The sequence below is a fragment of the Mesorhizobium sp. P2_B11 genome, assembly GCF_056404855.1.
Genome location: NZ_JBFUDF010000001.1, coordinates 741487 through 796369, shown reverse-complemented (window position 1 = coordinate 796369; position 54883 = coordinate 741487). Strand labels below are relative to the sequence as shown.

Below are 54883 nucleotides of genomic sequence, written 5' to 3'. Positions count from 1 at the left end.
ACACGCCGAGCTGGTCAAGGCCGTGCCGCAGGCCCATGTCGACTTCCTTCGGTCGCTGACGTTCTCGATAAGCTTCGGTGATTTCTTCTTCTGCCATGCCGGCATCAGGCCGGATGTGCCGCTGGACAGCCAGAACCCGCAGGACCTGATCTGGATTCGCGACGTCTTCCACAATCACCCGGGTCTTTACCCAAAGGTGATCGTGCACGGCCACACCCCCGTGCCGGAGGCCGAGGTGATGCCCAACCGCGTCAATGTCGACACGCTGGCCTGGCAGTCAGGCATGCTCACCGCGCTCGCCGTAGACGGCGCGGACAAGCGTATCCTGACGGGGCAGGGAAAAGCGTTTTAACGGAGCGCGGCGGTGACGCCGTAGCCGTCGACGGCCTGATGGTTGTTGGCTGCATCGGCGGAATAAATGCCGAGACCGCACAGGACGATGGCAGAGAGCATGACAAAGGATAGAAGCGCTGCTTTCACGGACGTCATCTCTAGTTGAGCTTCCTGCATCTGGGCACGAGGCGGTTACCAATGCGTTGAAACGGAGAATTCGTCTCAAAGTTTCGACGATTTCGCGCTTGTAGTTCGATTCTGTATCGGCGGTGTGTCGCGCGGAGCACACAGAAGGTTCATCGCGGTTGCATTGCCGATGCAGAGCGCGCGCCTTGTAGGATAGCGTTCGGCCACAAACCAAGGATGAAAGACGTTGTCCCCGGCGGTTTCCCCGCCGCGTGCCAATTATGCAACGGCTGGGCCGTTAGCTCAGATCGTCGCCACCCAGGCGCGGGCAATGGCGAGGCCGGCGGCATCGGCGTCCGCGCCGTTTCGGGCCATTTCGCCGTCGAGCCGATCGTGCCAGTCGGGATGGCGCTCGGCAATGAGCGGTGCGAAGGACGTGCTCCAATCCTTCACCATCGGCCGGTCGGCTTCGAAGTGGAACTGGAAGCCGTAGACCGCGCGGCCGATGCGGAACGCCTGGTTCTCGGCAATTTCGCTGCCGGCAAGCCGCACCGCATTTGCAGGCAGAGCGAAGGTGTCGTCGTGCCATTCGAAGGTCGGGAAATCCTGCGGGAGTGCGCCAAGCACCGGATCGGCCTTGGCCTCCGGCGTCAGCGACACCTTGTGCCAACCGAATTCCGAGGCGCCGCCGACCTGGTTCTTTCCACCGAAAGTTCGGGCAACCAGTTGGCCGCCGAGGCAAATGCCGAGCACGGACCGATCTTTTTGCGCGAAATCGCGGGTCAATTCCAGCAGTGCGGGGAAATAGGGGTAGTCATCGTCGGCCAGCGCGTTCTGGCCGCCGCCGAGCATCACCATGGCATCATGCCCGCTCGCGTCGTCAGGCAGCGGATCGCCCTTGTAGGGCCGGCGCAGGTCGAGATCGGCGCCGGCTTCGGCAAGGGCTGCGCCGACCTGGCCGAGGCCGGTATTGTCGTAGTTCTGGACCACCAGCACCCGCATCGAAAAACCCTGCTGACATGAAATGACGAGCCGAGCGATATCATGTCGCCCGTATTGCCGCCAAGATGCGCATTCGGGAGAGAGCTATGCCACTGCAAAACCGGGTTGATCCGTACGGCGCCATCCATGCCGTATCAGAGCGCGGCATGTTCACCGGCAATCGCGGCATTATCCACGATCCGGAAACCAGGACGCTGCTGAAGAAGCGCTGGGCCTTGCCGGCCTGGATCATCTGCGTGTGCAAGTTTCGCAATGTGCGGCGCGAGCCGATGGGCAGGAACAGGCCGGGCGGCAAGGCAGGCTGGACCGAGCTGTTCTTCCTCGACGAGGTGACGGCGCTGGCGGCCGGGCACCGGCCCTGTTTCTACTGCCGGCGCGAACGGGCCACGGATTTTGTCGGCCGCTTTGGCAAAGCCTTCGGCGTAACCGAGCCGCGCGCACCGATGGTCGACAAGCGGCTGCACAAGGAGCGACTGGCTTCGGGCGGGCAACCACCGGCGATCAAGGCGGAAGATTTGGCCGGATTGCCGGACGGAGCGATGATCGCCGATGGCGACGCCACTTATGCGCTGCGCGGCGGCAAGGCACTGCCCTGGTCGTTCGCCGGTTATGGCGATCCGGCGGGGCTGGCAGGCTTTGCCGACCGGCAGGTTCGCCTGCTGACGCCGGCGACCTCCCTTTCGGTGCTGCGACAGGGCTACCTTCCGGTGTGGCATCCTTCCGCCGAGGCTTGACGCCGGGAACAGCCTAGCCCATTCCTCGGCGATGCGCGCCAATTACAAGATGCAACGGCTGTTCGTGCCGGACGATCTCGCAGCAGGCATCGAATTCGATGCCGGCCAGCAGCAGAGCCATTATTTGATGCACGTGCTGCGCCTAGGCGAAGGCGCCGAAATCCTTGTCTTCAACGGCCGCGACGGCGAGTGGTCGGCGGCGATCGCCGCCAAGTCCAAGAAGGCGGTGCGGCTGAAAGTGCTGGTGCTGCAGCGGCCGCAGCCGCCGCTGCCCGACCTCGTCTACTGCTTCGCGCCGCTGAAGCAGGGGCGCCTCGATTATCTCGTGCAGAAGGCGGTCGAGATGGGCGCCGGCATCCTGCAGCCTGTAATCACCCAGCACACGCAGGTGGCAAAACCCTCCATCGACCGGCTTCGCGCCAATGTCGTCGAGGCGGCTGAACAATGCGGCATTCTGGCGGTGCCTGAGGTGCGCGAGGCCGAAAAGTTCGAGCGTATGCTCTCCGGCTGGGACAAGGAACGGCGGCTGATCTTCTGTGACGAGGACGCCTCGACCAACAACCCGCTGCCGGCGCTGCAAGGGTTGAAGGAGAAGCGACTGGCGCTGCTGGTCGGGCCGGAAGGCGGCTTCTCCGATGAGGAGCGCAGGATGCTGCGGGCGCTCCCCTTCGTCACTGCCATTCCGCTCGGGCCGCGCATTCTGCGCGCCGACACGGCGGCGGTCGCCGCGCTTGCTGTGATGCAAGCAACCGTCGGAGACTGGTGAGACGTCGCCTATTGCAAGGGACGGCAGGGCGGTAACGTTCAATTCCTGTTGACCTGTGGCTCAGGATTTTTTGCTTGATCGACTACTGACATTTCGTCCATCTAGCGCCGGCGGTCTTTCGAGAACCGCAGAGGGGGCCCCAAATGGCGCGCGACACAACCGATTTCCGGCCGATCGAAGGCATCGACGAACTCGTCGAGCATCTGGCTGAAGGCAACAAGCCGCGCGACAAGTGGCGGATCGGCACCGAGCACGAGAAGTTCCCGTTCTATGTCGACGGCAACGCGCCGGTGCCCTATGGCGGCGAGCGCGGCATCCGCGCCATCCTCGAAGGCATGCAGCACAAGCTCGGCTGGGATCCAATCATCGATGACGGCCGCATCATCGGTCTGGTCGAGCCGACCGGACAGGGCGCCATCTCGTTGGAGCCGGGCGGCCAGTTCGAGCTCTCCGGCGCGCCGCTGGAGTCCATCCACCAGACCTGCCGCGAGGGCAATGCGCATCTGGCGCAGGTGCGCGAGATCGCCGAGCCGATGGGCATCCGCTTCCTCGGCCTTGGCGGCAGCCCGAAATGGTCGCTGGCCGAGACGCCGAAAATGCCGAAATCGCGCTACGAGATCATGACCCGCTACATGCCCAAGGTCGGCACCAAGGGTCTCGACATGATGTACCGCACCTGCACCATCCAGGTGAACCTCGACTTCGAGAGCGAAGCCGACATGCGCCGCAAGATGCAGGTGTCGTTGAAGCTGCAGCCGCTGTCGACGGCGCTGTTTGCCAACTCGCCCTTCACCGACAGCCGGCCGAACGGGCTGCAGAGCTGGCGCGGCGACATCTGGCGCGATACCGACAACCAGCGTTCGGGTCTGCTCGAATTCTGCTTCTCGCCCAAATTCGGCTTTGCCGACTATGTCGAATGGGCGCTCGACGTGCCGATGTATTTCGTCATCCGCGACGGCCACTATCACGACATGACGCACATCACCTTCCGCCAGTTCATGGCCGGCGCTGCCCGCAATGAGGTGCCCGACGGGCTGCCGACGATGGGCGACTGGGCAAACCATCTGTCGACCTTGTTCCCCGATGTGCGGCTGAAGCGCTTCCTCGAAATGCGCGGCGCCGACGGTGGCCCATGGCGGCGCATCTGCGCGCTGCCGGCCTTCTGGGTCGGACTGCTCTATGACGAGGTCGCTCTCGATGCCGCCGAAGCGCTGACGTCGAGCTGGACCTATGAAGAAACGCTGGCGATGCGCAATGCGGTGCCGGAACAAGGCATTTCGGCGCCCTTCCGCAACACGACGCTGCGCGACATCGCCCGCGACGTGCTGGTCATTTCGCGTATGGGCCTGAAGAACCGCGGCAAGAAAAACCGCGACGGCTATGACGAGACCTCGTTCCTCAACACGCTCGACGAAGTGGTGGCGCGCGGCACGACCAGTGCCGAGGAAATGCTGTCGGCCTACCACACGCGCTGGGGTGGTTCGATCGAACCGGTGTTCATGGAATATGCGTATTAACGCCGCGACTTGAGCAGCGGCAAAAGCCGCTTCAATCGAACATCGAAACGAACTAGGCTCTCCCTCGAGGATTTCCCGGAGGAGAACCCTATGCCCACCTTGTTCGACATATTGGCGCAGGCCCAGAACGGCAATGGCATGCAGGCGCTGGCCCAGCAATACGGGCTCTCGATGCAGCAGACGCAAGCCGCGGTCGCCGCATTGCTCCCCGCTTTCTCGCAAGGGCTGCAGCGCAGCACCGCCGACCCCTATGGGCTCGGCGCTTTCATGACGGCGATGGCGAGCGGCCAGCACGCCAAATATTTCGAGGACGCGACCAGGGCCTTCTCGCCGCAAGGCGTCAATGAAGGCAATGGCATTCTGGGTCAATTGTTCGGCTCCAAAGAGCTGTCGCGCGCCGTGGCCAGCCAGGCCGCGCAGGCAACGGGCGTCAGCCAGCAGATCCTGCAGCAAATGCTGCCGGCCATCGCCTCGATGGTGATGGGCGGGCTGTTCAAGCAGACCACGAACCAGATGCAGGCTGCCGGCGGCTTTGGCGGCGGCAGCAATCCGCTTGGCGAGATCATCGAACAGATGATGCGGCAGGCCGGCGGCGGTGCGCAGCCGGCGCCGCAGCAGGCACCCAACCCTTATGGCGACAACCCGCTGGGCAAGGTGCTGCAGGACATGTTCGGCGGCGGCGCGCAACAGCCGCAAAGCCAGCCACAGCAGGCGCCAAACCCCTATGGCGACAATCCACTCGGCAAGGTGCTGCAGGATATGTTCGGCGGCGGCGCGGCGCAACAGCCGCAGGGCCGGGCGCAGCAGCCACAACAGACGCAGAGCCCTTACGGCGACAATCCGCTGGGCAAGATTTTCGAAGAGATGCTGCGGCAAGGTGGCGGCGGCTTCGGCTTGCCCGGTGGGCAGCCGGCGCCACAGCAGCCGCAAGCACCTCAGCCGCGGCAGCCGCCGCAACAGCGCCAGGCGCCGCAACCGCAGACCAATCCGAGCGGCAGGCCACGCAACCCGTTCGACGATATTTTTGGCAAGATGTTCGAGACCGGCGCCCAGCAGCGCGACGAATATCAGAAGGGCGTGGAAACGATCTTCGATCAATTCAAGCGGGATATGGACCGGCGGTAGGGCCTGGCGCTGATCCTTGGGTCTTCGCGTCGCTACGCCGAAGGATGACGACGGAGCCCTAAAAGAAAAGCCCGGTCCTGGAGGAGGACCGGGCCAATGTGCAGGCTGGCCGGCGGGGAACCGGCAGGGAGTGGGGAGCCTGCGATAGTCCTTGGTTGCCGCGAGCCGCAGAAAGGTTCACGGCAACCGAAACAAAGTGCCTGATATCAAGCTACCTGGCGGGCCATATCTTCGATCGTGTCGGCGCGGTCGCTGGTGATCGCACGCAGCTTCACGGTCGGGTCGCCGCCGAACGGCACATCGATGGCGACATGGAGATCGGCGCGCGTCAGGCCGATATCGGCGAGCTCGGCGTCCGACATCTCGCCAAGGCGATAGAAGGCGCGGCGATTTTTCCAGGCCTGGAAGGCGTTGAGAAGAGCGTTGGCCACGCGCGTCGCAACGGCCGGACGCGAGGTGATGCGCGAGGTCTCGGTGGCGAAATCATACGTGGTCATGTCAGTCTCCTTCAGAGTCGAGCGGATGAAGCCGGCCAAACGATGCCTGGGCGGGCGCCGTTCCGGTTCCAATTCACTTCAAGTGATGCATGTCGTTCCCCCAAAACCGGGAACCCACTTTTGGGCGACATGCAGTGCGTTCATGTGGACAGTCATAATTTGACACGCGGTAATTGATTAATCCAACGAATGTTTCTAATCTTTAGCATCAACAACGATGATGGATTGGACCGATGAAAGCGCCGCTCGATCTCGACCAGTTGCAGACCTTCATCTCGATTGCCGATACCGGCAGCTTCACCCGCGCCGCCGAAGAGGTGCTTCGAACCCAGTCGGCGGTGTCGATGCAGATGCGCCGGCTGGAAGAGAGAATCGGCAAGCCGCTGTTCGAAAAGGACGGCCGCACCAACAGGCTGACCGAGGAAGGCGACAAGCTGCTCTCCTATGCGCGGCGCCTGCTTTATCTCAACCGCGAGACGCTGGCCGCCTTCGATGACCGGCGGCTCGAAGGCACCATCCGCATCGGCACGCCCGACGACTATGCCGACCGCTTCCTGCCCGAGATCATGGCGCGCTTCACGCGCTCCAACCCGCGCGTCGAGCTCACCGTCATCTGCGAGCCGACGCCGGGGCTGGTCGAGCATATCAAGCGCGGCAATCTCGATCTGGCGCTGGTGACGCACAACGACACGCGCGGCCAGTCGGAAGTGGTGCGGCGCGAACCGCTTCTGTGGGTGACGTCGGCCAACCATGCCACGCATGAACAGGAAGTGCTGCCAATGGCCTTCGGCCGGCCGAACTGCATCTGGCGGCGCGCCGCCGTCGATGTGCTCGACCGGCAGAACCGCGACTATCGCATCCTGTTCACCAGCTTCTCGGCCACCGTCATCACCGCCGCGGTGCTGTCGGGCCTGGCGATCTCGGTGCTGCCTGAATGCGCGCTGCGGCCCGGCATGCGGGTGCTGGGCGAGGCCGACGGCTTCGGTGCCCTGCCCGACTGCCGCATCGGCATCATGCGCGGCCAGACCTCGCGGCCCGAAATCGTCGATGCGCTGGCACGGCATATTTCGGAAAGCCTGGACAACATTTCGGTGCCGCTCGGCGAAGAGACGGGAAGCTTCGATTTCGCAGCACTCGCTTTCGCCAAGATGAAGCGGAGCAAGCCGAACCAGATCCTGCCGGGCTGGTGAGGGATCAGGCCGACGCGGCCGCCTCTGTCGTTGCGTTGGCCAACGACAGGCCGGGCAGTGCCAGCAATTGCGCCGGCTCAAGCGGCGGCGACAGGAGATAACCCTGCAGCTGCTGGCAGCCCATGGCGACCAGCAGCGCCTTTTGCGCTTCGGTCTCGACACCTTCGGCGGTGACCTCGACCTCGAGCGCGCCGGCAAGATCGATCAGCGCCTTGACGATGGCGCACGAATTGCCGTCGCCATCGAGAAGCCGCACGAAGGAGCGATCGATCTTGAGCTTGTCGATGGCATGGCGGCGCAGATAGCTCAGAGACGAATAGCCGGTGCCGAAATCGTCGAGCACGATGCCGACGCCCGACCGGCGCAGGTTGGCGAGCGTCGTTCTGGCCGCGTCGCTATTTTCCAAAAGCACGTTTTCGGTGATCTCGAGCTGCAGGCGCTCCGGCGCCAGCCCGGTCTCGGCGAGGATCGAGGCAACCTCTTCGGCAAAGCCGGCGTCACGCAATTGCAACGGCGAGATGTTGACGGCGAGCCAGGGCAATTCGGTGCGGACGGCGAAGCGGCAGGCTTCGAGCAATACCCATGCGCCGAGCTGTCCGATCATGCCACGTTCCTCGGCGATGGCGATAAACTGCGCCGCCGGCAACGCGCCATGGACGTCGTGTGCCCAGCGGATCAGCGCCTCGGCGCCGACAATGGTCTTGCCGTTGCTGGCAAAGACCGGCTGGTAGGCGAGCTTGATGCCGGTGCCGCCGTTCAGCGCATTGCGCAGCTCGCTCTCGACCTTGCGCTTGCGCAGCAAAAGGTCGTCCATGTCGCCGGCGAAGACCTGGTAACGGCCGCGGCCATTCCTCTTGGCTTCGTAAAGCGCGATGTCGGCCTTGCGCAGCAGGTCGTCGGCATCGGCATCCGGCCCCGTCGACAAGGCAATGCCGATGCTGGCGCCGACAAAGACCTGGTCGTCCATCAGTTTGAACGGCTCCTGCAATTTCTGCAGGACCCTCTCCGAAATGTCCTCTGCGCTCCTGATGTCGCGAACATCGAGCAGGATCACCGCGAATTCGTCACCACCCAGCCTTGCCACCGTGTCGACGTCGCGAACCGTATGCTGCAGCCTGGCGGCGGTCTGGCGAACGAGCTCGTCGCCGGCCGGATGGCCAAGCGTGTCGTTGACATGCTTGAAGCGATCGAGGTCGAGGTAAAGCAGCGCCACCTTGCCGGCGTCGGTGCCGGAGCTGAGCAAGGCACGCCGCAGCCTGTCCTCGAACAGGGCCCGGTTGGGCAGGCCGGTGAGCATGTCGTGGAAAGCAAGATACTGCGCCTGGTCCTGGCTGGCCTGCAGCGCCAATGATGCGCGGCGCAGACGCCGGAGCAGGAAAACGAGCACGCTTGCCGCGAGCAGCGTGGCCAGAGCCAGGGCGGGGCTGGCCTTGCGCACCAGCGTCAGGCCGGGCCGTTCCTGGTCCCAGCCGATGTAGCCGAGGATGACGCCGCGTGAATCGACGAGCGGAATGGCGGCAGAGCCGGTCGGTTGTGACAGCGTCAGCAGATGGGCGCCGTCCAGCAGGTATTTTTCGGCAATCTTGGCGATAACCGCATCGTTGAGGAACTCGGCCGATACATGCAGATATTCGCTGCCTCGCGCCTGGTTGACGCGGTCTGAACTCGGCACCAAGGGCATGACGCTGAGGATAGCGGGCTTGCCACCCAGCGACACCAGATCCTCGGCGGCCATCTTCGCCGGCGCCCCGGAAGCATCAGCCTTCGGCGGCTGGCTGATCATGCCGCGCAGCTTTTCGATGGTGGGCTGCATCGCGGGCTCGTCCTCGCCGTAGACGGACGGGTCAAGCACCTTGCCCTCCCGCATGGCGTGGACGGGATGGTTCGCGGCGTCGAGTATGTAGACGCGGTTGTGACCGTAGTAGGAGTACATCCAGACGCTGAGATTTTCCTCTATCCAGGTCTGATTGCCGGCCTTGGTATTGATCACGGAATCGTCCCAGACGGTAACGCTTTCCTGCTCGCGCGCGACCGCCGCGATCTGATCCTTCAGGCCATTGGCGAGGAAGATCTTCTGCCGTTCGAGCGAGACGTGATCGGCCTGGGCGGTCGCGTATATGCCAAAGCCGACGACCATGGCCAGCGCAAAAACGGCAAGCGTCAGCACCGTCAGGGTGACCTGGAACGTCAACGGGCTGCGGTTTGCGCGGGCGCTCATGCTTCCTCCTTTGCCCCAAACTCAATCAAGCCGAGCTTAAGATCAAGTTATGGAATCTTGACGCGGGGCGACAACAGCCGCTCAATCGGCCGATGAGCGACGCAGCATCCGAATCACGCACCAATGCCACCGAATACACGGTGAGTGAGATTTCCGGCGCGCTGAAGCGCACGGTCGAGGATGTCTTCGGCCATGTCAGGGTGCGCGGCGAAATCTCGGGCTATCGCGGGCCGCACTCTTCCGGCCATGCCTATTTCACGCTGAAGGACGACCGTGCGCGGCTCGATGCCGTGGTCTGGAAGGGCACGATGGGCCGGCTGAAATTCCGTCCCGAAGAGGGGATGGAGGTGATCGCCACCGGCAAACTCACCACCTATCCCGGCAAATCCAATTACCAGATCGTCATCGACAATCTCGAGCCGGCCGGCGCCGGCGCGCTGATGGCGCTTTTGGAAGAGCGCAAGCGGCGGCTGCAGGCCGAAGGGCTGTTCGACGCCGGCCGCAAGCGGCGGCTGCCGTTCATGCCGCGCACCATCGGCGTCGTCACCTCGCCGACCGGATCGGTGATCCGCGACATCATCCACCGCATCAAGGACCGCTTTCCGCTGCATGTGCTGGTCTGGCCGGTGCGAGTCCAGGGCGACACGGCCGGAGCCGAAGTGACCGCCGCCGTCAACGGCTTCAACGCGCTGGCCTGGGATGGCGCCATTGCCCAGCCCGATCTTCTGATCGTGGCGCGCGGCGGCGGCAGCCTCGAGGATCTCTGGGGGTTCAACGATGAAGGCCTGGCGCGCGCCGTCGCCGCCTCGCGCATCCCGGTGATTTCGGCCGTCGGCCACGAGACCGACTGGACCTTGATCGATCTGGTCGCCGACATGCGGGCGCCGACGCCGACGGGTGCAGCCGAGATCGCGGTGCCGGTGAAGGCGGACCTCGAAGCAACGCTTGCCAGTCTCGGTGCGCGGCTCAAGGCGGCGGTCTTGCGCAATTTCGAACGCAAGCGGCAGGCCTCGCGTGCCGCCGCGCGCGCGCTCCCCTCGCCCGACCAGCTGCTGGCGCTGCCGCGCCGGCGCCTGGACGAGGCGACCAGCCGGCTCGGCCGGGCGCTGTCGGTGAGCATCGAGCGCAAGCGGACCAAGCTGCAGGGCCAGCGGCTGACGCCGGCCACGCTGTCGCGACGCATCAACGAGGCCCGCACGCTGACCGGCCGCGACCTGGCACGGGCCCAAGCGGCTTTTTTCGGCATTGTGCGCGAACGGCGCACCCGGTTTTCGCGCACCGCAAAGCGGCTATCGCCGGCGCCGATTGTCAGGCGGCAGAAATTGCAGGCGGACGCGCTGGCAGCACTGACGCGCCGTCAGGACCACGCCGTGTCGCGACGGCTCGACCGGCTGCGCGGACAATTGACCCAGGCCGACCGGCTGCTGGCGACGCTGTCGCACAAGGCGGTGCTGGCGCGCGGCTTCGCGCTGGTCAAGGACGCCGAAGGCGCGGTGATCAAGCTGGCGGCGGATGTGACGCCGGGCGCAACGTTGCTGCTCGAGTTCGCCGACGGCACAGCGGATGCGGTTGCGACTGGCGGGACCGAGCGGCCGGAGGCAGCTGCCAAGCCCGCTGCGGCTTCACTCTCCGCCAAGCCTACCGCCCCGAAGCCCGCCAGCAAGCCCAAAGAACCGGGCAATCAGGGCTCGCTTTTCTAGAGGAACCACATGACCAGCCACGACCCGCACCGTCAGACGCCGGCCGGCAAGCCGCGCGTGCGTGCCTTCGGCATTCCGTTCGACGGCACGCCGGGCCGCTTCAATGCCATCTCCGATGTGCCCGGCGTGAGCGTTGGCTATGCGACGCTGATTTCCGGCGACGGGCCGCTCGATGTCGGCACAGGACCGGTGCGCACCGGCGTCACCGCCATCCTGCCGCGACCGTTGGCTGAGCTCGCCACCCCGGTGTTTGCCGGCGTGTTCAGCCAGAACGGCAATGGCGAACTGACAGGCTCGCATATCATCGAGGAGGTCGGCGCCTTCAACCTGCCGGTCACTATCACCAACACGCATTCCTGCGGCGTCACCCGCGACGGCACGCTACGCTGGATGCAACGCGTGCTGCCGGCGGCACTCGACAGCGGCTGGGGGCTGCCGGTGGCGGCGGAAACCTTTGACGGCTTCCTCAACGACATCAACGGTCACCATGTCGGCTTCGAGCATGTCGAAGCCGCGCTCGACGGGGCTGCGGGCGGAGCGATCGAGGAAGGCAGCGTCGGCGGCGGCACCGGCATGATCGCCTTCGGCTTCAAGGCCGGCTCCGGCACGGCCTCGCGCCTCGTCGAATGGCAAGGCGTCAGGTATACGTGTTCGTGCAGGCGAATTTCGGCAAGCGGCGCAATTTCACGTTGCGTGGCGCGCGCGTCGGGTCCGACCTGGTGGAGCCGGCGATCCGCGAAGGCACGCAACGCGCCGAGAAGGGTTCGATCATCGCCATCGTCGCCACCGATGCGCCCTTCCTGCCGCACCAGATGAAGCGGCTGGCAAGGCGTGTGCCGCTCGGCATCGCCATGACCGGCGGCTTCGGCTACCACAGTTCGGGTGACATTTTTCTCGCCTTCTCGACCGCCAATCCGCAGGCCGCACTTGCGTTATCAGGACAAAAGGCAAACGCCGATTTCATCCCGGACGTCGATATCGACCCGTTCTTCGATGCGGTGGTGCAGGGTGTGGAAGAGGCGATCCTCAATGCGATGGTCGCCAATGAGGATATGAGCGGGCGCGATGGCAATTTCGTGCCGGCGCTGCCGAAAGCATGGCTGAAGGATCGGTTTGGATAGACCAATTCCAGGAAAAGTGTGAACGGTTTTCCGTCCGGAAATTGCGCAAACAAAGAGGGAGCGCCCGGCTCTTGCGGCCGGGCCTGACATTTATTCGGCAGGCTTGCCCGGATTCGCGTTGCCTTGGTCGGCCTCGGCCGCCTCTTCGAGCCGCGAGGCGATCAGCTCCTGGATGTCGCCGACCTCTTCCTGGATATCTTCCAGCGGGATGCCGACCTCGGCGGCCTTGGCGGCGCATTCCTTGGCCAGGGTCTCGGCCTGCTTCTCGATCTTTACCGGCGAGTGCTGGCAGTGGACCTTTTCGCCGATCCACCCGCGCAAAAACTCGATCGCATGTTCACTCATACTGCTTTTCCCTGGCGGCTATGCCGGTTGGTAATCGTAAACGTCCGCACCCGGTAAAGGATGCATGCTGCCATTCGAACCGAGTCGGCTTCGCCCGGCAAGGTGAACTTGTCCGAGGTCCGAAGAGCCGAATGAAGGGGAGGGTTCAAGGAGCACGTTCTGATTGTTTGATAGAGTGGTACCGTTGGCTGGGATCGCAATGCCGATAATGCCGTTGTTTTTGTTTGTTTTTTTCTATTCTCACAGCGAATTTGTATCACAATAGGTAGCACAATTTGTATCACAACGTTTGACCGTAGATGCCGCAGCCCTACCGAGGCTGGCTATATAGTGACATCCTCATTCAATGTCGACTGGCCTCGGCATCCTGCTTCCTTCAGCCGCGCCTGGGTGTCGAGGCACGCCGTGGCGGGACGATCGACAACCGGGTCATATTGATGTTTTGGTGGGCCCGGAAGGCGTATGAAGGACGTTGATTTCATTGGATTTTTCGTGGGCCGGAATGGAAATCCTTCCCGCATCGTTCCGCAGGCTACCGTGACGCCATACAGTCCTTACAAAAGTTCGGCATGCTTCAGAACGGCCGCATTGCCTAACCCGCAAATCCGGACGCGCGATCCTGGAGCGTACGCATGATCGCTTCATAGACGCTTGCGATCTCTTGATCGATCTCCTGGTGCGTTATGCCTTGGGCCTCTGCAGCTCGCACAGCGTCCGCCGCGATGGTGGTTACGACAAGGGCCGGGTCGTCAATTCGTGAGGGCACATGGTCGAGAATCCATTTGCGTAGAAAGTCGGCGGCGCGCCTGCTCATATTCGTTCTGCTTCAAGCCGAGTCAAAATCAGCGAGTTCCTCGGCCGCCTCCTGGATGCCCTGCGCGGCGGCCCGCTCGAGCCAAAGGCGGCCGGCCATCGAGTTGCGCTCTCCGGCAAGACCTCTGGAGAGATACCGGCCCAGCATGAGTTGGGCCTGTCCGTGCCCGCATTCGGCGGCAGCAGCGAACCATTTCTGCGCCGCCACTTGGTCCATGGGCAGGCCCTCGCCGGCGCTGTGCAGTGCCCCAAGCGCAAACATTGCCCCAGCATGACCGTCGGCGGCGGCCCGTTCGAACAGCTTCACGGCGGCCTCCGGCAAGCGCTTGCCGCCGTCCCCGTTGAGCAACATCTCCGCAAGTGCCACTTGCGCGTCGAGCACGCCACCTTCGGCTGCCTCGGCAAACCAGGCGCGGGCGTGATGCGCGTTGGCAGCCACGCCACGCCCCTCCCTGAGGATGCGCCCATACATGTATTGGGCCTCGGCCACGCCTTCGGCAGCGCGTCTTAGCCATTGCGCAGCCTGGCCTTCGTCCTGGCGTACACCGACACCTTTGGTGAAACAGAGCCCTAGATTGAACGCAGCGTTCAGGTCGCCCGACAATGCGGCAGCCTCGAACCATCTGGCTACACTTGCAGTATCTGCCGGCTCGCCAGCCCCTCGAAGCACAAGGTTGGCCAGGTCTACTTGTGCTGCCTGGTTCCCGCTGTTTGCGGCAGTACGCAGCCAGCGTGTCCCCTCTTTCTCATCCTTGGCAACACCGTTGCCCGTCAAGTAGAGAGAGGCCAGTGCGCGCGCCGCAGCCTGGTGACCCGCCTCGGCGGCCCGTCGATACCATGTTGCGGCTTCTGCAAAATCCGGTGGCCGGCTCTTGGCGTTACGATCGCCCAGGAAGTAGGCTGCCTCGACGTTGCCGGCCAGCGCGGCACGCCGCGTCCACGCCTCCCCGGCCACGGGATCCCGGTCGACGAGGCTCCCGTCGATCAGCGCCAGCCCTAACCGGAATTGGGCCGAGGGAAGGCCTTTCTCCGCAGCTTGTTGATAAAGCCGCGCGGCGGCAGCAAGGTCGCTCGTGACTCCGAACCCATGCTCGGTGAGGACCGCGAGAAGGTAGGTTGCAGTCGGCAGGTCGGCATCTGCCGCCCGCCGTACCTCGTCGGCAATCCTGCTCCGTTGTTCGGGCCTGCCGCGCCGGGCCAGCGAGAGGGCAAGGCCGAGACTTCCTTCGGCGCAGCCGGCTGCGGCAGACCTTTCGTACCAGCGCTGCGCGGCATCCGCGTCCCGCATCGGCTCTGGGCCGCTGGCCAGAATGTAGCCGAGGATCGCCTGTCCCGTTGCCGAACCTGCCTCGGCCGCCTTCGTGGCAAAGCCGAGCGCAGCAGCGAAGTCAGGTTCGCCAGTGCAATCTCGTTTGAAAAGGCTCTCGGATCCGGCACCCTGGCCGTCAGCATCCGCGGCCACCAGCCCAGCGACATAGAGGGCAGCCAGGAGCGCCTGCGCATCAGCGTTCCCATGGTTCGCTGCCCGCAGCAGCCATCGCGTACCTTCCGTACGGCTCGCCGGCACGCCTGAACCTTCGAGATAGCAACGGGCGACCCGATACTCAGCATCGACGAGTCCCGCGCGTGCCGCGACCGCCAAGTGCGGAAAGGCTTCTGCGGGTCTCTCGCTGAGCTGGATTGCCCGGCGCAACGCCGCTGCCGGGAAGGCGCGAGCAGTCAGCCGATTCAGGATTGTCATCGATGCGACCCTCCGTAGTCCAACCGCCCTAGGGTTCCCGCATCGCTTCCTGGCCGACAGGGAGCATCACTCCGAGAATGTATTTGAGCACGGTCCGCTGGCCGACCTTCACATCTGCAGTCACCGGCATGCCGGGGCTGACCACGAACCCGGCGGGCACGTCGTGCAGCGCGACCTGGTCGATGGAAATCCGCGTGCGATAGAACGGCTCAGCATCCGAGGGCAGCATGGCGAGGGAGCTGTTCGGATCGCGCGCTTGGTCTCGCGCCGAGAAAGAATCAGGGCTGAGCGCTCGCACGGAGCCGTGGGCAAGGCCGTATTGGGAATAGGGAAAGGTGTCGAACTTGATGACCACCGGATCGCCGACATGAACGAAGCCGCTGCTCCGGCCGACGATGTTTGTCTCTATCTCGAGCGGCGCGTTGGCCGGCACCAGAGTGATCAAGCGCTCGCCAGACTGCAGAACCGAGCCAACCGAGACCTTCGCCACCGACTGGACGATGGCGTCGACTTCGCTCTTCAGTTCGACCAACTGTTTGCGCAGCTTCGCCTTGTTAAAGAGTTCGCGGGCGTCGGACAATCGCGAGCTCGCCTCCGACAGGCTTTGCGAGACTTCCGCTCGCCAGCTCTGAATGTAGCCATTGCGGTCGGCAGCTGCGCCCGCCTGCTGGCGTTTGGCAGCTTCTGTTGTCTGCTCGGCATTGGTGAGCGAGCGGGACATTTCCGCCCAGTTGTCCTCGGCTAGGAGCGTATTGAGGCGACTTCCCACCTGTCTTGCTTCCAGCTGCTTGCGCATCTGTTCGATCGACGCCGCGACTTTGAGCCGCTGGCGGTAGCCATCGGCATCAGATTGTGAGCGCGAGATCACAGAGCTCAGTTCGTCAAGCTGCCGATCAAAACTCTCAAGCTTGGCGTCATAGACCGCCTTACGGCGCTCGAAGATGGACGCCTGCAGGGTCCAGCTCGGATCGAGACCGTCATAGTTGAAGGCTTGCCCGTCGGCCTCTGCCTTCAACCGAGCCACTTCGGCGTCAAGGGTCGAGACCTGCATTGCCAGCGACTGGAGGTCGGCTGAGGCGAAGGTAGCGTCGAGGCGGGCAAGCAATTGACCGGCTCGTACATGCTGTCCTTCGCGCACGTCGATCGAGCGAACGATCGCCGTCTCCAGTGGCTGCACGATGATGTTCGGCGATTGTGAGACCACTAGCCCTCTGGTCGTTACCACCTGGTCGACCGGGATCAGCCCTGCCAAGGCAATCAACGCGATCACCAAACTCGAAATGACCCATACTATGCCCCGGGCCGCCCGCGGAATTGGCGCATTGGCGATCGCCGTCGACGGCCACTGGAATTCAAGGATGGCCGGTGTCGTTGGATCGTTCGTTTTGGTCCGGTGCCAGCGGGCGGGGCGGATGGCGAGCGAGGTGCTGCTGCTCATGGCTTGCTATCCCATTCCAGCGTTTGGCATACCGCCACGCACTTCGGCGGCAGATTGGATCGCCGATATGCGGGCAATCCTCGCGCTCAATCGATCGCAGCGTGACATCGTCAATCCAACCGCGACGGTACGGCCACCGGGCGGCCGACGCGGCCGTCGAGGTGCCGATTCTGCTGCGACCACAGTTGCCTGTAGAGGGGGCATCGTTCGAGCAGGGTCGCGTGCGGTGCCACGTCGAGTACCCTCCCCTGCTCCATTACCAGGATCTGGTCACACTCCGTGAGAGAGGAGAGCCGGTGCGAAACGATGATCATCGTGCGCCCGCTGGCGATGCGCATCAGGTTGTTGCTGACGACCGCTTCGCTCTCCGGGTCGAGTGCACTGGTCGCTTCGTCGAGGATGAGGATGGTCGGATTGTGGATGAGGGCGCGCGCGATCGCCAGCCGCTGCTTTTGACCGCCCGACAGATTGGGCGATCCTTCCTCAATGTAGGTGTCGTAGCCATTGGGCATTCGTTCGATAAACTCTTCGGCGCCGGCCAGATGCGCGGCTCGCATGGCGTCGGAAAGCGTCAGGCCTGTGCGCCCGGCAATGATGTTGTCGCGGATCGACCCGCGGAACAGGAAATTGTCCTGGAGCACCACGCCGAGCCCCTGGCGCAGGTGTCGCAGGTTGAATTCCTTGAGGTCGACACCGTCCAGCTTGAGGAATCCGCCATAATCGCGATTGATCCCCTGCAGGAGACGCGCGATCGTCGATTTTCCCGACCCGCTGCGCCCGACAATGCCGAACATGGTCCCTGCCGGAATGTTGAAGCTGACCCGGTCGAGCGCGGGCGTCTTGGTGCCGACATAGCTGAAGGTCAGATCGCTGAACGTGATCTCGCCGACGAGCCTTGGTCTCAAGCCGAGGGAATTCGAACTGCTCTCCAGCGGCCGGTTCAGGACAGACGCCGCCTCGCCGATCGCTGCCCCGACCTCCTCGTAGTCTTCGATCAGTCGTGCCATCCCGACGAGAGGTTGTGCGACGCGCTGGGAGATCATCATGAAGGCGAACAGGCCGCCTACCATATATCCCGAACTGTCGTTCATCGCGAAATAGGCGCCGATCAGCATAGTGCCAAGCACCATGGCACGTTCGATCGGCGTAACCAGGGTCTGCGGCCAGCTGGCGAACTGGCCGAAGGCCAGGCGCGCCCTTCCCGACTCCGCCACCTGCTCGTCCCAAAGCGCCTTGCGTTGCGGCTCGAGACCAAGTGCCTTCACGGTCTTTATCCCGACAACAGTTTCGCCGAGTGCCGCCGATTTCCATGTCTCGGCTTCGATCACCCGAAGATACCTGCGGCGCAGGGGCTTGAGGAAAGCGAGAATGATCAGCACGATCGCGCCTGCGCAGGCTATCACGATCCAGGCGAGCTTGGCGTTGATGTAGAACATCACCGGTATCAGCACGCACAATGTAATCAGATCGAGCAACGTGCTGAGGAGTTTGCCGGTCAGGAACTCGCGGATGCGATAGACCTGGGCGAGACGGTACATCGTCTCGCCGGCTGGATGACGCTCGAAATAGTCCAGCGGCAGGCGCAGGAGTCGACTGAAAACGTGCAGCTGCAGTTTGGTGTCCAGACGTGCGCCCACGACGTTGATGATCAATCGCCGCGCGTGGCCCAAGAGTGTCTCGTAGGCGAAGACGACGGCGATTATGGCCGATAAGAGCACCAGGGTAGAGACGCTGTTGAACTGTAGCACCTTGTTGACGACCGTCATGACGATGAGCGGCGGCAGGATGGTAAGCACGCTGAGCGTGAACGAGGCGATGGCGACGTCGCGCAGGGGTCGGCTTTCAAGCCGCACCAGTTCGACGAGCCAGCCGAGAGTGAAAGGCGCATCTGCCGCAACATAGGATCGCGCCTGTCGCAGCAGCACCGCCTCGCCCGTCCACACCTGCGACAGCCGCAACTCGTCGATCGCCGTGGCTTGACCATCATCAGGCGCGTCCGCGCTTTTGAGGAAGACAAGGTTGCGCTCGGCACTCGCCCCCGTGAGGAGCCCCGCGCCCCCATCGTTGAACAGGAGAACGACCGGTCCCGTGTCCTGAAAGCGCAAGAGGTGAGACCAGCGAACGCGGACGGCGCGAGACCACATACCGCCGTTCCGCGCCCATTCAGACAGATCAGTGGAGGCTGGAAAAGAGCTTGCACTTGCAGCCCTGAACTCCTTCGGGTCGAGTTCGACCCCGTAATAGCGGGCGACTGCGAGCATCGCCTTGAGGCGCGGCCCGACCTGGTCAAACTCGGCGGGACCACCAGGAGTCCGCCCCACTGCGCTCTCGCCGCCGGACTTGCCGGCCACGTAGGCTTCGGTGCCGGTGCGGATCTGGCCCGGCTGGGTTTCGGCGTTCAAAGGCATGCTCACCATGGACTTACCTTCCGGCACGCAAGCGAAGGCGCAGTCGTGCCCAGGGCAAACCATCCCTTGCCCATTCGGAAATGGTGAACGCGCAGGCCTTGCTGTCTCGCAAAGCCCGCGCGGCCATTTCTTACCCTTGGACCGGCTTCTATCGTGGTTTGTCCGGTCACCATTCCTGCTCACTCATGCGGCTTCAGAATATCCTTCAGAGCCTTCTTCACTGTGTCGTCGGTGTTGGCGTAGCCGGCGCCTTGCTTGGTCTTGTCCGAGATCAGGTCGGTGCTCGCACCCAACGGCTTGTTCTGGTTCTGACCAAATCCCCTGATCGTGTTGAGGACATTCAGGAGGTCGGTCGTCACCGAACTGGCCGCCAGACCGACAAGCTGCCGGAACGACGCGTGGCTGACGGCACCACTGTCGGTCGAGCCGGACTGCAGGAACTGCGTCGAGTCCTTGAGGCCGAGCGTATTGGTCGTGACGTTGGCTTTGTGACCAGGGCCGTTTTCGGCATTGTTATGGTTCCCGGAATTACCAGGTGCATCCTGATCTCCATTGCCAAAACCGTTATTGCCATGGTTGTGGTCACCAGTCTCACCGCCCGGGCCGGTCGCTCCGGTCGCACCCGTCGATCCGGCTGAGCCAGTCGCTCCGGTCGAGCCGGTGGCGCCAGTCGAGCCGGTTGCTCCGGTCGAGCCCGTCGCTCCGGTAGAGCCCGTCGCACCAGTCGAGCCGGTCGCACCAGTCGAGCCCGTCGCCCCTGTGTCACCGGTTGCACCAGTCGAGCCTGTCGCTCCCGTCGCTCCAGTGGAGCCAGTCGCCCCGGTATCACCGGTTGCTCCGGTCGAGCCTGTGGCACCGGTAGCACCAGTTGCTCCAGTCGAGCCAGTCGCACCAGTAGAGCCGGTTGCCCCGGTCGCTCCAGTGGAGCCAGTCGCCCCGGTATCACCGGTTGCTCCGGTCGAGCCTGTGGCACCAGTCGCACCGGTAGCACCAGTTGCTCCAGTCGAGCCAGTCGCACCAGTAGAGCCGGTTGCCCCGGTCGAGCCAGTCGCTCCGGTCGAGCCGGTGGCGCCAGTSGAGCCGGTTGCCCCGGTCGAGCCGGTTGCTCCAGTCGAGCCTGTTGCTCCGGTAGCACCAGTTGCTCCAGTCGAGCCAGTCGCACCAGTAGAGCCGGTTGCCCCGGTCGAGCCAGTCGCTCCGGTCGAGCCGGTGGCGCCAGTCGAGCCGGTTGCCCCGGTCGAGCCGGTTGCTCCAGTCGAGCCAGTCGCCCCGGTCGAGCCTGTGGTACCGGTCGAGCCTGTGGCGCCGGTCGAGCCTGTGGCGCCGGTCGAGCCCGTCGCTCCAGTGGAGCCAGTCGCCCCTGTATCACCGGTTGCTCCGGTCGAACCAGTCGCACCGGTTGCCCCGGTCGAGCCAGTCGCTCCGGTCGAGCCGGTAGCTCCGGTCGAGCCGGTAGCTCCGGTCGAGCCCGTTGCTCCGGTTGAGCCTGTGGCACCGGTCGAGCCTGTGGTACCGGTCGAGCCGGTTGCTCCAGTCGAGCCCGTCGCTCCAGTGGAGCCAGTCGCCCCGGTCGAGCCGGTTGCTCCGGTTGAGCCGGTGGCGCCAGTCGAGCCGGTTGCTCCGGTCGAGCCCGTCGCTCCGGTAGAGCCAGTCGCCCCGGTCGAGCCGGTTGCTCCAGTCGAGCCTGTTGCTCCAGTGGAGCCAGTCGCCCCTGTATCACCGGTTGCTCCGGTTGCCCCGGTCGAGCCAGTCGCTCCGGTCCAGCCGGTGGCGCCAGTGGAGCCAGTCGCCCCGGTCGAGCCCGTTGCTCCGGTCGAGCCTGTGGCGCCGGTCGAGCCTGTCGCTCCGGTCGAGCCGGTCGCCCCTGTGTCACCGGTTGCACCAGTCGAGCCTGTCGCTCCCGTCGCTCCAGTGGAGCCAGTCGCCCCGGTATCACCGGTTGCTCCGGTCGAGCCTGTGGCACCAGTCGCACCGGTAGCACCAGTTGCTCCAGTCGAGCCAGTCGCACCAGTAGAGCCGGTTGCCCCGGTCGAGCCAGTCGCTCCGGTCGAGCCAGTCGCACCTGTCGAGCCGGTTGCACCTGTCGAGCCGGTTGCACCAGTCGAGCCAGTCGCTCCCGTCGAGCCTGTTGCTCCGGTTGAGCCTGTGGCACCGGTCGAGCCTGTGGCACCGGTCGAACCTGTCGCTCCGGTCGAGCCTGTGGCTCCCGTATCGCCGGTCGCACCTGTGGCTCCGGTTGCACCAGTTGAACCGGTCGAGCCAGTCGCACCTGTCGAGCCGGTTGCACCTGTCGAGCCGGTTGCTCCAGTAGAGCCCGTCGCTCCGGTCGAGCCGGTGGCACCAGTCGAGCCAGTCGCTCCGGTCGAGCCTGTGGCTCCCGTATCGCCGGTCGCACCTGTGGCTCCGGTCGAGCCAGCCGCACCTGTCGAGCCGGTTGCACCTGTCGAGCCTGTTGCTCCAGTCGAGCCAGTAGAACCTGTGGCTCCCGTATCGCCGGTCGCACCTGTGGCTCCGGTTGCACCAGTTGAACCTGTCGCCCCTGTCGAGCCGGTTGCACCTGTCGAGCCGGTTGCTCCAGTCGAGCCCGTCGCTCCGGTCGAGCCAGTCGCTCCGGTCGAGCCAGTTGCTCCAGTCGAGCCTGTGGCACCGGTCGAGCCTGTCGCTCCGGTCGAACCAGTCGCACCTGAAGCGCCCGTGGCGCCTGTAGCACCAGTTGCGCCGGTGGCGCCAGTCGCACCGGTCCCACCTGAAGCACCCGTGGCGCCTGTTGCACCGGTCCCGCCCGAAGCACCCGTGGCTCCGGTCGCACCTGTAGCTCCCGTCGCTCCCGTCGCACCTGCTCCGGTCGCACCCGTGGCGCCGGTTGCGCCCGTAGCACCTGCGCCGGTCGCGCCTGTGGCTCCAGTCGGACCGGTGGGGCCGGCCGGGCCTGTCGCGCCTTGGCTCGTAACGGCTAGGTTACCGCCAACAAATGTGTCACCGTTTTTGCCGTTGTTGCCAGAATCGGGGCCGAATGCGAACGCAGTTCCGCCAGGGTTGTGTAGCAGCGTTCCATAGATGTTAAAGCCGCTGTCATATATTGCATAGTCATGCAAAGTATCTGGGATCGAAATCGTTATAGCAAAATTTGGGGCAACAGTATTAGCGGAGGATGGAAGAACGAAGCTGCCGACAACGGTGTTGGTTGTTGTATCGATTATGTAAAATGTATTGATGCTCTTACTACTTCCTGATGCGACAGTACCAGTGAGCGTCAAATTGCCCCCTGCAAGGACCCCCGTGTAGGCCGCCACGCCAACCGATGTCATCGGCGGCAAGCACGAGCCGGCCGTGTTTTCGGGCATCTCCCATGAGCCACCCAGCGTGGCCGCGCCAACCAGCGATCTCGATGCGCAGACGTCCGCGCCGATGGCCTCTTCCAGCGCCGCCACGAAGGTCTCGCCAGCATTCCCTAAAGCCGTCTCGCAGCTCCACAGTCGCAGTTCACCGTCCGCGGCAAGCGCCCTGCCGATTGCGGCAAGATCCTCAGCCGCTTCCTTCACTGTGGCGACCGACCACTCTCCTGCGGCAAAGCTGACCCGCCCGGGGGCGCCATGCGCGATGATGTGGACCGCGTCGAGCCCTTCGTGTCCCGCGAGCAGCGCAGCGATCTGCGCCGCCGCCGGCCGGTGGCCATCGAGCACGAAGGCCTGAACTTCGGGGCGCACGTTGCAGAGAACCGTCTGCAGGTCGGAGACTGAGGGGTCGACAAAAAGAATTTCAAAGGCGCGGGCCATGACTGGCTCCTGTTGGCTTCGAATTCGATTCAAGGGAAAACCGCCCACCGGCTTGGCCGGCGAGCGGTCAGGAGAAGGAGCTTGGGCGCGGTCATCTTCCTGACGGGCCGACGGCGCCGTCGGGACGTTCGACAGCGGGGCTCTCTACGCGGAGGAAGGCGCAGGCCTGGAAAGTCCCGCCATCGTCAAATGTGCCAATCTCAAGTGAGCCGGCTGCGGCCGGAACCTTGACGGTGACAGCGACGGAGAGGCTTCGCTTGACGGCCTTGGGAAGAATGACCTGACCGACGATGGCGCTCTTGGCCGTGTCCAGGATAAGATAAGGCACATTTTCGGTCGTGTCGCCGATGGGCAAGACGCCTCTAACGGCAACTTCCATGACCGCAAACCCTGCTATGTAGCTCATCATTTCCTCCTCGGTCGGCGGCGGCTGTGCCGCTGTGTGTCTTGGTTCGTGTCTAGGTTTCTATCGCTGACGAGCCCCACGCTCTGAAGCCGGTCGCAGCTTCTATCGGCGTTCGAGCCGCGGGCATGGAGCAGCCTGCAACTCCGTGAACCAAGCGGCGACGCGCGGGACGACGAGACGGGCGCGCAAGGCTTGACGGCCTCTTCGTGCCGCTCGATCGAGCGGCGTCCCACTTGTTTTCACTGAGGGTGTGGAACTCGCAGGCGGGCGGTCCACAGGGCGCCGAGGAATACCCGTCTAGCGCGGGGCAATCCTTGCTGCTGAGAAGGTGCGGACAATTGAAGGGTTGATCGAAGCAGAAACCTGCGTGGCGAGCGCATCGTTTCGCACTTGGTATCACACCAACCACAGCCAACTCCCAACACGCAACGTTCGAGGGAATCGACTACGTGCGAGGGAACATCAGGTTGGGAAAACGCTGGCCTTGAGTTCAAGGCAGTGAGACGTCTTCTTCAGCACGCCACCAGTCACCTTCTGCGCCCTCACGCACGAAGAGGCTTGCTCCTGGATACTCTCCTGGCTTCGCAGACTGCACGGACTCGCAGCCCTTCGGCCCGGTCCACGGCTACCCTCCCAGACATATTAGACATTAGTAAATTATAAAATTAGCAACTTGTAAATAACCTGTTTACAATTTGTTAACTTCCCAACCAAGACGGACTAGCTTGGCAAACATCGAAATGGCGCGCATGGGACCAAATGCATCGAAAAATCCGTGGTTTAAAGGTGCTCCACCTTCGTTGGCGCCTAACCCCTGACATCGCGGCGGGGTTTGTGCGTAGTGATCGACCCTTCGGAGGGACGTCGGTTCGCAAACCCTCACCCAAGGTGACTGCGAGACCTTGCTGCCTCGGAAGGTGCTGGCTAACAATAGATTGCGCTGAGGTAGCATCTTGATGGTCGAGGCACGGGAAAATGTGCATGGGCATGAAGGCCGGATAAATCCGCGTTGGAACGGATCGCTTTCCCAGATGGAACCATGGCACGAAAGTAACCGCTTCAGCCCGCAGTCATGGAGGCCGATAGTCAGCATATGACAAGCGGCAAGCGCCTCTGCCTCAACATGATCGTCAAGAACGAGATGGCGAACCTTCAGCGCTGTCTCGGGGCGGTTGTCGACCACATCGACTGCTGGGTCATAGGCGACACTGGCTCGACCGACGGGACCCAGGATTTCGTCAAATCGTTCTTCGCCGCCCGCAACATGCCTGGCGAGCTGCACGAATTTCCCTTCCACAATTTCGAGCAGGCGCGCAACGCCGCGCTCGATCACGCCTATGCCTCGCCGCTCGCCTATGACTATTTGTTGTTTGACGACGCCGACATGGAGCTGATTGTCGAGGATGCGGGCTTCCGCGAGGGGCTCGACGGCCCGGGCTACCGGTTGCTGCAGCGGTCGGATTCCGGCCTGGCCTATTGGAACGCGCGCCTTGTCAAACGCGATGCCGGTGCACGCTACCATGGCGTGACCCACGAATATCTCGACGTGCCCGGTGGCGTGCAGGAACTGAGGGGTGCCTGGTACAAGGATCACGCCAGCGGCTCGAACCGGGTGGACAAGTTCGAGCGCGATGCCCAGCTCTTGCTGGAGGCCCTTGAGAAGGATCCGGAAAATCAGCGCTCCTGGTTCTACCTGGCGCAATCCTACCGCGACGCCGGGCGGACGGCGGAGGCTGCGGTGGCCTATGCCAAGCGCGCTGCGATGGGCGGCTGGGACGAGGAGGCGTGGAACGCTCGCCTGCAAGAGGCGCGCTGCCTGCGCAAACTTGGCGACGAGGCTGGCTTCATTCAACAGGCGCTTGCCGCTTTCAATCAACGCCCGCAGCGCGCCGAACCGCTTTATGACCTTGCGCGATTCTATCGGGAGAAAGGGATGAACGACGCCAGCGTGTTGTTCTCCGAAGCAGGGCTGGCGATCAAGCGGCCGGAGCAGGACATCCTGTTTCTCGAGGATTTCGTCTACACATCAGGCCTGCGCGAAGAGTATGCGATCGCGGCGAATTATGCGCGCGACCCGGTGCGCAAGGATCGCGGTTTCGCGATGTGCAACTGGTTAGCGCTGGACCGTAGCATCGCCGACGAAAACAGGGAATTGGCGCGATCCAACCTGTTCTTTTACCTGCAGCCGGCCAAGACAACGATGCCATCGTTCAGCGCGCACCCTATCGGCTTCACGCCCCCCGACGGCTACCGGCCAAGCAGTCCCTCAGTAACGCGATTGGGTGCCCAGATCGTCCTGATTCAGCCGACCGTTAACTACACACCGAAGGAAGACGGACGGCCTGGTATGCCCAACGAGGCGCCGGGCCAAGCACGCAATTTCCTCGTTCACCTGACCGAAGATCTGGTGGTTCAGTCAGCCGCGGAGATTCTGGCGCCGGCCGACATGCCAGGAGCCGCCGACAGAGCTGAACCAGGCTTCGAGGTCATTCGCCTTTTTGCCTGGCGCGAGCAACTGTGGACTTTCGCATGCTCGCGCGCGTTGACGGCAGACAGCCGGTGCGAACCAGTTATTGCGCGCATAGACGACCGCGGACCTGGGCCATACCAAATGACTGACTGGCGTGTGCTTCACCCCATGGGTCCGAGGCTCCACGACACCAGCTGGATGCCCCTCGTCAAGCCGGCTGGCATCGATACCGACAGGGAGCAGCTGCAGTTCTTTTGTGCGGGCGACCCCGTCCGCATCGTCGACGATCAAGGGCAAACGATCTCGGAGACTGTGCCTGCTGTCTGCGCGGACCAATTCAAGGGGGGCACGCAGGCGATTGTGTTCGACGGCGGGTGGCTGGCACTCGTTCACGAGGTGCGCACGCGGCCGAACGAGGCTCGGCCAACCTACCAGCACCGCTTCGTCTGGTTCGACGACGCAGGCCGCCTTGGGAAGGTCAGCCGACCATTCTTCTTCAACGACAAGGGGAGCGAATTTGCAGCCGGTCTGACCTGGCATCCGAATGAGGAACAGCTGCTGATTTCCTATGGCGTCGCCGACAGCGAGTCGTGGATTGCCCTCGTTGATGCGTCGGAGGCACGCCTGCTGCTGGAGACCATAGGCAACTTTTTGTCGGGCGAGGCTCATTGGAACGCACTGGCCATGAATTCGTTGGCCGGCGCCAACGAACGACCTCTCGTGCCTGAGCGAAAGGAGCTAGAAATGGACCATCAGCCCGTGAAGCGCGACGATGGCAATCCAAGCCGGCCTGACGGCGGCCTTTCGAAACAGGCGAGCAGCGGTGCCTCGAGCGAAGCGAAAGGTACAGAAGAGATCCTTCTCGAACTGGCGCCGTTCCTTCGTTTGGTGGATTCGCCGCAAGAGCGACGCGCGCAATCGCGCGCCTTCGATGCCCGCATCGCCCCTCTCTTGCGCACAGGGGATGCCGCGCTGCCTCAGATCCACTGCTTTTACGAGGTGCTGTCCGACAATGCCGAGCATCGAACGTTGATTGCCGCCACCACGTCGATGCGCGCGGCAGGCCATCCCGTGAGAGTCTGGACTTACTCGCCGCACAAGCTTGAATTCCTGCTCCCGCTCGGGATTGAGGTCCGGGCCGCGGACGACGTGATGCCGCGCGCCTTGTTCGAGCGAATTGTTGCCGGCTCCGAGATCAGATATTTCAGCGACGCCTTTCGATACGCCGTGCTTTACGAGCATGGCGGATTGTGGATGGATTGCGACGTGGTCATGCTGAGACCGTTCCCGTTCCGTGGCGATTATTTTTTCAATTTGCAATGGCGCGGCGGGCACCAAGGTCACTTCATCTGTGGCAACGTGATCTATTCCGAAGCTTATAGCCACCACCTGAGAGTGCTCTACGAAATGTCGATCGAGCGGTTCTTCGGTGACAGCGGAAAGGGATTCGGCGAAATCGGTCCAAGGTTGCTGTCGGATTACATTGCTTCGGATGCCGGCGCCGAATTGCGCGAATGGGTGTTTGGGCCGATGCTCTTTAATCCGATTGATTGGACCGAAATAAGCGAGTTCGACAAGCCGCTGTCACAGTTGGCCGAGTACCTTAACGATGAGCGCGTCTTCGGAATACACCTTTGGACAGCACGCAACGAGGCTCGCTCGGACGGCGAAGATGCGCCGCTTAACGCGCTGCTGATCGATCCCTTGCACAGTTTTCCCTCGCTCACGAACCTCGCTGACCGCTTTAACACCGACAAAAACCGGCATACCGGCAACCGTCACGCCTATGCCCGGGTCTACGACCGGCTGCTGTCGTCTCGACGATTGTCTATGCGGCGGATCATGGAGATCGGGCTTTGTCGCATACCGGCGGAAGGCAGCCAGACCGAGACGCCCTCCGTCTCGCTGTGGCAAGCCTATTTTCCGTATTCGCGAGTGATCGGCGTAGATCTGGCGGATTTTTCTCAACTGAACAATCCCCGATTCGAATCGTTTGTTTGCGACCAATCCAGGCTTGACGATCTGCGCTCCGTCGCTGCGAAACTCGAACCGGGCTCGCTCGATGTGATCATTGACGACGGCAGCCACGCCTCGTTTGACGAGCAGCTGACGCTGCGCGAATTCTTCCCGCTCCTCGCCGAAGGTGGATGGTATTTTATCGAGGACCTCGACTGGCAGCCGCCAGGCGAGGATGCTGGGAAGATCACCCTCACCAAGGATCTGATAAGAGAAATCCAGCAGGATGGCGCCGCGCGATCCCTCGATCCTTTGGGCATCAGCATGCTCGCCAATCAGTTCGCCGAAATCCTGTTCTTTGACAGCCACTTCGAACTGAGCCGGGCAAAGTTGCTCGGCGGCCTGGTCGCGATCCGCAAGCGCGGAGGGATTGGCCTTGTGCAGTGAGTCCCACAGGGCATCGCGGGCGCGCTCGGGCCGCGTTGATCCGTACAGGATAGACGCCCGACATGCCTGATCGCGGAGCGCTTCGTTGAAAGTTGCGGTCTACACCATCGCTTTGAACGAGGCCGGGAACGCCGAGCGTTGGGCCAACTCGGCCGTCGATGCGGACTACCGAATAGTGGCCGATACCGGCAGCACCGACGACACGGTAGGACGGCTAACCGCCGCCGGCGTCACCGTGCACCCGATAGCGATCCGCCCGTGGCGTTTTGACGACGCCCGCAACGCCGCCATGGCACTTATCCCTGCCGACGTCGATGTGTGCTGCACAATGGACATGGACCGGTTTCTCGAGCCGGGCTGGCGGCCGAAGCTGGAGGCGGCCTGGAGTTCCGAGACGACTGCTCTCTATTGCCAAACGATCTACAGATCGAGTGTAGAAGACCCGACGCCGTTGCGAAGCTGGCCGGCGAAGAATTTTCATCATCGCTGGGGCTATCGGTTCAAGCGACCAGTCCACGAGGCTCTCGTCTTCACCGGAGAAAGGGAAGTGACGGCGACCAGCACCGACATCGTCATGTTCGAGGTGCAAGACCTCACCAAGCCAACGAGGAGTACTTACCTGCCGCTGATGGAGATTGCACATAAGGAAGATCCAGCGGACGCACAGATTTGCTTCTGGCTCGGGCGGGACCTGATGTGGGCCAACCAGCACGATCGAGCCGTCCAGTTGCTTGAGAACTACCTTGCCCTACCGACAAGCACGTGGGGCGAAGAACGAGCCGAGGCCATGCGTTATATCGCGCGTATGCGGCCGGAACATAGCTTGTCCTGGCTGGATAAGGCGCGGATGGAAGCGCCGCACCGCCGCGAGATCTGGGCCGACCTGGCCGAAGAGTTCCACGGCAAAGCCGACTGGTTGAATCTGTTTTGGGCTTGCACCAACGGTATCGAGAAGACGCACCGCACGGGAAGCTATCTGGACGATCCGAACTGCTGGGGATTTCGGCTGTTTGATCTCGGCGCCATCGCGTCATGGCACCTGAATGCGATGGACCATGCCGTCGAGTGGGGCAGGAAAGCGCTTGAGCTTGATCCAACCAACGAGCGTCTTTCGAACAATCTCAATTTCTTCATTCGGCTGCAGGAAGAGGGTCGGGCTTGAGACGTCAAATTACCGCTTGGCGAAGACGCCGCGGCTCAGGCTGAAGCGCAAGCTCCTCACGTGTTTATCCGCACCGATTCTTCGGGCCGTTCGTCACTTATCGCGAGCGGTGGCAAGCACACATACGCCTTGAGTGACGGCATCACCCCGTTCATCAGGCAATCAATTCCTGCATTGTTCAGCCTCAGCCCGAAACCGGCAAAATCGACGATCATTGGTCGTATCGGAAGACACCAATCCAACAGTGCACGCGCGCCACGAGGCGAGACCGAATAACAGACGGTCCCCAGCAGATAATGTGCGCGGAGCAGAGCGGGTTCGATTTCCGCCTTTTGGAAATCCGCAACATGCGTCATGACTTCGCCAGAGAAAAACTCCAACCTGGCACCAGTTCCGCCCGGAAGGGCATTCAGCCACGCGTAGCATCGCAGGCTTGCGCTCCACAGGATAAAGTCCCAATCGGCTCCAACCTTTGACAAGAGCGAATTGGCATGTCGTTCGAATTGATGCGAGATGATCGCGTCGTCTTCGGCGACCGTCATCACTTTATGGCGTGCGACAGCTTCTCTCCACAGCGTCACGTGCGAGATAGCGCAGCCCAGACTGCCGGCTGCATAGTCTAGATTCGGCGCGATGACCTTGTCCCGCACCAGCCGATCGCGATCAACTGACTTACCGTCAATCCCCGAGAACCTCCGAGTGTTGTGGAGATGCGAGTTTAACTTGCGAAATATATCTAGGCGCCCGACACTGCGATCGAGATTGATGACATGAATTTCATCTATCATGCTTTTAGACCTGTTTCGAAATCGACGGTCGCGCATTCGTTCACTTCCATCGCACGAGCCAATTCGCAGCAAGGCCGCCAGACAGTTTCAAGTCTAGCTCGTTTGGCGATAGCTGACGAGATGCCCCGGATGACAGGCTCGAGCTTGGATGGTTGGCTCCGCGCAACAGGAGAGTTTATGACGCGGCGAGAGTTGGCAGTTGGCGTCATCGTTGTGGCCGGATCGGCGGCCACAACAGGAGGGCTTTGGGCCAACTTGGAGATCAACTCAGCCATGCCGCGCCCCCTAAATGAGCCCTCCGTCACCCTTCTTTCGGCCCCCATCGAACTCGCAGGCGACTGGGGCCACATGCTTCCAGGCGCGGCAGAACAAGTCGTCGAGCGCATGCGCTCCGCCTGCCTGGATGGCGTGCGCATGCTCGCTGATCATCCGCCGGCGCGGCTTCGCGTCGATCAGCATACCTCCGGGCAGCCGGCAATCTGGCTGCATCCGGACGACATCAGCGTCGCGTGGATCATCGTCGACATCGGCGAACGGGATTGGTCGAAGCTTGCTTATCAGTTCGGACATGAGCTTGGCCATGTCATGGCCAACAGCTGGCAGCCGGATGCCAAGCCGGCGCCCCCCTGCCAGTGGCTTGAGGAAGCGATGGTTGAAGCGTTCGCGCTGCGTGGTCTGGGAGGCTTAGCGAAGGACTGGAAGGAGAACCCTCCGTTCCCTGGCGACAACGCTTTCGGCGATGCCATTGCTGAGTATCGCAACAACATCGTCCGAGGTTACACCGCGCTCGCCGACGACCAGAGGCTCACTCTCGACGCGGCGGCTTGGTTCGCCGATCATCGCAGCGAAATCGAAATACCAGGTCTCAATCCATTCGCTCAAGCAATGTCATTGACCATCCTGACCGAATACGACCGCGCGCCGGACTGCATCGAAGCTCTCGGCGCACTAAACCGTTGGCCCGGTCGAACCGGTATTCCCATGGCCGAATATCTCCGACGATGGGAACAGAGCTGTAGGGAATTGCAGGCCTCGCCGCAACTGCCGCTCCGCTTGCAGGATTTGTTCGCGCAACGGGTCAAGTGAGAGTCGGTGCAAGAGCATCCAGCCCGAGACTGCTCTATCGGTACGGATTTAGCGCGGCAACCTGATTTCCGCCTTGGCCAGCGTTATTAGACACCGCCAAAGCGACGCCGGCCGCCTTTTTGCCGGTATATCTAGCTCGGCGTCGTCTAAGCCAATTTGCTTAGGTCAGACCGCGCGAATGTATGCGGTGATGCCGGCGCGTCGTCACCAAAGGTCCGCGCTATGTCACTAATTGTTGGCGGAAGGAAGGGGGTTCGAGTCCATGTTGTGGACCTCTTGCAAAAAAAGACAATAAAATCAAATAGTTACATGTGAATTTTGGTAGGCCCGGAGGACGTATTAAGATTGTTGATTTTATTGAGTTTTTCGTGGGCCAAAATCAAAAGCTTTTCCGTATCGTTCCGTATGCTCCCGTGGCCCCAAACAGTCGACTGTAGCTAATCACGTTTGCGAACGTTCGGAGCCGTGCTCCAGGGGACGGCGAGCGTTTCTGCCCTGAACAGGTCCCATCTCGACGAATTGACGGCGAAACGCGTCGATCTCGATATCCGGGGACGCGACGCAACGACATTCCTGACCTTGGCTGGGATCCCGTTTTTACGCATGGCAACGCCGCGTAACGCCTCCACGGCAAGCCACGTCCCCATCGAATGACCGAGAATGGTTACGTCGAGTTTCCTCGTTCAACAATTCATTAGCGCGGTCGAGAGAACGCTCCGCACGCTTCACGCGCAGCCGGGCCTTCGCCGCTTCAAAGTCATAGATTTCGGCCATCGTTCCGAATCCTTACGGGGTCGAGGTCCCTTCGATAGACCAACCCCCGTCGACCACTTTGGTTCCTGCAGCGGTACGCGAGCGATGGCCCGTCGCCGTGAGGCAGCGCGCACAATGCAAATTTGCCTCGCTGGCCAATTGCGCCGACGCGAACTGTTGGGTCGGTCGGACAACGCCGTTGCTTGCAGCCTACGCCTTTGCTTCTTTCAAAGAAGCGTCGTGCGTCTGCCGCTCGCGCTCCCATCTTTCGTCCTCGCCAGCTTCCTCTTTATCCAGCTCCTCCCGTCGCTGCCTGATGGAGTTCATGGCGCTCTCATGGCGGCTACGAGCCCGTTCGAAAACGGCATTGGCCTTGGCAATCACTCGTTCGCGTCGCCTTTTCTCACGTTCGCGCTCGCCTTCGGCTCTTGCGCGATCGAGGGCCTCACGTTTTCTTTTCTTTTCAAGAGCCGCAGCGTTCCGCTCCGCTTTCTCTGCGGATTTGGTGCCGGCCTTCTTGCTAGCGGGCGGGCCTTGCACACGATTCTGCGGAGCCCGCTGACCCGCGTCGGGTGCTCTCGGAAGCGAAGCCTTTTCCGTAAAGTTCTCGCGCGATCCGACCGGTCGCCGCAACACCACGCCCGGCTTGGCTGTCGCTGCTTCAACCACTTTGGGGTCTTCCGTCTGTTCCGCGAATCCGCGTTTGAAGATGTCGGGGTCCGATCCCCATGCTTCTGCGGCAGCCTTCATCGATGGTGCGGCGACGGCAAGGTCGAAGAAGCCGATAGAGGTTTGATACACTTTGAGTTTCTTAGCCATATGTGCAACCTCTTGGATCGAGCTGCAGATGGAGCTTTGCGCTTGGGAGTAAAGAGCGGATTCTTGCCTTGCCCGGGGGCTGGGGTCGGCTTGTCGGTCATTCCGGCTCCTTGGGCGAGTTTGGAAGCCCGCGCTTTTTCGGGAGTAGCGCGGGCCGATCGGAGGCCCGATCTTCGGCAGGCGATGGAGGGCACCACCTGCCGCACGGCTCAACATTTAGCGACAACTAATGTTCCTTCAGGCCACAATCTCCCACCGGAACCTAGCCGGGCCGCAGACGTTTTAACTGCTGTGCAACCAAGGAGGCCAAGGCCATGGATTGGAACCGCGTTGAAGGTAACTGGAAGCAGGTCAAGGGCAAGGTCAAGGAACAGTGGGGCAAGCTAACTGACGACGATTTGGACCGCATCGCCGGCAAGCGCGATCAGCTTGAAGGAAAGATCCAGGAGAGATACGGCATCGAGAAGGACCGGGTCCGGCGAGACATCGACGACTGGTATTCGACGCAAGGGTGGTAGATCGGGTCTAATTCTAAAGCTGGATTTTCAAAGGGCGCTTGATAGGCGCCCTTTCATAGCGGCGCGGTTGACCCGCTTGCCATCCGTTCGGCCATATAGGATTATAGTCCTCGTTGCGGCGAACCCCTTCAGCGGAGATCGCCAATGGCCAGAACCATGCCATCAAAGCAGCTAGCGCAGGCTGAAATCGAGCGCTTTCTGGCGGCAGCAGAGGCGCTGCACAAGAGCAGCGTCGGCCGCTCCCACTACCAACCGCTTCATGAGGTCCGGACCTGTTGAAGTCGATCGAGACTATCACCGGCAAGCGGGCGCCGTTCATCCCGTGGAATCTGACTGGCCCTGCAGAGCCTCCTGCGGCTGGCTAGCGCCTCTTGCCTTTGCCAGCCGGTTGAGAGCCGGCCTTTGACGGGCTGGCCTCTTTGAGAAACCTCAATGCTTCCTCGCGAGTGAGGCCGCATCTGCGAGCGTAGAAGTCAGCCTCGGCCACTCTTTCGCGGTCGATTGGTTCTTCTCTGCTCTGTTTTGCCTTCTTACCCACCAAGAGTTGGCCCTGTCTTAGTCCTAAATGATGTCTGACCGTTGCTTGCGGCGAATTCGTGAACTGGGTGAGAGCGCGGCCAGGGACATCGAGAGCACAAGAGCAACTATGACAAGCGTTGCCAAAATCCCGGCCGCGATCCAGAACCTTTTTGACTTCGGCACGGTCAAGCACCCTCGCCGCCGGCACGGTTCCGCATTGCCTCGAGGATGACCTCGAAAACGCTTCCGACCTCCTCGCTGATTTCGTCGGCCGCTATGCCTTCCTTGTCGGCTGCCGTCATCGCCTGGTCGGCGAGATCGGTAATGGCCGCCGGATCATCGGTGAAGGCATTCGGCAGGTGCTCTGCCATCCATTTATCGAGGAAGTTGATGCCGCGTGCGCTCATAAGAAAATAAGCTCGCGGCGTTTATTAGGTTCCGCTGATGCGTTTCCCCTGCGTCATAAGGGCGGCATCTTGGTGCGTACAGTTCCGCACGATCCATTCGAGCATTTCGGGGTCGACCTCATCCTGACCAGTCATCGACCGCACCATCAGCGCGGCGCTGTCACGCCATCTATGTTCTGGGATGTGGTCTTCTATGACCCAGGCTTTGAACGCCTTGCGGATCACATCGCAATCGAAGGCTGAAACGGACTCGCATAAGTGAGTTTGTGCCATAAATGCCCCCGCATTTTGGCGGGAGCACCTGAGGTGGCTACCAAGCGCCCGTTTGCCATTTAGAGGCGGGCGACAAGCGATCTTCCGCCTTCTTAAGGCGCGGCCAAATCACATATGTGAATCCGGATAGAAAAGGCCCGCTGCGGAGGGGCTGCAGCGGGCTTTTCAATGGGAGCGGCTAAATTCCGGGCTGGGAATCGACCGCCGTAATTACAACCCACGACATGAGCAAAGGTTGCAAACAAAGTCTCCCGCGCCTGCATACATTAGAAACCATGACTACGGCGTCGGCCGCTCCAGAATCCTATGCATGGCGGAGGAGATAAACATTGGTGACAAGGTGGCGATTATCGCCACTGTCGGTAAGCGCCTCGACGATCGTGTGACAATGCACATCCCGACTGCGAATTTCCCCTATTCGATGATCGATCCAAAGGCCACGCCCTTTGGTCGGCGGGTTTCTTTTTGGTGATGGCAGGGAATGCCCGCGCTCGCCTCGTGCGAAGGCGGCGCGGGCCTGACCATGATGTTTGGGCATCTTTTGGTCGCCAGCACGGTCCGCTGAAAGAACGCGCTGGCAGAGCCTAACCCTCTCAAGTGGAAAGACGTTCCGGTCTCATGCAAAAAAGCCCGCCACCGTCACGTGGCTACGGCAAATCTTTTTTCCTTCCTACACGGAAATTTGTTCAGGCCGCCGCGTTGTGGGTGCGCGCGGACGAAGGGGGTTTAAGGTGCAGGTATTTGATAGGCTTGAAGCGTTACTGGATGCGGGCGATCCATCCGCCGCTCTGGAAGAGGCGCGAGCTTCGATGCTTCAGATCGAGGGGCGGTCAAATATGGTCTCGCGCGCGATCGACGATTTTTTGATCGACTTGATGACCCTGGCATTCGTCACCGAAGCCTTTGGCAACCATCTCGCAGATGCGGCACACAAACTCGCTCGGCGAAGGCTCTCAAAAGTCAGACTGCTGATTACCTGACGGAGCGCCAGCGCGGTCAACCTTGCCCGCCGTTGTGAGCACCGTATGCGGGGCCTGTGCGTCTCTTTGCGCCTCCTGTGCCTGCAGGCTTTTGAACACCATCCCTAGAACTTAGCACCCTTCCGCTTTCAGGGATCGCACCATCCGAACAACAACTGGGTCGTACGGGGCTTTTTCCGATCTGCTGTAATTTATGGTGAAGAGTGCGGCACGATCGTTGCAGATCGCGATAGCGCGGACATATCGAATCTGGCCATTCATAATGCCCGAGTAACTGGCCCACCTCGGGGTGACACGCCGATATGTCAGCTTCCACCCAACCTTTTCGTCTTCAATCATGCGGTGCTCGATCTCGGCGGGGAAACTGGCGTTCCCGAGTTTGGCACCCCAGACAGCAAGGAAGGCATCGTTTTCGCCTTGAAAAGCTGCGCCTTGGTCTGAACGCTGTTTTAGGACAAAACCCGGCGGCACATCGAATGTGAAGCCGAACTGCCTGACACCGAACTGCTGCCACGCTTGGGCCTGAAGAAGCGTGCTGTAAAATAGGACCGGAATGAGGCTCGGCAGAGAACGTACCATGGCGGGAAAAGGGCAGCCCCGCGATTCCGTTCCATTAGCAACTAATTATATTACCAGAACCCCAGGACCGGATCGGGAGTGCGCCCCTAGCAGGCCAGCGACCGAGCTTGCGTCTAACCCTATTTTGCGTGGACCACGATTATTAGTCTGCGGCTCCCGCACCCGCCCTTGGCGTGCTCGAGATCGGACTTGTTACCTTGGCTTGGGGGCTTTCCAAGAATTGACGATCTATCTCTTGTAGTGTTCGTTCGCTCATTTCGCCCTGTGCCAACGCCAGCAGCTTTCCACTTTCTTTCGCGCTGAATCTGTTGGCCATCAGTTTCTTGTAATGCGCCAGCATCTCTGCCGGGACTGCGAAGCCACGCCGAAAGTCTGACGCGGCTTTCTGGGTGCGGGTGATACCCAACTGGCTGGCCGTAGCCTTAACAGAAGCCACGCTACAGCTAAGCCGTGTGGCTATCGCTTTCGGGCTCTCGTTGTTTGCATACCCTTCCTTGATTGCAATCCGCCGTTCTGTCATTTTCATCCGCACTTGCCCGTCTTCCAGTCCACGATCAGGCCGACCGGCCCTCTATAAGGTCCCCAAAACCCGCCGCTCCATTCACGGCAGCGGCGGGTCCAGAAGATGCCGGGGGGTTGATGTGACCCGACGCAAACGAACGGTCGAGACGCTCAGATGTTCCGGCGGCTTCAATCCCCAAGGGTCATGGGTACGTGGCCAAGGCGCGTTCTGTTCCGCCGCTCCCTACTCCGGCGAAGCGTCGGATGCGCTCCGGCGGCTCACTGTGGCCTGCGGGCAGCGGTTCTGAACGTGCTCCCCCGATGATAGTTGAGTTCGCGCGGCTTCTCTGCCTCACGGCCAGCCTAGACCTTCGCCAGCGGCTGCTAATCGGCCGGCTTGTCGAGAAGAACGGTCATGGGGAACATATTAGCAGCATTGAATGTTTGAGTGTTTATGGATAGCCGCAGCCAACTCTCAGCAAATCAATTAAGAGCAGCACGATCCCTACTGAACTGGTCGCGAGTCCGACTTGGCGCAAAGGCCAATCTTAGCGAAGGGACGATCAGCGATTTTGAGAACGGCGTCAGGAAACCGCGGCCCCACAACATCGAGGCTGTGCGCCAGGCGTTCGAGGACGCCGGAATTGTATTCACCGCAGAAGGTTGTCCATCGCTGGTCAACACTGAAGGTGACAGCGGCCTCGACGCCGACAATAGAAGGTGGCGTCGTCGGCAGAGAGAAGCAAAGGGGGAAGGTCCGCCACGAGGCGGCTAAGGTTGGGCTGTGGGTCGGAACGTTTCAAGCACCTTGGGTTGGCGTGCCAGACATGCAGACACTGCACCTGCGATCAGCCAACCGCTCGGGATCATCAACAAGTAGGTGGCGCAGAGCTATTCCTATCAGCCGCGGCGAACCTGCCCGCAGATCAGTTCCTCGATTAACTGCGGGTGACCTCGGAAAGCCCTAGCCGCAGTCGCTGGCTTTCCGCAAAGACCAAGGCATACCATTCTCGATCGAATGATCGGGTGAGTTCCTGGTGTTCCTCGACTACGCGGACGAGCCATTCGCCACTGACTTCGACCACTTCAACGCTAGGTCGGACGTTGTCATTCAGGTTTTCGCCGTCCATCGCAATACTCCTCCCAAGAGCAATGGAATGAACTCGTCTCCCTCTATAGGGCCCGCCGGTTTGGACCAGCGGGCAAGGCTCGCACGGGGGAATTCTGGACCTGTCGATATGTTCCGGGCGACGCTCAAAAAAGCCCTTGGGCCACAGCGGCGGCCCGCGCCCGCTTATCGAAAGGGAAGCGCGGGCCCGACCGTCTTGCGGGACCGGTCGGCAGCGGGAGGAGTATGACGTCGCACCGCTGCAACTCACCAACTTCGCGGGTTTCTTTCGGTTCCTTGGGCAATAAAAAAGCCCGCCGGCGGGAGCCAGCGGGCTTGTCTTTTGAGTTGGGCCTATTTCATCTGCATCGCCATCTTGCAGAAATCTGCATGTGACTTCGCGACGGCTTCGTCGGCACACTCCTTCATGATAGCGGCCCGGTCGTCCGCACTCATGGCCGTCCACGCGGCCTTGACGTCCGCTTCCGACTTCATGGTCTTCATGCCGGCGTCGGTGAAGAAGGGAGACATTTTCGCTGGATCGTCGAGCGCAGACGTGCCGGTTGTACTTCCAGCGAAGGCCGAACCGGTCATAAGTGCGAGCGATGCGCCGAGGACGAGCACTTTCGAGTTCATTGATAATTCCTCCTGATCGATCTTAGCTGCCTACATGCAGCCGTGCTAATGCAATGTCGATTAGGAGAAAAGGTTTCCACTCAGAACAGAAATTGCAGAAGTTGCTACTACCGCTCGCCCGCCGTCAAAGTTTAAACCTTCGGAAACAAAAAAGCCCGCCGGGATGAGCTGGCGGACTTGGCATTTCCAACCGATGGAGGCTTGCCGCCTCCAAAACGGTCGAGACGCTGAGATCTTCAGGGGCGCGTTCTGTGCCGCCGCTCTCCTTCTCGAGGAGGTCGATGCTGCAATTGCTTATCGCAGGAACCAAAAAACGAGCAGAGCGACGGAGGCAAAGAACAGAGCTCCGGCGGCTACCAAACCCCCTTTGCTGGCCTCCCGCCGCGGCTGAGGGTCGGCGACGAGCTTTTTAGGATTCGGCTCTTCGTTCATGGGAGCTAAAGTTGCGGCAGCAAATTAGGTTCCGCTAATCCTTGACTGCTCAAAACCCGCCGCCCCATTCACGGCAGCGGCGGGTCGGCCCCGCTTTTTGGGCTGGACCTGCAGCAGGCGAATTTGAGGGAACTGCGCCTGCCGTCAGCACAAACCTTTGACGATCACTTACGTTCCGGACGCATGAGTTCTTGGAACATTGCGCCGATTTCTTCGTCGATCTCTTGGCCCGGAATGCCTTGGATTTCCGCTGCCCGTTTCGCGTCCACAACCATGTCTATCACCAGCAGCACCGGGTCAGTGATCGGATCGTCGGGTAAATGGTCCGATACCCAATGATAGAGAAAATCGCTGCCTCGCCTGCTCATTCCTCCCGAAAATCCTGAAGGGAAGCGTGCCGCAAGTCTGCCTCGCCGCGCAGGTGCTTTACCCGGCCAATCAGGCCCGGCTTTACCCATTGGGTGGCCGGCCGCTTCATACCCTTCGGCGCCGGCCCGGCGTGCTCCTGGACACGCTTCCAGAGCCGGTCGCGGATTTCCCGGCTAGAGTTGATGAAGGCAGAGCCGACATAGCGGCCGGTGCCGCGCTCGGCCATGAAAGCAAAGGCCGGTTGGCCGGGCTCGCGCTCGACGCCGAGCAGGTCGTATTCACCGATGGTGTAACACTTCGCTTTCAACCAATTGCTCGATTGCCCGCTCCGGTAAACACTGTCCCTGCGCTTCGAAACCATTCCTTCAAGCCCGGCCTGATCGACAAGAAGGAATATTGCCGCGGCATCGCCTGGGAGGGACTGGCTGAATTGGATTCGGCGACCCTCTGGAATCATTGCGGCCAGTATCCCGCGCCGGTCTTCTAGCGGCATGTCTCGCAAATCGTGGCCGTTGAGGGAGAGAAGGTCGAAGGCGATAAAATACAGGTCATGCTGCCGCTGGGTGATCGCCTTGCGCAACGCTGCGAAGTCGGACCGCCCAGCATCGTTTAAAACGAATATCTCGCCGTCGATGATGGCGCTTTGCACCTCATCGAGTTCGCCGGCGGCTTTGGCTATGTCGCGGTATTTTGCCGTCCAGTCGAGGCCACGGCGAGTGAAGACGCGTGTGCCTTCTTCGTCGATGATGATCTGCGACCGATAGCCGTCGAATTTGACTTCGTGAATCCAGTCGTCGCCTTCGGGAGGCTTGTCGACCAAGGTCGGCAACAAAGGATCGATAAACTTCAAACGCATGAACCACCACCCGCAACCCCGGCGATTCAATAAGCTTGAGCTAAAATGGTTCCAATTCGGAAATCGGCGGCCGATTGCAACAAAACGGCCAGCGTGACGTTGCGGAGTCAGAAAACCGGAGGCGCATCATGGCGGACGACAAGAGCAAAACAGACAACAGGGATCGCAGTCAGGTCGCTGGAGACGAAGAGTACGAGGTCGGCTACCTCGCGAGCAAATTCGGCCTCAGCATCCCAGACGTACGCCAGCTCATAGCAAAGTACGGAAACGACCGTGACACTTTGGAGCGCGAGGCAAAGGCTCTCGGGAACAGGTAGCGGAGAAGCGCAATATGCCGGAGTACCAAGTAGAAGAATGGCGTGGAGCGGAGTGTGTGTCCGCTCTGGCCACGAGCGCCGATGATCCGTTGTCGGCAGTAGAAAAAGTCACGGGCCGACGAATGTCACCCAGAGCCCTTCAGGAGCACTGGTTTCGTGTGGTCGATGAGGATGCGAGAATCACGCACGAATTCAGTCTTGAGGAAGGCGTCGGCGGGGATTTCGCAAAATGACGGACCTTAAAGCTCCTCAGCCCGGCCTTAACTAGAAAGGTCACCAATGTTTTCCTTGCTGCGCGCGCTTCATGTCCACGTCGCAAAACCGGGAGAGGGGCTTCTTCCGGAATTCCTAAACATGTCTCCGTGGCCGCACGAAAAGCCGATGAATGAGAATTCAATCGCCACAGCGGCTGGAAGCGTGCGTGACCCGCCGCCAGTCCGCCAGAAGACCCAATAACGTGTGAACCCCAAGTGACGGGAGAGCCGAGGGCGCAACACTCGCCGTCTTCTCGGATTTGAAAATCGCGGGATTGGGAAGCGGACCAACGCCGGTTCCGAAAAAGCCAACCGCACCGGAACCTTCCCGGCACGCGCGTGTTCAACGCGGAGATTCTGCTCGCGGAGATAACACACATGCCAGGAGGCAAAGCCAGTAATGACCCCCGCGCGGACAACCACCCTTATCAGCTCCAATTTTTCATGGAGAAGCACGGGCTTTCCGAGGACGCCGCTAAGGTCATCCTCCGCACGAACGGTCCATCAAGACATAGATACGACCACGCAGCAAAAGCCTATTTGCAGGCCCTGCTTTTACGCGAAGCGAGGCTGAAACCTCCGGCGCCAAGCATCCGGGCGTGACGAGAAGGAGCGTCGTCCCCTGACCGCGTAGCCATAGTCTTACTCATACTCACGCAAATGGCCCGTTCCTGGCGTTTGAGCCGGAACGGGCCTTGGGGCAACAATCACTCGTTAGAATCGCAAGACGACCGCAGGACGCCGTCTGCGATAACACCGGACGCGACGCCGGCCATGCCGCCAGTAACTACGGCAGACCCGTCTCCAGCCGCGCCGCCGGTAGTGCCGGCGGCGATGCCAGTACCGATGGTAGACCTGCTGCACTTCTGCCTGTGCATCTTCGTCAAAAGCTTCGGCTTGTGGCGTCTCGAGTTCATCGAGAATGCCGTTTCCGGCGCCTGGAACACCCGCCATTGCGTCGATTGGGCGGACAGTGCTTGCAAGCGCCGCCGCCCCGGCAAAGCCGAACATTGCAGTCAAGAAGGATCGCCGATCCATAGTAAACCTCCCAAGGTTGCATGTGCTAAGAAGCGCCCCCGCCCGAGCAGGTCCAGCGCACGGTGAAAAAAAGGATCCGCCAGCCACCAACGGCTCGCGAATCCTATCAGCGCAGCAAGGGACGTAACTGCGCCAATCCACGACATGTCAGCCAAGCGCGATGCCCATCACCAGAAAGGTGACGGCTGTCGCAAAAATCGGCGCGAGCAACCAACGCGGTTGGCCAACACTCTTATCCATTTGTTTTCTCCCACTTTTCCGGACAACAATCAGGAGAGGCGGCTGTTCCGTCGAATATCGCTGCTAGGACCATTGCCTTTTGCCCAAGGACTTAGGTCCGCCGTCATGCCCGACTGAAGCCCTGCCCATGGAACGTTCATTCCGTCGCAAAGTTTGGTTCCCAGACGCCGGCCAAATCAGTACGGCGTCGATCTCAACAAGGAGCGAAACTATGAGAATGTATCTTTCCGCCGCTGCCGCGGCATTTGTCCTGTTGGCCGGTGTAGGCGTTGCTGCGGCCGAGGACATCATCATCCAGCCCGAGCAGGACACGGTCATCCAGGAGTATGTAAAGAAGCAGCCGCTGGCGTCGGTGAAGCTTCCCGGGGTGGAACTCAATGTCGGCACAGCTCTGCCCGATACGGTCGAACTCCGTGAAGTTCCCAACGTCGAATATCGCTACGTGGTGATCGACAACCGGACGGTTCTTGTCGATCCGGGCACCCGGAAGATCATCAAGGTCTACAACTGACCTTCGCCGCAATATTTCAAGTAAACGCCCGTCGCCTATGGCGACGGGCAACCATCAACTGGATGAGTATGATCATGTCGAATGATGAGCCTGGAAAATCAGACGCTTTGGGGACGCGCGTCGCTGATTTAAAGGCGCGCATGCTGGAAGCTGAAATTACAGATGGGGAAATTCATTCTTTCCACAAGGTCGCCGCCATTTTGGATGGCGGTCATGGCCGCATCGACGGTGACGACCTGATTGCCGCATCGTTCCTCCTGGATCCTCTTGAATAGCACGCGCAGGCCGAGTGCGGGCCCGCGACCAAGGCGGGACGCGGGTCCGGCCAAGTCTTGCGGACCTTGGCCAGCCGAAATCGCTGCGTCCAAGTCCCACTGCAAGAAAAGGCCCGTCGCACTTCACCCGCCAGAACGGCGGTGTCGAGCAGGCAGAGGGGGCGATAACGCGATGTCTTCCTGCTGAAGGGCCCGGCTCCCCTTTTCGGCCAGTCGCTTACGCCTCTGTTCGCGGAAGGCCGTCAAGCCACATCGCGTGATGCCATAGAAGAACAGGCCAAAAATCAGCCCCAGCGGCACCGCGCCGAACAGCATCGGCTTTAGCACCGGTTCCCACAGTTGCGAGTTTGAAAGGGTTTGGAACATCTCACTCATATGCGCTGGCGGGCCGTGGTTTCGCAGGTGGCCGTTCAACATGATCTTGCCGGTCTCCCAGGACGCTCCCGCAACAAGCGGGAAGGTCAGCGGGTTGCCAAAGACAAATGTTCCTAAACCCCCTGCCGCCATGTTTCCCGCGATCAGCCAGCACACAATGGCGGCAATGGCGAAATGGGATCCTACCGGAAAGAATGACGCGAAAATGCCAGCCGCTACCCCAGCCGCGACCGCGTGTGGAGTGGCATTCAGGCGCAGAATGCGCTTTGAAAAATATTGAAGCGAGCGTGAGAACGACCGGCGCGGCCACACATAAGTGCGTAAGCGCTCGAAGAGACCATCAGGATTTCGGCGTCTAAAGAGCACTCTCTTGCCCACTCACAACGCAGTATGAAGTTGATCCGATTGATTTCGTCTCGTTGAAAAGCAACCTCTTCCGCTCTGTTCTGAATTTGGATCAGTCAGGAGCCCCGTGGAGGATTGCAAGTACGATCGGGCACCGCCTTGCCGGTAAGTAATGACATCAAGTTCACCTGGTGGACGGCCCGCGCCGATTGAGGCGCGGGCCATTTCCAACTATTGACTGATAACGATCCGCTGTTTGTCACGATTCTGGGCATAGGTGCCCTTGTCATAAGCGGTCTGCGCCTCAAGCTGGTCTTTGGTGAAATTGGTGTAGAGATAGCGGTTGCCGTCCTTGTCGGCCATGAACTTTAGTTTCTCGAGGCCCACGGCCACCTGCTTTTCGCCCATGCCGAGGAAACCGCCGACGTCGACGATCACGGCATCAACCTTCTTGTCTGTGCTTAGAACCACGTCGCCAATCTCACCGACCTTCGCATCATCAGCGCCATAGACGGTGGTGCCGACAAAGTCATTGGTGCTGATCTTGTCCACCGGCAGCTCGGTCAGCGACGCCTTGTCGATAGCAGCTGTTGCTGTGTTGTCGGTCGTTGTAGCCGCAGGTTCGTTGTTGGCCGAGGCGGCGGCATTCGAAGCCGTCGTGTCGTAAGCCTTCAGGTCAAAATCGGGCTGCGCGCTGAGGTCTTCCTTGCTGGTCTTGGCGACCAGCCAGCGTTCACCCTTCTTCTCGACCCATTCGGCCTTGCTGAAATCGTAAGCGACGTTCTTTTCACCAATGCCCAAGAACCCGCCCACGCCAATGATGATGTACTTGGCTTTGCCGTCCTTGGAGAGGACGATGTCTTTGACATCACCGATCTTCGCGGCGTCGTCAGCGGTACTGTCGTAAACGTCGGCGCCAATGATCTTGGTAACGAGGCTGCCGTCTGCAACGGCCGCCGGCGCGGTCGCCGCAGTGGTCGTAGCGGCGGCAGGTTTGGTGACATCTTCAGCCGCGGCCCCTGATACCCACAGGCCAGACGACAGCAGGGTTGCTAGTGCGGTGGTAGCCAAAAGTTTGCTGATCATGGTACGTTTCCTTGTGCGTTAAGTTTTGATGCACGCCGCGTTCGGCCGAACCGTTGCAGGGAGGCTGAGCGCGGCACAGTTTGCTACCTCACAACGGGCCGCACGATGCGAAGTTCCCCCTGGAATTTAGAAGGCGCCTGAGAGGCTAAACTGCTGCGATCTCGCATTTTTCGAGCTTGCACGGCACCTGTTTCGCATGGGTTGGCACCATGCCTCTGCTCTGGCCGAAATCTTCAGCCACACGACCACCGACGGGCAGCGCCAGCCCCGGGATTTCGACAATCCGGCGATTTGTTGCCTGTGGCAGGTCGGCGACCGACGGGCGGTGCTGCTCGAAGATGCGGAACTGCACTAGGCGCGAGCGGTCGGCAAAAACCACACGGCAAATGAGTCTTCAAAGCCCGTCGGGTTTATCGCTCAACAGCGAAGGCCGGGCCATTGATCCTGGGCTGGTGAGGTTCTCGCGATCCGGCGAGATTTACCGAATCGCGAGATGTCTTGGTCAGTTGGAACTGGCGACAGGCGCCACAAGCGGCGTGATGCGGCGAATGGCGACGCGGCGGTTCTGTCGTTCGGACCCCGTCGTATTCACCTTAAGATAGCGCTCGCCGTAGCCTTGGGTCGTCAAGTTCTCCGGCGCGATGCCAAAGGCGTTGGTAAGGGCCTCGGCAACTGCCTCGGCTCGCTGGTCGGACAAGGCTAGGTTTGCATTGTCGCTGCCGACGGCATCAGTGTGGCCTTCGATCAAGAATGTTTCCGCCGGGTTCTTCTTCAGCAGCCGCTCCATTGCGTCCGCAACGCCCTCCAGCTTTTTGACTTCGCTGCCCGAGATCGTCGCCGAGCCGGACTCAAAATTCAGCGTGTCCAGATCCACACGCCGGGCGATGTCGCGCACACGCGCCGAGCGCTTGACCTCGTCGACCGAGTAGAGGCGCTGGACCTTTTCCACCGGCGGTTGCTCGAGGAAGGTATAATAATCCTCGGCATCCTCTACCAGATCGGACTCCAAGATGTATTGCTTGCGCGGGATGTTGAGCCGCATCGGTGGCAAGTCATCTCCAGGGTCGCGCCAGTCCTGCACGTTCTGGTAATACCTCTCGTCGACATAGCTCAGAACATACTCGCGGCCATCGGGCGTGATGCGGGAGCGCTGGATGACGTCGCCATAGCGGTTGCGGATGGTGACGATCTGGTTGCCGTTGTCGCGAACGATCGTCTCGCGTGTGCGACCGCCCGGCAGATCCTCGTAATACACATCCTTGGCATCACGGTTCATTCGCGGCGTCTCGTCGCTCTCGACTATCGTCTGATTGTTGAACTGGATGATCACCCGGCCGCCAATTTCCGTGAGGACATCGGCGCCTTTGGGGCGTTCCGGCGCGTGGTTATCCGGCGCCTTGTCACGGCGGGTACCCTTTTCCTCCGTCGCCGGAACGATCTTCTCAGGCTTGATTTCCTGCTGCGCTGCCTTGTCGTCAGCAGGCGGTGGTCCGGCGTCAACGGGGGCAGGCGCAGGCGCGGCGGCCTGACCCCCATCACTCTGCTGGGCAGGAGGTTTGCCGTCCTTGCCCGGACGTTTGGCATCTTTTTCGCTGTCGAGGACTGGCGCGGCGTTAGGATCCGCTGGCGCCTCGCCCTGGACGGGCTTCTCGCTTTGGGCGGGTGCCGCCGGCTCACCGTTGGCTGGCTTTTCGGATGTTGAAGGTTGCTGATCGGTTGAAGGTTGTTCTCCGGTCACGGGCTGCTTTGGTGCAGGCTGCTCGGCAGCAGGTTTCTTTTCTGGCTGGCTCGTCGGTTCCGCAGGCTGTTCGCCCTGCGCAGGCGCAGGCTCAGCGGTCGCAGGAGGCGCCTGGGGAGCCGGGCTGGGCAAAGGCGCCTGATCTGCAGGTGGCTGGACTTGCTTGAGGGTAGGCGCTGGCGCAGCCTCGGACCCCGGCGCGGGCTCGGCAGGTTGAGCAGGCTGTTGCTTCGCGGAAGGTTCAGCGGGTGCGGTGGGTTCTGGAACGGGAGCTGCCTCAGACGCCGGACCTGCCTCTCTTGGCTGCTCCTGCGGCTTTGGAGTAGGCTGTGGTTCGGTCGCTGGAAGGGGGGCGACGCTTTCGGACGGAGCCTGTTCCCTTAACGCGCAGGCTTCGGCGGACTCGCCCTCCTTACATTTCAACTTGATAAAAATTCGCGGCGCAGATTCGACGAACCGTGCGGCACCTAATGCTGCGCTGCTGGGGGGCGCGAACGGCGCGGACGCGATCAGCAGACCGAGTGCGGTGCTGGCCAAAATCGTTGGTCGGCGTGTCATTTGATTCTCCATGTCGTGTCCCGTCGCTATCCAAACTGGGCACTGCCACATTCGTTCCCGTTCGATCTCGAATGACGCGCTTAACAACACAGGCAGATTATTTCGGAGGAAACCCCCGCAAAACGCGCCTTGCCGAAGCCGCCCGCTGATTGCCCTGAGTCTTCCCGGTGCCTTGCTAGAACGGCGACCGTAGGAGTGCCCTACGTCACCGGTGACAGCGCGCAGCCTACGATGCGGGCCCGCGACCAAGGCAGGACGCGGGCCCGGCCAAGTTATGCGGACCTTGGCCAGCAGCAGTGCTGCTGTGTGATCAACCGATGGCCGTATATGCAGTTCCGCTAACACAACAAAAAACCCGCCGGGTGTGAGCGGGCAGTTTGGTAGCCGGAATCAACCGGCGCATGTCAACGAACGTTGAAGATGTGATGTCGGTTGGTAGAGAATCTCAGAATGCGCTTTCCGTCGATGCCAAGGGTGGCCATAAAAAAATTTCGACATGCTCTTGAACTCATTTGGGCCGATTCCTAATTCGATTTCCGCCAAGGCCATAAGGCTCGGCAAAAAATGGCGGCGCCGCGTGGGGCGGCGCCCTTGTACCCATGTTGCTTCAAGGAGAATGTGGCTATGAGAACCTTTGATACCCTTTATCGGACCACCGTCGGTTTCGATCGCCTTTTCGACATGCTCGACAGCGGCACGCGCCCGGACTGGCCTCCCTACAACATCGAGAAGGTCGGAGAGAACGACTACCGCATCGCCATGGCGATCGCCGGCTTCAGCCAGGACGAGGTCGAGTTGACCCAGCATGGCCCCGAAATAGTCGTGGTTGGTCAGAAAGCTGATGACCAGAGCGGGCGCCAGCTTCTCCATCAGGGCCTTGCCTATCGCAGCTTCAGACAATCGTTCAGGTTGGCCGACCACATGAAGATCAAGGCAGCGAACTTGGAGAATGGTCTCCTCACGATCGACATTGTCCGTGAGATTCCCGAAGAGCTGAAGCCGCGTCGCATCAGCATCGGCGTGGGTGACACGCCGATCGCTGCCGCTCAGATCACTCAAGACCCGGACCGCACGCGTAAAGCCGCGTGAGCCCGTCGATCCGTAACTTTGAACTGCGGTCCGCCTCCCGGCCTCGGCTGGGAGGCTCCGATTGCGGAAAGGGAGATGATCACTTTGCAGCAACGCACTGGCCCGCCTCTATCGCGTGCGCGCAGTTAGCTTGGACCGCGCCAACACAAAACTCAATTGTTCGTTCGACTTGGAGGATCAGATGAACGATCGGATGTTTCAGAACGCCGTCTTCGTCAGAAGCGGTAACAACCTTGTCCAGGAAATCGCGTGTCTCGAAGACGCTCTAGAATTCCTCTATGAATGGCCGAAGGACAGGCGCGGCCCCATTCACCAGACTGCATTGCGCGCCTGCCAGCGGGCTTTCGACAGCGACTATCCGCTGTCCGCAGCCAGAGACGCGTTCAGCGGTTTTGCGAAAGCAGCCAGAATCCTTGAGGAAGTGTCGATGACGATGCCGTGGATGACAGGCAAAGGTGGCCAAGGCGGAGGAGTGACTGCCTAGAAAGGAGGTTATGATGCTATCGAAACCTTTCGAAAAGCCAGTCCGGGTGTGGGTAGGATTAGGCTTTCCACGCCAACTCAACACCGTCGCAGACGCCTATCAATTCGCAGCGGAATGGTGCGGCAACAGCCCGGAGCAGAAAGCGGCTATTCGAGCTTGCAAAGCCGCGCTGATTGGCGATGTCGATCCGGAGACTGCACGAGGAGTCTTCGTAGCGTTCGCTCGCAAGAAGGACATTCTCATGGAGGACGGCATTGAGTCTGCGCCTTCGAGGAAGCGGAGCACCACGTCTAAAAACCGAGGCGGCCGCCATGACCGGTGGCCGCCTTCCTAGCTGTGGCTTAGAAGGGCGCCTCAACGCGGGTTCACCCCTTGGTCCGCCGTTCAGTACGGTATTGGCCCGTGCGCCTCCAGGCGGCCGGGGGATCAATTTGTCCTGTTAATCGACGTAACCGCAAGGTTCGTCAGCTTGTTGTTGGTGGCTTTTTCCTGGTCGAGGATCTCGCTGAGCAACTTGTGCGCCTCATCATGCCCAAGATCCTTTGCCCATTCCCGCAGCGAGCCGTACCGGGAGATCTCATAGTGCTCGACTGCCTGACAAGCCGCTAGCAGGCCGGAATCGAGGGCCGTTCCTGACGCTTCCTCCATCAGTCCGTCAGCTTCCTTGATGAGGCCCTCTATCGCGTCGCACTTCTCGCCAGACGCCTTCTTGCCTATCGACTTGAACACCTGCTCGAGCTTCTTGATTTGTCCCTTCGTCTCCTCGAGATGGTCCTCGGCCGCTTTCTTTAGCTTGGCGTCCTTCACGGCCGCAGCCACCTTCGGCAAGGCCTTGGTAATCGCGTTCTCCGCGTAATACATGTCTTGCAGGGTATGCTCGAAAATATCGGCTAGAGTTTTCATTACAATGCTCCGTGCCCGAATTGGCTTCGAGTGAAAGAGCGGGCGAGGCGAAAGGTTCCGTGCCTTTCACTTGGCGTTGGCACGTCTTGCCTAGGTGTCATGCTGGCTTATAGGAGAATCGCGAAAGCTGACCGCGTGGTCAGCGGCGAAGACCCAGCAAACATAAATGCGGTCAGCGCTGCGCTCGCGGGTGTACCGCAACCAGCACAACAACTCCACCAAGGTAAGACTTGGCCCTGCGCGAGCGAGCTACAGGAGGGGCTTAAAAAGCTGGCTCGGACAGCTCAGGAGGACTGCGAAGTCGACCTCAACCCGAGGGATTGAGCGTCGCAAGAGGGTTGTGAAAAACGCGTGATCCGCAGGACCACGCGCCTCAATCACGACTAAGAACGGGCAAGCTCGATTATTGGTTCAGCGTCTGATCATTCGGGCCACGGCAATTAAAATGCATGCACCGATGAAGCCGGCGACAAGATAGCCAAGCCAGCCGGCCAACGATACGCCCAGCAGACCGAGAAGGACGTTGGCAACGATGGCGCCAACGATCCCCAGAATGATGTTCATGAGCACGCCCATATTGCTTTTCATGAACATCTCGGCGAGCCAGCCGGCGATACCGCCGATGACGATAGCCGCTATCCACCCGACACCTGGATTTTCCATAGTTTCCCCTTTTCTTGAACCTAAATTGGTTCGGCGAGAAAACGTGCCGGAAGCCCATTAAGTTCCGCGGGTGAATGCTGAGCTGCACTGAGGCAAGTCGCGTCACCGGCCGGCTGCTGGACTCCGGCCTATCGGTGGAGGTGGCGGCGAAGCAGTCTGATGTTGCGATTGTTGGCTTTAAAATAAACATCGAAGATTGAGCCCAGAATAGGGATGCTTCCTACAACGGTATCAAGCAATACGTTTCCCAACATTCTGGCGACCAAGGTCTTCCCAGCACCGCAACTTCGGGCTCGCAATACGATATAAACCGAAACGATGCCTGTGGCCGCATCTCCAAGTACGGGCACCAGGCCCACCAGGGCGTCCAGTCCAAAACGGATTGATGTTCCTGGAATGCGCCAGCGGGAATCAAGCAACGCGGCCAATAAATCCAACTCGACTATTGCTCTTGCCACCTCAGAATCGCGCCGGCTCGTGTCAGGCGCCGGGCGTGTGCGGTTTATCAAATCGCCCCGGCCCAGAGCTGTGGCTCTAGACATCGCTCTGGCCAGTTGAATTCTTGGCTTGTGGCCAACGCGTGGGCACGTCATCAAGTAGGGTCGTCTCATTCGAGCCTTGCGTCGGCTCAGCGGGCAATTTTCCATCTGGCGTCATCTTGTTGACTGCCTCGGGCAAATCCCGGGTGATCCTGCTGATGAGTTCCTCGCGCGAAAGGCCGGTCTGCATTGAGAGGGACGTCAGCGTGTCTTCGTCTATTGCCGCTTCCACGTCGCTCGGCTGGATAGGTTGGTTGGGCCCGGTGCCAACCCAAGAGTCGACCTTCGATCCCGCCCCTGCCCCCCTGAATCGGTCCAGTATGTCACCGAGGGCTGTCCCCGAGACGCCTTTCGATATCTGATCCAGAATCCCGCCTTGCGGGTCGTTTGGATTACGATCTCCCGCCCCACGGATCATGTCGCCGATCTTGTCGCGATTCTGGTATGCCAGGACGCCAAGCATCGCGATCGCCAATCTTCCCAGATTTGCCATTTTGGTCTCCTCCACGGTTCAATGGAGGAAGGGCTCAGCTTCACTAAAGTTCCGAGAGCGACGATCTAATGTTGGGTATGGCTTCGGCGCTGTCCGGGTCGTCCGACTAAGATGTGAGGGCCGCTACGAGGTTACGCTTGCGCTAAAGCCTTGAATCCGAAGGCCTTGGGCCGAATATTCCCGGAACCTATTGGGCCGTGCCGCGTCATATAGGCAGGTCTCCATCCGGAGTGAACTCGATGATCAGGCTCCTTCTTGTCGCGGCAGCGTTCATCCTCGCTTTTGGGGGAGCCGAAGCGGCGAAGCAGGATCTGGCTGACGTCAACCAGGCGCAATTTGCATCCGACACCCCAAAGGGTTTCAGCCCAGTCGTTCTGAAGGCACAGATTCTCTTGGACCGTGCGCGCTTCTCTCCAGGCCTGATCGACGGCCGCCTTGGAGAGAGCTTCACCAAGGCGATCAGCGCCTTCCAGACGGCGAACGGATTCCCGTCCGATGGCAAGCTCACTCAGGAAACCTGGGACAAGCTTCTGGCTACCTCCGCGAGCCCTGTCCTGATCACCTATGAACTGACACGCAAGGATGTGCGCGGACCTTTTACAAAGCGAATTCCGGCTCGACTCGAGCGCATGGCCCGGCTTTCGAGGCTCGGCTATCACAATGCGACCGAGAAATTGGCGGAGCGCTTCCACATGAGCGAACCCCTGTTGCAAAGGCTCAATCCTGGCGTCGGCTTGAGAAAGGCCGGCACGAAGTTGCTGGTCCCTGATATTGGTCGGGGCGATCCTGCCGCCGCCATTGCCGAGGTTGAGGTCGACAAGGAGGCTCGGGTGCTACGCGCGCTTGATCCGTCCGGTAAAGCGCTCGCTGTCTACCCTGCCTCGATCGGAAGCGACGAAAAGCCCGCGCCGAGTGGCCAGGCAGAGGTCAAACGCGTGGTGCACAATCCGACCTATCACTACGATCCCCACTTCGCTTTCAAGGGCGTCAAGACCAAGCGGCCCTTCACCATTGCTGCCGGCCCTAACAATCCGGTGGGGTCTATATGGATCGATCTGTCGATCGAAAGCTACGGCATTCACGGCACGCCCGAACCCGGCAAGATCGGCAAGACTTTCTCGCATGGCTGCATCAGGCTGACGAACTGGGATGCCGAAGACCTCGCCTCGATGGTACGAAAGGGCACGAAAGTTACCTTCAAGGGCGAAATGGCCCACGCTGGCGACAAAGCTAAGTAGGCACACTCACCAATCTTGGCAGATGCGCGGATGGGCGAATCCCAGCCACTTTGGCAGACGCTTTGTTGAGCTGCCTGTCCTTGGGGCGGCAACCATTTCTGAAATATACAATCCCACCAGCACACCGCGTCTTGCTTGACGTCCATGAGGGGCGGCTGAAGACGATCGAGACGATCACCGGCACGAGAGCTCCGTTCCTCCAACGGAGTACGACAGGGCCGGTTAAATCTGGATGATCCGGTCAAGGCCAAGTCGCCTTCGGTGGCCATCGGCAAAGACCCAGGCGAAGGACTCAATCTCGAAAGTTCGGGTGAGTTCTTGGTCGCCGTCTATCACGCGAACAAACCATTCACCGCCGGCATCGATCAATTCCACATAACGCCGTCAGCTCCATACCTGCGTGTTGCCTGAAAAGAAAAATCATCTCAGCGGTGCATCCAAAGTTTTGCTGTGGCGTTGGCCTACGGTTTCGCATCAGCGTGACGCATAAGCAAAAGTCCCTCGACCTGATGATTTCAAAAAAACTTGCCGCCGATGCCGGAACTGTCGCCGACTTTCTCACCATGATGGGAAATGAGAAGCGGCTTTTGATCATGAACCAGCTGGCAGGCGGCGAACTTTCGGTCGGTATGCTTGCCGGGAAGGTTCTGCTCAGCCAATCAGCTCTTTCCCAGCATCTTGCCAAGCTCCGTGCCTTCGGACTTGTCGACGCCCGTCGTGACGGCAAGATGATCTACTATTTCTGCTCGTCTGGTGCGGCACGTGAGCTGCTTGCCATGCTGGACGACTTCCTGGTGACCGAAATACTGCTGACGGGACCCCGGACGCACTACGTCACCGAAAGGCTGCGCCGGTTGCGAACAGTCTGAGCACCGTCGACGATTTGACGCTGCCACGGCAGCAGCTACAGCGCACCAGAAACAAGCAGCTTCTTGACGGTAAATGCCATTTGATTATCTGCGTTGAAAGGCGCGTGATGATAGGGGATCACGCGCCTTCCAAATCAGTAGCCGTCCGGGCATCGAGCCACGTAAACTCTGCCATTCGCATCGCGATATCTGCACTGGCCAGCTTCGCTGGCATGCCCGATGACCGCCCCGGCTATCGCGCCGACTGCGCCGCCGACAATCGCGCCCTTCACCGGGTCGCCGGCCACCGCGGCGCCTACCGCTGCGCCGCCCAACCCGCCGACAGCAGCACCCTGTTCGGTGCGCGAACATGCTGCGAGCGGGATGAGTAGGCTCAAAATGAGAAGCGTCTTTTTCATTGATTCCTCCTTAGGCCATTGTTAGCCATAACTTAAATGCTCGGCCGCGTTTTTTGATCCACCGACAATCGCTGCCGGCAGCGAAATCAGCCCAGGCACCAGCGGCGGATATTGGATGTCGCATGTGCCGCTGGTTAGTCATTGGGGTTGATTTTCATTCGGCGCGCGGCGTTCACCAACGCGGCACCGTCTCGTTCAATGCTATCGACGAGTTCGCGAGCTTGATCGGGGTCGATGCCGGTTTCCCTCGACAGGAAGAATACACGAAAGGACTTCTCTTCAGATGGAACAGGCGCAAGACACCCGCCCCCGTCTTCAGCCAGACGCCTGGCACGCTTCCACGGTGTGCGCTTCCTCTGATCAGAAGCCGTGAGCGGGTCGACGGATATGGCCACGTCGTCTGCCGGGCCAGAACCGCTCATGATCGCTGTCCTCGGCTTGCCGCTTCTTCTTCGAGCACTGCAAGCTTTTCCCGGATCTCCTCCGGCTCGGCATGCTCCAACCCGACGACATCGTTTCTGGTTTCGTCCAGTGAGACGATGATCTCATCGAGTTTGGCGTGGATGGCGGCTGTGTCTCGATAGCCCTGTATAAGGACGATTCCCGTGATCACGATGGCCGCGACTGAAAGCGCGTAGGTGACCGCATTTGTCATGCCAAAGGGCACCAGGGCAGTGCATGCCACCATGGCTATCATTATGACGTAGAATCCCGGTGGCCGCGAAAGGAAATCGGCAGCCACGAAAAGGATGCGGTTCATATCCAAGCCACCGTCGACAAGGCAATCAGGGGAGTCCTCTCAGCGCAGCAAGAGGTCAAGCAGAGGTTTGGATCGTCAGCCAAGAGAGATTCCAATCATCAGGAAAGTGATCGCCACCGCAAAAATCGGGGCAAGCAGCCAGCGCGCTTGGCCAACACTTCTATCCATAACTTCCTCCTGCAATCTGCATCGAACAACGAGCGCAGGCAGTGGCTGTTCCGAGCAGCTTTATCCGCAAGACCATTGCGTCTTGCGGTCGGACCTTGGTCCTAGGTGGCCGACCGAAACCTATGTCTGGGAACGTTTGCAAATCTGACAAAGTTGGATGGGCCAGGCGCCGACGACGAGGGTCGAAGGTTCTCGTTGGATCCGGGCACGGCAAAATCGACGAGGTCTATGACTGAGTATGGCCGGTCGCCTCCCGAAGAGGATCGCGTCTTTCGCTGTCAACCGGTCGGCATTGCCATGGCGCTAGCCCGCCTTGATCTTCTGGGGCTCTGCATTGGCAATAGCGAGGAAGATGCTGTCGAGCAGATCCTTGTCGCGGAAGGGCTTACCGAGCAAGGGCACGTCCGCTGGCCGGTCGGCGATGTCGTCCGCGTCGGCATAGCCCGTGATGATAACCGCCGGCCAATCGGAGCGCAGATTGCGTGCGAAGCGGATGACATCCACGCCGGTTACCAGGGGCATTGCGAAGTCGGTAACGATGACGTCGAACTGACCGGGAGTACGTTCGATCATGGCCAGCGCTTCCGCTCCTCCTCCCGCACACGTAACCTCGAACCCACGTTGGCG

General features: G+C 60.9%; 57 protein-coding genes and 3 pseudogenes (2 of these 60 running past the window's edge). 25 read left to right on the top strand and 35 right to left on the bottom strand.

Features of this window, described 5'->3' with window-relative positions; translation table 11 throughout:
- A protein-coding gene (locus AC1DYJ_RS03625) for a metallophosphoesterase (protein WP_477280039.1) crosses the window boundary here: on the top strand, positions 1-352 show its end. 416 nt of this gene lie to the left of the window's left edge; 352 of the gene's 768 nt are visible here — the last part of the coding sequence; the start codon falls outside the window, past its left edge; its stop codon occupies positions 350-352.
- On the opposite strand, the gene AC1DYJ_RS03620 is transcribed toward AC1DYJ_RS03625, so the two are convergent.
- Positions 349-489, bottom strand: coding sequence for a hypothetical protein (locus AC1DYJ_RS03620; RefSeq protein ID WP_006206855.1), 141 nt, complete (start codon positions 487-489; stop codon positions 349-351). The two genes, AC1DYJ_RS03625 and AC1DYJ_RS03620, sit on opposite strands and share 4 nt — an antisense overlap.
- A gap of 273 nt (positions 490-762) precedes the next feature.
- Positions 763-1461: a type 1 glutamine amidotransferase gene (locus AC1DYJ_RS03615; RefSeq protein ID WP_477280038.1), complete on the bottom strand. Its 699-nt coding sequence runs from the start codon at positions 1459-1461 to the stop codon at positions 763-765.
- 86 nt (positions 1462-1547) lie between these two features.
- Between AC1DYJ_RS03615 and AC1DYJ_RS03610 the strand changes: the two genes are divergently transcribed.
- The 4 genes from AC1DYJ_RS03610 to AC1DYJ_RS03595 all read left to right on the top strand — a co-directional run bounded on the left by AC1DYJ_RS03610 (position 1548) and on the right by AC1DYJ_RS03595 (position 5603).
- Positions 1548-2195, top strand: coding sequence for a hypothetical protein (locus tag AC1DYJ_RS03610; RefSeq protein ID WP_477280037.1), 648 nt, complete (start codon positions 1548-1550; stop codon positions 2193-2195).
- Positions 2196-2226: 31 nt separating this feature from the next.
- Positions 2227-2961, top strand: a complete 735-nt coding sequence (locus AC1DYJ_RS03605) for a 16S rRNA (uracil(1498)-N(3))-methyltransferase (protein ID WP_477280036.1) — start codon at positions 2227-2229, stop codon at positions 2959-2961.
- A gap of 143 nt (positions 2962-3104) precedes the next feature.
- Positions 3105-4478, top strand: coding sequence for a glutamate--cysteine ligase (locus AC1DYJ_RS03600; protein WP_477280035.1), 1374 nt, complete (start codon positions 3105-3107; stop codon positions 4476-4478).
- Between the two features lie 90 nt (positions 4479-4568).
- Positions 4569-5603 carry a DUF937 domain-containing protein gene (locus AC1DYJ_RS03595; RefSeq protein ID WP_477280034.1) on the top strand — a complete coding sequence of 345 codons (1035 nt, stop codon included), beginning with the start codon at positions 4569-4571 and terminating at the stop codon, positions 5601-5603.
- A 206-nt stretch (positions 5604-5809) separates the two neighbouring features.
- Here AC1DYJ_RS03595 and AC1DYJ_RS03590 read toward each other — a convergent pair whose 3' ends face one another.
- Entirely contained in the window at positions 5810-6100 is a 291-nt protein-coding gene (locus AC1DYJ_RS03590; RefSeq protein ID WP_477280033.1) for a DUF1127 domain-containing protein, read from the bottom strand.
- A gap of 233 nt (positions 6101-6333) precedes the next feature.
- Here AC1DYJ_RS03590 and AC1DYJ_RS03585 point away from each other — a divergent pair, with 233 nt between their 5' ends.
- Complete coding sequence (locus AC1DYJ_RS03585) at positions 6334-7290, top strand: LysR substrate-binding domain-containing protein (protein ID WP_112561974.1); 957 nt, start codon at positions 6334-6336, stop codon at positions 7288-7290.
- Positions 7291-7294: 4 nt separating this feature from the next.
- On the opposite strand, the gene AC1DYJ_RS03580 is transcribed toward AC1DYJ_RS03585, so the two are convergent.
- On the bottom strand, positions 7295-9508 hold the full coding sequence (locus AC1DYJ_RS03580; RefSeq protein WP_477280032.1) for a bifunctional diguanylate cyclase/phosphodiesterase: 2214 nt from the start codon (positions 9506-9508) through the stop codon (positions 7295-7297).
- A 92-nt stretch (positions 9509-9600) separates the two neighbouring features.
- Between AC1DYJ_RS03580 and xseA the strand changes: the two genes are divergently transcribed.
- Positions 9601-11208 (top strand): exodeoxyribonuclease VII large subunit, encoded by a 1608-nt coding sequence (gene xseA / locus AC1DYJ_RS03575; protein ID WP_477280031.1) that lies wholly within the window; start codon positions 9601-9603, stop codon positions 11206-11208.
- Between the two features lie 9 nt (positions 11209-11217).
- Positions 11218-12329 (top strand): annotated as a pseudogene (locus AC1DYJ_RS03570) (DmpA family aminopeptidase).
- Between the two features lie 90 nt (positions 12330-12419).
- On the opposite strand, the gene AC1DYJ_RS03565 reads toward AC1DYJ_RS03570, so the two are convergent.
- From AC1DYJ_RS03565 to AC1DYJ_RS03540, 6 genes are all read right to left on the bottom strand, one after another.
- Positions 12420-12674 carry a hypothetical protein gene (locus AC1DYJ_RS03565; protein WP_477280030.1) on the bottom strand — a complete coding sequence of 85 codons (255 nt, stop codon included), beginning with the start codon at positions 12672-12674 and terminating at the stop codon, positions 12420-12422.
- Between the two features lie 592 nt (positions 12675-13266).
- Complete coding sequence (locus AC1DYJ_RS03560; RefSeq protein ID WP_477280029.1) at positions 13267-13488, bottom strand: hypothetical protein; 222 nt, start codon at positions 13486-13488, stop codon at positions 13267-13269.
- A gap of 12 nt (positions 13489-13500) precedes the next feature.
- Complete coding sequence (locus AC1DYJ_RS03555; RefSeq protein ID WP_477280028.1) at positions 13501-15228, bottom strand: SEL1-like repeat protein; 1728 nt, start codon at positions 15226-15228, stop codon at positions 13501-13503.
- A 28-nt stretch (positions 15229-15256) separates the two neighbouring features.
- Positions 15257-16666: an HlyD family type I secretion periplasmic adaptor subunit gene (locus AC1DYJ_RS03550; protein WP_477280027.1), complete on the bottom strand. Its 1410-nt coding sequence runs from the start codon at positions 16664-16666 to the stop codon at positions 15257-15259.
- 110 nt (positions 16667-16776) lie between these two features.
- Positions 16777-19083 carry a peptidase domain-containing ABC transporter gene (locus AC1DYJ_RS03545; protein ID WP_477280026.1) on the bottom strand — a complete coding sequence of 769 codons (2307 nt, stop codon included), beginning with the start codon at positions 19081-19083 and terminating at the stop codon, positions 16777-16779.
- Positions 19084-19253: 170 nt separating this feature from the next.
- Positions 19254-19433, bottom strand: a complete 180-nt coding sequence (locus AC1DYJ_RS03540; RefSeq protein WP_455861940.1) for a hypothetical protein — start codon at positions 19431-19433, stop codon at positions 19254-19256.
- Positions 19434-19472: 39 nt separating this feature from the next.
- Between AC1DYJ_RS03540 and AC1DYJ_RS03535 the strand changes: the two genes are divergently transcribed.
- Entirely contained in the window at positions 19473-19712 is a 240-nt protein-coding gene (locus AC1DYJ_RS03535) for a hypothetical protein (RefSeq protein ID WP_477280216.1), read from the top strand.
- 2691 nt (positions 19713-22403) lie between these two features.
- Here the strand turns inward: AC1DYJ_RS03535 and AC1DYJ_RS03530 are convergent.
- Both AC1DYJ_RS03530 and AC1DYJ_RS03525 read right to left on the bottom strand, forming a co-directional pair.
- Positions 22404-22850 (bottom strand): annotated as a pseudogene (locus AC1DYJ_RS03530) (DUF4347 domain-containing protein); the annotation flags it as partial.
- Between the two features lie 91 nt (positions 22851-22941).
- On the bottom strand, positions 22942-23256 hold the full coding sequence (locus AC1DYJ_RS03525; protein WP_477280025.1) for a hypothetical protein: 315 nt from the start codon (positions 23254-23256) through the stop codon (positions 22942-22944).
- A 1093-nt stretch (positions 23257-24349) separates the two neighbouring features.
- Between AC1DYJ_RS03525 and AC1DYJ_RS03520 the strand changes: the two genes are divergently transcribed.
- Positions 24350-28129, top strand: a complete 3780-nt coding sequence (locus AC1DYJ_RS03520) for a tetratricopeptide repeat protein (RefSeq protein ID WP_477280024.1) — start codon at positions 24350-24352, stop codon at positions 28127-28129.
- A gap of 85 nt (positions 28130-28214) precedes the next feature.
- Positions 28215-29291 (top strand): tetratricopeptide repeat-containing glycosyltransferase, encoded by a 1077-nt coding sequence (locus AC1DYJ_RS03515; protein ID WP_477280023.1) that lies wholly within the window; start codon positions 28215-28217, stop codon positions 29289-29291.
- 56 nt (positions 29292-29347) lie between these two features.
- On the opposite strand, the gene AC1DYJ_RS03510 is transcribed toward AC1DYJ_RS03515, so the two are convergent.
- A complete protein-coding gene (locus AC1DYJ_RS03510; RefSeq protein ID WP_477280022.1) occupies positions 29348-30079 on the bottom strand; it encodes a glycosyltransferase family 25 protein in 732 nt (243 codons plus the stop codon).
- Here AC1DYJ_RS03510 and AC1DYJ_RS03505 point away from each other — a divergent pair.
- Positions 30062-31165, top strand: a complete 1104-nt coding sequence (locus tag AC1DYJ_RS03505) for a hypothetical protein (RefSeq protein ID WP_477280021.1) — start codon at positions 30062-30064, stop codon at positions 31163-31165. The two genes, AC1DYJ_RS03510 and AC1DYJ_RS03505, sit on opposite strands and share 18 nt — an antisense overlap.
- Before the next feature lie 501 nt (positions 31166-31666).
- Here AC1DYJ_RS03505 and AC1DYJ_RS03500 read toward each other — a convergent pair.
- Both AC1DYJ_RS03500 and AC1DYJ_RS03495 read right to left on the bottom strand, forming a co-directional pair.
- A pseudogene (locus AC1DYJ_RS03500) lies at positions 31667-31836 on the bottom strand (alpha/beta hydrolase); the annotation flags it as partial.
- 292 nt (positions 31837-32128) lie between these two features.
- Positions 32129-32737 carry a cell envelope biogenesis protein TolA gene (locus tag AC1DYJ_RS03495; RefSeq protein ID WP_477280020.1) on the bottom strand — a complete coding sequence of 203 codons (609 nt, stop codon included), beginning with the start codon at positions 32735-32737 and terminating at the stop codon, positions 32129-32131.
- 314 nt (positions 32738-33051) lie between these two features.
- On the opposite strand from AC1DYJ_RS03495, the gene AC1DYJ_RS03490 reads away from it, so the two are divergent.
- Both AC1DYJ_RS03490 and AC1DYJ_RS03485 read left to right on the top strand, forming a co-directional pair.
- A complete protein-coding gene (locus tag AC1DYJ_RS03490) occupies positions 33052-33255 on the top strand; it encodes a CsbD family protein (protein WP_441936263.1) in 204 nt (67 codons plus the stop codon).
- A gap of 144 nt (positions 33256-33399) precedes the next feature.
- Positions 33400-33534: a hypothetical protein gene (locus AC1DYJ_RS03485; RefSeq protein ID WP_477280019.1), complete on the top strand. Its 135-nt coding sequence runs from the start codon at positions 33400-33402 to the stop codon at positions 33532-33534.
- A gap of 425 nt (positions 33535-33959) precedes the next feature.
- On the opposite strand, the gene AC1DYJ_RS03480 is transcribed toward AC1DYJ_RS03485, so the two are convergent.
- Together AC1DYJ_RS03480 and AC1DYJ_RS03475 are read right to left on the bottom strand one after the other, a co-directional pair.
- The gene (locus AC1DYJ_RS03480) at positions 33960-34181 is read right to left on the bottom strand and encodes a hypothetical protein (protein WP_477280018.1); all 222 of its coding nucleotides are present in this window, start codon (positions 34179-34181) and stop codon (positions 33960-33962) included.
- Between the two features lie 24 nt (positions 34182-34205).
- On the bottom strand, positions 34206-34454 hold the full coding sequence (locus AC1DYJ_RS03475; RefSeq protein WP_477280017.1) for a hypothetical protein: 249 nt from the start codon (positions 34452-34454) through the stop codon (positions 34206-34208).
- A gap of 310 nt (positions 34455-34764) precedes the next feature.
- On the opposite strand from AC1DYJ_RS03475, the gene AC1DYJ_RS03470 reads away from it, so the two are divergent.
- The gene (locus tag AC1DYJ_RS03470) at positions 34765-34926 is read left to right on the top strand and encodes a hypothetical protein (protein ID WP_477280016.1); all 162 of its coding nucleotides are present in this window, start codon (positions 34765-34767) and stop codon (positions 34924-34926) included.
- Positions 34927-35185: 259 nt separating this feature from the next.
- Positions 35186-35434: a hypothetical protein gene (locus tag AC1DYJ_RS03465; protein WP_477280015.1), complete on the top strand. Its 249-nt coding sequence runs from the start codon at positions 35186-35188 to the stop codon at positions 35432-35434.
- A 111-nt stretch (positions 35435-35545) separates the two neighbouring features.
- Here AC1DYJ_RS03465 and AC1DYJ_RS03460 read toward each other — a convergent pair whose 3' ends face one another.
- Together AC1DYJ_RS03460 and AC1DYJ_RS03455 are read right to left on the bottom strand one after the other, a co-directional pair.
- Positions 35546-36013, bottom strand: coding sequence for a hypothetical protein (locus AC1DYJ_RS03460; RefSeq protein ID WP_477280014.1), 468 nt, complete (start codon positions 36011-36013; stop codon positions 35546-35548).
- Positions 36014-36155: 142 nt separating this feature from the next.
- Entirely contained in the window at positions 36156-36539 is a 384-nt protein-coding gene (locus tag AC1DYJ_RS03455) for a hypothetical protein (RefSeq protein ID WP_477280013.1), read from the bottom strand.
- Positions 36540-36968: 429 nt separating this feature from the next.
- Here AC1DYJ_RS03455 and AC1DYJ_RS03450 point away from each other — a divergent pair, with 429 nt between their 5' ends.
- The gene (locus AC1DYJ_RS03450) at positions 36969-37289 is read left to right on the top strand and encodes a helix-turn-helix domain-containing protein (RefSeq protein ID WP_477280012.1); all 321 of its coding nucleotides are present in this window, start codon (positions 36969-36971) and stop codon (positions 37287-37289) included.
- Between the two features lie 163 nt (positions 37290-37452).
- On the opposite strand, the gene AC1DYJ_RS03445 is transcribed toward AC1DYJ_RS03450, so the two are convergent.
- The 4 genes from AC1DYJ_RS03445 to AC1DYJ_RS03430 all read right to left on the bottom strand — a co-directional run bounded on the left by AC1DYJ_RS03445 (position 37453) and on the right by AC1DYJ_RS03430 (position 39915).
- Positions 37453-37644, bottom strand: a complete 192-nt coding sequence (locus AC1DYJ_RS03445) for a hypothetical protein (protein ID WP_477280011.1) — start codon at positions 37642-37644, stop codon at positions 37453-37455.
- Between the two features lie 332 nt (positions 37645-37976).
- Positions 37977-38258, bottom strand: coding sequence for a hypothetical protein (locus tag AC1DYJ_RS03440; RefSeq protein WP_025583573.1), 282 nt, complete (start codon positions 38256-38258; stop codon positions 37977-37979).
- Positions 38259-38854: 596 nt separating this feature from the next.
- A complete protein-coding gene (locus AC1DYJ_RS03435; RefSeq protein WP_477280010.1) occupies positions 38855-39058 on the bottom strand; it encodes a hypothetical protein in 204 nt (67 codons plus the stop codon).
- Entirely contained in the window at positions 39055-39915 is an 861-nt protein-coding gene (locus tag AC1DYJ_RS03430; RefSeq protein WP_477280009.1) for an ATP-dependent DNA ligase, read from the bottom strand. Before AC1DYJ_RS03430 ends, AC1DYJ_RS03435 begins: the two co-directional genes overlap by 4 nt.
- Positions 39916-40043: 128 nt before the next feature.
- On the opposite strand from AC1DYJ_RS03430, the gene AC1DYJ_RS03425 reads away from it, so the two are divergent.
- The 3 genes from AC1DYJ_RS03425 (at position 40044) to AC1DYJ_RS03415 (ending at position 42550) form a co-directional block, all read left to right on the top strand.
- A complete protein-coding gene (locus tag AC1DYJ_RS03425; protein ID WP_477280008.1) occupies positions 40044-40232 on the top strand; it encodes a DUF3606 domain-containing protein in 189 nt (62 codons plus the stop codon).
- 1743 nt (positions 40233-41975) lie between these two features.
- A complete protein-coding gene (locus AC1DYJ_RS03420; RefSeq protein WP_477280007.1) occupies positions 41976-42275 on the top strand; it encodes a DUF1236 domain-containing protein in 300 nt (99 codons plus the stop codon).
- Positions 42276-42349: 74 nt separating this feature from the next.
- On the top strand, positions 42350-42550 hold the full coding sequence (locus AC1DYJ_RS03415) for a hypothetical protein (protein ID WP_477280006.1): 201 nt from the start codon (positions 42350-42352) through the stop codon (positions 42548-42550).
- A 123-nt stretch (positions 42551-42673) separates the two neighbouring features.
- On the opposite strand, the gene AC1DYJ_RS03410 is transcribed toward AC1DYJ_RS03415, so the two are convergent.
- From AC1DYJ_RS03410 to AC1DYJ_RS03395, 4 genes are all read right to left on the bottom strand, one after another.
- On the bottom strand, positions 42674-43291 hold the full coding sequence (locus AC1DYJ_RS03410) for a DUF2062 domain-containing protein (protein WP_477280005.1): 618 nt from the start codon (positions 43289-43291) through the stop codon (positions 42674-42676).
- Positions 43292-43501: 210 nt separating this feature from the next.
- Positions 43502-44356, bottom strand: coding sequence for a PRC-barrel domain-containing protein (locus AC1DYJ_RS03405; protein ID WP_477280004.1), 855 nt, complete (start codon positions 44354-44356; stop codon positions 43502-43504).
- A 145-nt stretch (positions 44357-44501) separates the two neighbouring features.
- Positions 44502-44735 carry a hypothetical protein gene (locus AC1DYJ_RS03400; RefSeq protein WP_477280003.1) on the bottom strand — a complete coding sequence of 78 codons (234 nt, stop codon included), beginning with the start codon at positions 44733-44735 and terminating at the stop codon, positions 44502-44504.
- Between the two features lie 123 nt (positions 44736-44858).
- Positions 44859-46094 (bottom strand): OmpA family protein, encoded by a 1236-nt coding sequence (locus tag AC1DYJ_RS03395; RefSeq protein WP_477280002.1) that lies wholly within the window; start codon positions 46092-46094, stop codon positions 44859-44861.
- 1182 nt (positions 46095-47276) lie between these two features.
- On the opposite strand from AC1DYJ_RS03395, the gene AC1DYJ_RS03390 reads away from it, so the two are divergent.
- From AC1DYJ_RS03390 to AC1DYJ_RS03380, 3 genes are all read left to right on the top strand, one after another.
- A complete protein-coding gene (locus AC1DYJ_RS03390; protein ID WP_477280001.1) occupies positions 47277-47741 on the top strand; it encodes an Hsp20 family protein in 465 nt (154 codons plus the stop codon).
- 181 nt (positions 47742-47922) lie between these two features.
- Positions 47923-48225, top strand: a complete 303-nt coding sequence (locus AC1DYJ_RS03385; RefSeq protein ID WP_477280000.1) for a DUF982 domain-containing protein — start codon at positions 47923-47925, stop codon at positions 48223-48225.
- 10 nt (positions 48226-48235) lie between these two features.
- Entirely contained in the window at positions 48236-48559 is a 324-nt protein-coding gene (locus AC1DYJ_RS03380) for a DUF982 domain-containing protein (RefSeq protein WP_477279999.1), read from the top strand.
- A 92-nt stretch (positions 48560-48651) separates the two neighbouring features.
- On the opposite strand, the gene AC1DYJ_RS03375 is transcribed toward AC1DYJ_RS03380, so the two are convergent.
- The 4 genes from AC1DYJ_RS03375 to AC1DYJ_RS03360 form a co-directional block, all read right to left on the bottom strand.
- Positions 48652-49128, bottom strand: coding sequence for a YciE/YciF ferroxidase family protein (locus AC1DYJ_RS03375; protein WP_025583720.1), 477 nt, complete (start codon positions 49126-49128; stop codon positions 48652-48654).
- Between the two features lie 411 nt (positions 49129-49539).
- A complete protein-coding gene (locus AC1DYJ_RS03370; RefSeq protein WP_025583718.1) occupies positions 49540-49791 on the bottom strand; it encodes a GlsB/YeaQ/YmgE family stress response membrane protein in 252 nt (83 codons plus the stop codon).
- A gap of 128 nt (positions 49792-49919) precedes the next feature.
- The gene (locus AC1DYJ_RS03365; RefSeq protein ID WP_477279998.1) at positions 49920-50333 is read right to left on the bottom strand and encodes a DUF4112 domain-containing protein; all 414 of its coding nucleotides are present in this window, start codon (positions 50331-50333) and stop codon (positions 49920-49922) included.
- Complete coding sequence (locus AC1DYJ_RS03360; protein WP_477279994.1) at positions 50326-50823, bottom strand: YidB family protein; 498 nt, start codon at positions 50821-50823, stop codon at positions 50326-50328. The genes AC1DYJ_RS03365 and AC1DYJ_RS03360 overlap by 8 nt, the downstream gene beginning before the upstream one ends.
- Before the next feature lie 239 nt (positions 50824-51062).
- On the opposite strand from AC1DYJ_RS03360, the gene AC1DYJ_RS03355 reads away from it, so the two are divergent.
- Positions 51063-52061: a L,D-transpeptidase family protein gene (locus AC1DYJ_RS03355; RefSeq protein ID WP_477279992.1), complete on the top strand. Its 999-nt coding sequence runs from the start codon at positions 51063-51065 to the stop codon at positions 52059-52061.
- A gap of 509 nt (positions 52062-52570) precedes the next feature.
- Entirely contained in the window at positions 52571-52930 is a 360-nt protein-coding gene (locus tag AC1DYJ_RS03350; protein ID WP_477280206.1) for an ArsR/SmtB family transcription factor, read from the top strand.
- 134 nt (positions 52931-53064) lie between these two features.
- On the opposite strand, the gene AC1DYJ_RS03345 is transcribed toward AC1DYJ_RS03350, so the two are convergent.
- The 4 genes from AC1DYJ_RS03345 to AC1DYJ_RS03330 all read right to left on the bottom strand — a co-directional run.
- Positions 53065-53328, bottom strand: a complete 264-nt coding sequence (locus AC1DYJ_RS03345; protein ID WP_477279990.1) for a YMGG-like glycine zipper-containing protein — start codon at positions 53326-53328, stop codon at positions 53065-53067.
- 134 nt (positions 53329-53462) lie between these two features.
- On the bottom strand, positions 53463-53750 hold the full coding sequence (locus AC1DYJ_RS03340; RefSeq protein ID WP_477279988.1) for a hypothetical protein: 288 nt from the start codon (positions 53748-53750) through the stop codon (positions 53463-53465).
- Positions 53747-54088, bottom strand: coding sequence for a low affinity iron permease family protein (locus AC1DYJ_RS03335; protein WP_477279986.1), 342 nt, complete (start codon positions 54086-54088; stop codon positions 53747-53749). The genes AC1DYJ_RS03340 and AC1DYJ_RS03335 overlap by 4 nt, the downstream gene beginning before the upstream one ends.
- Before the next feature lie 471 nt (positions 54089-54559).
- Positions 54560-54883, bottom strand: the 3' portion of a protein-coding gene (locus tag AC1DYJ_RS03330) for a response regulator (protein WP_477279985.1). It continues 1752 nt past the right edge of the window; the window shows 324 of its 2076 coding nt (coding positions 1753-2076); its start codon lies beyond the right edge, outside the window; its stop codon occupies positions 54560-54562.

Coding starts and splice junctions, on each gene's coding strand:
- AC1DYJ_RS03345 (WP_477279990.1), bottom strand. CDS start 53,328: ATGAAAAAGACGCTTCTCATTTTGAGCCTACTCATCCCGCTCGCAGCA.
- AC1DYJ_RS03365 (WP_477279998.1), bottom strand. CDS start 50,333: ATGTCTAGAGCCACAGCTCTGGGCCGGGGCGATTTGATAAACCGCACA.
- AC1DYJ_RS03560 (WP_477280029.1), bottom strand. CDS start 13,488: ATGAGCAGGCGCGCCGCCGACTTTCTACGCAAATGGATTCTCGACCAT.
- AC1DYJ_RS03380 (WP_477279999.1), top strand. CDS start 48,236: ATGATGCTATCGAAACCTTTCGAAAAGCCAGTCCGGGTGTGGGTAGGA.
- AC1DYJ_RS03565 (WP_477280030.1), bottom strand. CDS start 12,674: ATGAGTGAACATGCGATCGAGTTTTTGCGCGGGTGGATCGGCGAAAAG.
- AC1DYJ_RS03495 (WP_477280020.1), bottom strand. CDS start 32,737: ATGGCTAAGAAACTCAAAGTGTATCAAACCTCTATCGGCTTCTTCGAC.
- AC1DYJ_RS03585 (WP_112561974.1), top strand. CDS start 6,334: ATGAAAGCGCCGCTCGATCTCGACCAGTTGCAGACCTTCATCTCGATT.
- AC1DYJ_RS03340 (WP_477279988.1), bottom strand. CDS start 53,750: ATGAGCGGTTCTGGCCCGGCAGACGACGTGGCCATATCCGTCGACCCG.
- AC1DYJ_RS03580 (WP_477280032.1), bottom strand. CDS start 9,508: ATGAGCGCCCGCGCAAACCGCAGCCCGTTGACGTTCCAGGTCACCCTG.
- AC1DYJ_RS03550 (WP_477280027.1), bottom strand. CDS start 16,666: ATGAGCAGCAGCACCTCGCTCGCCATCCGCCCCGCCCGCTGGCACCGG.
- AC1DYJ_RS03435 (WP_477280010.1), bottom strand. CDS start 39,058: ATGAGCAGGCGAGGCAGCGATTTTCTCTATCATTGGGTATCGGACCAT.
- AC1DYJ_RS03610 (WP_477280037.1), top strand. CDS start 1,548: ATGCCACTGCAAAACCGGGTTGATCCGTACGGCGCCATCCATGCCGTA.
- AC1DYJ_RS03600 (WP_477280035.1), top strand. CDS start 3,105: ATGGCGCGCGACACAACCGATTTCCGGCCGATCGAAGGCATCGACGAA.
- AC1DYJ_RS03470 (WP_477280016.1), top strand. CDS start 34,765: ATGGCGGAGGAGATAAACATTGGTGACAAGGTGGCGATTATCGCCACT.
- AC1DYJ_RS03505 (WP_477280021.1), top strand. CDS start 30,062: ATGAATTTCATCTATCATGCTTTTAGACCTGTTTCGAAATCGACGGTC.
- AC1DYJ_RS03480 (WP_477280018.1), bottom strand. CDS start 34,181: ATGAGCGCACGCGGCATCAACTTCCTCGATAAATGGATGGCAGAGCAC.
- AC1DYJ_RS03445 (WP_477280011.1), bottom strand. CDS start 37,644: ATGGACGGCGAAAACCTGAATGACAACGTCCGACCTAGCGTTGAAGTG.
- AC1DYJ_RS03390 (WP_477280001.1), top strand. CDS start 47,277: ATGAGAACCTTTGATACCCTTTATCGGACCACCGTCGGTTTCGATCGC.
- AC1DYJ_RS03415 (WP_477280006.1), top strand. CDS start 42,350: ATGTCGAATGATGAGCCTGGAAAATCAGACGCTTTGGGGACGCGCGTC.
- AC1DYJ_RS03545 (WP_477280026.1), bottom strand. CDS start 19,083: ATGGTGAGCATGCCTTTGAACGCCGAAACCCAGCCGGGCCAGATCCGC.
- xseA (WP_477280031.1), top strand. CDS start 9,601: ATGAGCGACGCAGCATCCGAATCACGCACCAATGCCACCGAATACACG.
- AC1DYJ_RS03360 (WP_477279994.1), bottom strand. CDS start 50,823: ATGGCAAATCTGGGAAGATTGGCGATCGCGATGCTTGGCGTCCTGGCA.
- AC1DYJ_RS03460 (WP_477280014.1), bottom strand. CDS start 36,013: ATGGTACGTTCTCTGCCGAGCCTCATTCCGGTCCTATTTTACAGCACG.
- AC1DYJ_RS03375 (WP_025583720.1), bottom strand. CDS start 49,128: ATGAAAACTCTAGCCGATATTTTCGAGCATACCCTGCAAGACATGTAT.
- AC1DYJ_RS03420 (WP_477280007.1), top strand. CDS start 41,976: ATGAGAATGTATCTTTCCGCCGCTGCCGCGGCATTTGTCCTGTTGGCC.
- AC1DYJ_RS03590 (WP_477280033.1), bottom strand. CDS start 6,100: ATGACCACGTATGATTTCGCCACCGAGACCTCGCGCATCACCTCGCGT.
- AC1DYJ_RS03385 (WP_477280000.1), top strand. CDS start 47,923: ATGAACGATCGGATGTTTCAGAACGCCGTCTTCGTCAGAAGCGGTAAC.
- AC1DYJ_RS03615 (WP_477280038.1), bottom strand. CDS start 1,461: ATGCGGGTGCTGGTGGTCCAGAACTACGACAATACCGGCCTCGGCCAG.
- AC1DYJ_RS03605 (WP_477280036.1), top strand. CDS start 2,227: ATGCGCGCCAATTACAAGATGCAACGGCTGTTCGTGCCGGACGATCTC.
- AC1DYJ_RS03405 (WP_477280004.1), bottom strand. CDS start 44,356: ATGATCAGCAAACTTTTGGCTACCACCGCACTAGCAACCCTGCTGTCG.
- AC1DYJ_RS03490 (WP_441936263.1), top strand. CDS start 33,052: ATGGATTGGAACCGCGTTGAAGGTAACTGGAAGCAGGTCAAGGGCAAG.
- AC1DYJ_RS03510 (WP_477280022.1), bottom strand. CDS start 30,079: ATGATAGATGAAATTCATGTCATCAATCTCGATCGCAGTGTCGGGCGC.
- AC1DYJ_RS03450 (WP_477280012.1), top strand. CDS start 36,969: ATGGATAGCCGCAGCCAACTCTCAGCAAATCAATTAAGAGCAGCACGA.
- AC1DYJ_RS03425 (WP_477280008.1), top strand. CDS start 40,044: ATGGCGGACGACAAGAGCAAAACAGACAACAGGGATCGCAGTCAGGTC.
- AC1DYJ_RS03520 (WP_477280024.1), top strand. CDS start 24,350: ATGACAAGCGGCAAGCGCCTCTGCCTCAACATGATCGTCAAGAACGAG.
- AC1DYJ_RS03525 (WP_477280025.1), bottom strand. CDS start 23,256: ATGAGCTACATAGCAGGGTTTGCGGTCATGGAAGTTGCCGTTAGAGGC.
- AC1DYJ_RS03355 (WP_477279992.1), top strand. CDS start 51,063: ATGATCAGGCTCCTTCTTGTCGCGGCAGCGTTCATCCTCGCTTTTGGG.
- AC1DYJ_RS03335 (WP_477279986.1), bottom strand. CDS start 54,088: ATGAACCGCATCCTTTTCGTGGCTGCCGATTTCCTTTCGCGGCCACCG.
- AC1DYJ_RS03430 (WP_477280009.1), bottom strand. CDS start 39,915: ATGCGTTTGAAGTTTATCGATCCTTTGTTGCCGACCTTGGTCGACAAG.
- AC1DYJ_RS03475 (WP_477280017.1), bottom strand. CDS start 34,454: ATGGCACAAACTCACTTATGCGAGTCCGTTTCAGCCTTCGATTGCGAT.
- AC1DYJ_RS03440 (WP_025583573.1), bottom strand. CDS start 38,258: ATGAACTCGAAAGTGCTCGTCCTCGGCGCATCGCTCGCACTTATGACC.
- AC1DYJ_RS03555 (WP_477280028.1), bottom strand. CDS start 15,228: ATGACAATCCTGAATCGGCTGACTGCTCGCGCCTTCCCGGCAGCGGCG.
- AC1DYJ_RS03350 (WP_477280206.1), top strand. CDS start 52,571: ATGATTTCAAAAAAACTTGCCGCCGATGCCGGAACTGTCGCCGACTTT.
- AC1DYJ_RS03620 (WP_006206855.1), bottom strand. CDS start 489: ATGACGTCCGTGAAAGCAGCGCTTCTATCCTTTGTCATGCTCTCTGCC.
- AC1DYJ_RS03370 (WP_025583718.1), bottom strand. CDS start 49,791: ATGGAAAATCCAGGTGTCGGGTGGATAGCGGCTATCGTCATCGGCGGT.
- AC1DYJ_RS03455 (WP_477280013.1), bottom strand. CDS start 36,539: ATGAAAATGACAGAACGGCGGATTGCAATCAAGGAAGGGTATGCAAAC.
- AC1DYJ_RS03595 (WP_477280034.1), top strand. CDS start 4,569: ATGCCCACCTTGTTCGACATATTGGCGCAGGCCCAGAACGGCAATGGC.
- AC1DYJ_RS03485 (WP_477280019.1), top strand. CDS start 33,400: ATGGCCAGAACCATGCCATCAAAGCAGCTAGCGCAGGCTGAAATCGAG.